Below are 45768 nucleotides of genomic sequence, written 5' to 3'. Positions count from 1 at the left end.
GCCAGGTGCGGTTGGTCAGGGTGCGGAAGTTGAGCCAGTGTGCGCTGCCGTCGTTGTGTGCCCGGCCGAGGAGGGGGTGGCCGTCCAGGATGTCGGCGAAGAGCTTTTCGAGCAGGGCCAGGCTGTCGGCCTCGTCGGTCTGGTGGAGGCCGAGTCCTTTCCAGGTTTCGGGGGAGCATTCGATGACGCCGGTGCTGTGGTCGTGGCTGTAGGGGTAGCCGTAGCACCAGATCCAGCCGTGGTCGGTTTCGACGAAGGCGAACAGGAAGGAGTCGAAGGCCTTGGTGGTGCCGAGCCACATGTACTTGTTGCGGCCGAGCGTGGTCCGGGTTCCGAAGTGGGCGGCGTGCCGTTCACGCAGGGTGCTGTTGATGCCGTCGCCGGCCACGATGAGGTCGGCCCCGGCCAGCTCGTCCTCGTGAGTGATCTCGTGCTCGTACTCGATGCGCACGCCGAGGGAACGGGCCCGCTCGGCCAGGATGGCCAGCAACCGATGCCGGCCGATCCCGAAGCCCTCTTCGCCGTGGTCCACCGTCAACGTCGCGCGGCGGTGCAGGTGGGTGACCCAGCTGTCCCAGCGGACGATGTGCTCGCTGATGGCGCGCGCGGACTCCGCATCGGCGAGATGAAGATTCTGGTACATCTCATCCCAGAAAGTCACGCCCCAGCCGTACGTCGATCCGGCCGGGTCGCGTTCGTAGACGGTGATGTCATGGGCCGGATCGGCCCGTTTCATCAGGATCGAGAAGTACAGGCCGGCTGGTCCGCCCCCAACGCACGCGATCTTCACAAGAGCCCCCGATTGTCACTTACCGCTATCGATATATCACACAAAGTAGTCGAAGCTGTCGAACGTGCGGCGGTGGGTGTGGGATAATGAGTTTCACGGAGCCCTCTCCGCCTCGGGTGCAGCCCAGGCGAGAGGGTTTTTTCATGCCCGCGGACGCAGTGACGATCTGCCTGCGGCGGGCGCCCCCGTTCACCCAATGAAGGAGCCTTCCATGGACCTTGGTCTGACCTGCCCACGTTTCACCTGGCCCGGCGGCGACGCCGCCATCGCCGGCAGGTTCGCCGCCGTCGCCCGAGGCGCCGACCAGGCGGGCCTGCGCAGCCTGTGGGTGATGGACCATCTCTTCCAGATCCCCAACTTCGGCTCCGCGGAGGACCCGATGCTGGAGGCGTACGGCGCGCTGTCCTACGCCGCCGCGCTGACCAGCCGGGTGAGCCTGGGCGCGCTCGTGACCGGCGCCGTCCACCGGGCGCCCGGGCTGCTGGTCAAGCAGGTCAGCACCCTGGACGCGCTCTCCGGCGGCCGTGCCGTCCTGGGCATCGGCGCCTCCTGGTACGAGGCCGAGGCCCGCGGCCTCGGGCTCCCCTTCCCGCCCCTGGCCGAGCGGTTCGAGCGGCTCGAGGAGACGCTCCAGATCGCTCAGCAGATGTGGAGCGGCCAGGACAAGCCGTACCACGGCCGCCACTACCAGCTGGAACGTACGCTCGACGCGCCGCGCGGCAACCCGCCCATCCTGATCGGCGGCAGCGGGGAGAAGAAGACCCTCTGCCTCGTCGCCCAGTACGCCGACGCGTGCAACTTCCTGTACGGCGCCGACGTACGGCACAAGCTCGACGTGCTGCGCGCCCACTGCGAACGGCTGGGACGGCCCTACGAGGAGATCGAGAAGACCCTCCACATGCGGATCCCCGAAGGCCAGAGCGTCGAGGAGAGCGTCCAGCGCTGCGCCGAGCTGGCCGCGCTGGGCATCGAGCACGTCATCGTCGTCGTGCCCGACCCCTCAGAAGACGCGTGGCTGACCCACCTGGCCGAGCTTGCCGTACGGATATCTGCCATCACCCCGCTCGGCCGCTGAGCCTGCCGTTCCACCGCCTCCGAGACTTGGCGAGGTCTTGGAAGCTCCGATGCCAATCCCCGAACCCCCCGTGCACAGGCTGCTACGGGCCGCGTGTTCGACTGGGTGAGGGGATGGGCAGATGAAGACTCAGCGACGTTTGTCGATTACAAAGCGTATTACACTGTTCACCGGAGTGGTGGCGACGCTGCTGTCGGCGCTCCTGGCCGCGACGGTCATGATCGCGATTCACCGGTTCGAGATGGGAAATCTCGTCGGTGAGCTCGCCGCGGCCGGTGGCCGGGTGGCCCACGAGGTCGAGCACAACGAGCTGGGCACGCCGCTGGTCGAGCACCGAGGCCGCAACCTGCAGATCGTCGACACCACGAGGCGGGTCGTCGCATCGACGCCGCAGCTGCGGGGCAAGCCGCCCATGTCCGGCTTCAACCCCGACGGCAGGAAGATCGTCAGTGGCGTCGTATGCGGCGGGGTCTTCCCTTTCGGCGAGTGCCACATGGTGGTCGCGCAGTCCGCGTACCGGGAGGGGCAGGACTGGGTCGTTTACGCCTCCTCTCCGCTGATCCCTCCGTACGTCGATCCGTGGCTGGCCGGGATCGTGATCGGCGCGGCCGTGGTGATGGCCGTGGCCATCACCGGGATCGGCCACCGGATCGCCAACGCGTCCCTCAGGCCGGTGGCCGCCATCCGGGCGGAACTCGACAGGATCACCGAGACCTGTCCCGAGCGGCGGGTGCCTCTCCCGCCGAGCCGGGACGAGATCCACGACCTGGCCGGCAGCGTCAACCGGACGCTGGCCCGGCTGGAGACCGCGATGAACCAGCAGCGCCATTTCACCTCGGACGCCTCCCACGAGCTGCGTACCCCCATCGCCGCCATACGGGCCGAGGTCGAGGACGCTCTGCATGCGCCCGAGGAGACCAGCGTGCCCAGGCTGGGCAACACCGTTCTGAGGAGCGTGGACCGGCTCGAGGCGATCGTGGGCGACCTGCTGACCATCGCGCGGCTGGAGGCGGGAAGGGCGGGCCAGCGCGAGCCCATCGACCTGGCCGAGTTCGTGGCCTCGGAGTGCGAGAGGCGGCCGAAGCCGGACAAGCGGTTCGAGTTCTCGCTCGAGCCCGGCGTGGTGGTGACCGGCGACCGGTTTCAACTGTCGCGCCTGCTCACCAACCTGATCGACAACGCCGAGCGGCACGCCGCCACGACCGTCGCCTTCCACGTACGGCAGGAGCCCAGCTGCAAACGTGACGCCCAGCGCTACCCGCACGGCGTCGCGATGCTCGAAGTGGTCGACAACGGGCCCGGCATCGACCCGGACAAGCGCGAGCTGGTCTTCCAGCGCTTCACCCGGCTGGACACCGCCCGCGACAGGGACACCGGAGGCACCGGTCTGGGCCTGTCGATCGCCCGGCAGATCGCCGAGGCGCACGACGGCACCCTCCAGATCGAGGACAGTCCCCACGGCAGCCGGTTCGTCCTCCGCCTCCCTCTCGACTGAGGGTGTTATAGCAGGTCAATCGGGTACTGGCCGGAGCGCGGGGGAGTCCGGCACGAGCTGATCGCGCCACGCGAAACCTTCATGGCCTGGAGACGTCCGCCGCTGGTACGGCACGAATCTCGACCAGTCATGTGAGGGGACGCATGAGCACGAAATCCGACACCCTGGCCCGCGCGCTGGGCTGGGTCAGCCTGGCGCTGGGCACGGCGCAGCTGGCCGCGCCGCGAACCGTCAACCGCCTGAGCGGCGTCGACGACTCCCGCCTCGCCAGGACGGTGACGCGCATGGTGGGCACGCGGCAGCTGATGCACGGGGCGGCGCTGCTGGGCAGCCGCCGGCCTGGGCCGTGGACCTGGAGCCGCGTCGTGGGCGACGTGCTGGACCTGGCCCTGCTGGGCAGGGCGGTGGCGAGCCGCTCGGGCCGTCCGAGAGCCTCGGGCCGCTCGCGCCGTTCGCGCCGCTCGGGCCGCTCGGGCCGTTCGAGAGCCCCGGGCCGGAGACGCCGCAGGGCGGTCGCGGCGACGGCCGCCGTGGCGGGCATCACGGCCCTGGACCTGGCCACCGCCCTGTACTCCTCCGGCCTCGGCGTCAGGCGGCCGATGAGGCTGCAGGCCTCGATCACCGTCAACCGGCCGCGCGAGGAGGTCTACGCCTTCTGGCGCGACGTCGAGAACCTGCCCGCGTTCATGCTCCATCTCGACTCCGTACGTGCCACGGCGGAGCGCCGCTCGCGGTGGCGGGCCAGGGTCCCGACGGCGGACGTGGAGTGGGAGGCGAAGATCCTGGACGAGCAGGCCGGCGAGCTGATCGCCTGGGCGTCGGTGCGCGGCTCCATGGTCGCCACGAGCGGTTCGGTGAGGTTCACCGACGGTCCTGCCGGGCGCGGTACGGCGGTCCACGTCACGCTGGAGTACCGCGGTCGCGGCCGGGCTCTCGGCGCCACGGTGGCCAGGATGTTCGGCGAGTACCCGGAGCAGCAGATCCGCGACGACCTGCGCCGCTTCAAGCAGATCATGGAGACGGGAGAAGCGCTGCTCTCCGAGTGCGGCCCCGAGGGCGTCCGGTTGCTGCGCCGGCTCGGGCAGCGCCCGGCCCAGCCGGTGGGAGGGCGGTCATGAAGGCCGGCTGCTACCGGAATCATCCGCAGTGCTCCGAGCTTCGGCCCGGGGGCGAAGCGGACGAGCCGGCGTGGCGGAGCGAGAACAGCCGCTCCGGCTCAGGGACGTGAAGGCCTGCGGGGGGCGGGCTCACGGCCGGGTGGCTGGTGGACGTGCTGCCGCGGCGCCGGCGCCGGCGGGTTCGGCAGGGTGACCGGCTCCCCGCGCAGCGGGAACGGCTCGCCGTGATGGGTCAACGTGATCGGCGGGCCCTCCAGCAGCCGGTAGCTCGTCGTCGCGCTCGTGACGCCGACGTGCAGCAGGCTGCCGCGGTAGCGCAGCCGGAAGCCCAGCCGGGTGACGCTCGACGGCAGCCTCGGGGCGAAGCACATCCGGCCCTGGCCGGCGCGCATCCCGCCGAATCCCGCGACCAGGGAGATCCACACCCCGGCCAGCGAGGCCATGTGGAGCCCGTCGACGGTGTTCCGCTCCAGGTCCGCCAGGTCCATCATGGCCGCCTCGCCGAGGTACCGGTCGGCGAGTTCGAGTTCCCCCACCTCGGCCGCGATCACCGCCTGGGTGCAGGCGGACAACGACGAGTCCCGGACCGTCAACGCCTCGTAGTAGGCGAAGTCGCGGGCCTTCTGCTCGGGCGTGAACGCGTCGCCGCGCAGGTGCAGCGCCAGCACGAGGTCGGCCTGCTTGACCACCTGCCGCCGGTAGAGGTCGAAGTAGGGGAAGTGCAGGAGCAGCGGGTACTGGTCCGGCTTCGTGGCGGCGAAGTTCCAGAGTCCGTGCCGGGTGAAGCCCTCGCTCTGCGGATGCACGCCCCGCCGCTCGTCATAGCAGACGGTCATCGCGTTCGCCGCGTCGCGCCACCTCGTGATCTCCTCCTCGGTGACCCCGAGCCGCGCCGCCAGGTCGGGATGGCGGGCGGCGGCCTCGGCCGCCGCCCGCAGGTTCTGCTGGGCCATCAGGTTGGTGTAGACGTTGTTGTCGGCGACGGCGCTGTACTCGTCGGGACCGGTCACGCCGTCGATGCGGTACCGCCCGTCGGTGTCGTGATGGCCGAGGGCGCACCACAGCCGGGCCGTCCCGGCCAGCAGCGGCAGGCCGGTGTCGCGCTCGAACGCCGTGTCACCGGTGGCGTCGACGTAGTGCGTGACCGCGTGGGCGATGTCGGCGTTGATATGGAACGCCGCGGTCCCGGCGGGCCAGTAGCCGGAGCACTCCTCGCCGTGGATCGTCCGCCAGGGGAAGGCGGCCCCGGCCAGCGCGAGCTGCGTGGCGCGCGCCTCCGCCATCGGCAGGGTCGACCTCCGCCACGACAGCGCGTCCGCCACGGCCCGCGGGTAGGTGTAGGTGAGCACGGGCAGCACGAAGATCTCGGTGTCCCAGAAGGCATGCCCGTCATAGCCCGAGCCGGTCAGCCCTTTGGCCGGGATGGGGCGGTCCTCCAGGCGCGCGGCCGACTGCAGCAGGTGGAACATCCCGAACCGTACGGCCTGCTGCACCTCGGCGTCACCCTCGACCTCCACGTCCGCGCCCTCCCAGAACGCGTCGAGGAACTGCCGTTGATCCGAGCACAACCCGTCCCAGCCGTCCAGCCGGGCGGCCGCCAGCGCGGCGACCACCTGATCGTGCATGGCGGGCCGGGAACGCCGGGCCGACCAGCCGTACGAGAAGAACTTGACCAGCCGCAGCCGCCGGCCCGGCGACAGGCGCGTGGCGACGGTCACCCGGCTGACATCGCCGCTGCCCTGCGCGTCAATCCGGGTGCCGTCCGGCCCGTCGATCTCGTGGCACATGGCGGCCGCCACCCGCAGGCCGCTGGCCCGGGTGTGGTGGACCATGACCGCCATGCCGTCCTTGGCCGGCAGGTTCTCCTCCAGGACCAGCGGCGACTCCAGCGGGGCGGCCACCCGCGGGTCGCCGCTCGTGTACTGCCGGGTCTCGTTGGCGACGAGCTCCGACTGCACGACCACGTGCCTGGGCTCGTCCACGGCCTCGACCTCGTACCGGATCGCGGCCACCGCGCGGTGGGTGAAGGACACCAGCCGCGTGGACGTGATCCGCACCTGACCCCCGGTCGGCGAGCTCCACAGAGCCCTTCGGGTCAGCGTCCCCGCGCGCAGGTCCAGGACCCGCTCGTGCTCGTGCAGCGTGCCGTACCGCACGTCGAACGGCTCGTCGTCGACCAGCAGCCGGATCACCTTGCCGTTGGTGACGTTCACCACCGTCTGTCCCGACTCGGGATAGCCGTAGGCGGTCTCGGCGTACGGCAGCGGCCGCACCTCGTAGAACCCGCCGAGGTAGGTGCCCGGCTCCCCGTACGGCTCGCCCTCCTCGAGGTTGCCGCGCAGGCCGACGTGCCCGTTGGACAGCGCGAACACCGACTCGGTCTGCGCCAGCACGTCCAGGTCGAGCCGGCACTCCCGCACCGACCACGGCTCGACGGCGAACGCCGGGTGCCGGATCACCGCGCCGCCTCATCGCGCGGGTCCAGCAGCTCGGACAGGTCGCTCACCACGATGTCGGCGCCGTGCTCGCGCAGCGCGTCCGCCTGTCCGGTCCGGTCGACGCCGACGACGAAGGCGAACCGCCCGGCCCGGCCCGCCGCCACCCCCGCCAGCGCGTCCTCGAACACCGCCGCCTCCGACGGCTTCAGCCCCAGCGCCTCGGCGCCCGCGAGGTACATGTCCGGGGCCGGCTTGCCGGCGAGATGCCGCCTCTGGGCCACCACGCCGTCGACGCGCGCCTCGAAATGGCCGGTGAGGCCGGCGGCCGACAGGACCCGCTCGGTGTTCGCGCTCGACGACACGACGGCCCTGCGCAGCCCCGCGTCCCGGGCGGCCAGCACGTACCGGACGGAGCCGGGGAACGTCTCCACGCCGTCCCTGTCGATGACCGTCTGGACGAGCGCGTTCTTCCTGTTGCTCAAGCCGTGCACGGTCATGGCGTCCTGCGCATCGCCGGGCGACCCCTCGGGCAGGCTGATCCCTCTCGACCGCAGGAAGCTCCTCGTGCCGTCCAGCCGCTCCTTGCCGTCGACGTAGCGGTCGTAGTCGGCGACCGCGTCGAACGGCACGAACGGCTGCCCCGTCCGGCCGGCCCACCGCCGCAGGAACTCGTCGAACATCGACTTCCACGCGGCGGCGTGCACGGTCGCGGTGCGCGTCAGCACGCCGTCCATGTCGAAGAGACACCCGCGGACCCCGTCAGGCAGCCCGAGCATCAGCCCCCCGATCCGGCACGTCTTCCGTGCCTGGCTGGCGACTACCCCGCATCCCGTGCTTCTCACCGGAACAGGCCGGCTCCGAAAGTTTCGGCGCTATAACGGATGTATTTGCAGCTCATGCAGGACAACATGTAGTTGATATATGAAACATTTCGGCTTTGCGTTGACACATTTCGAGCCTCTTTTCAGACTGATCGCCTACACCCCATCCAGAAGGGAGTGCCCAAGTGATCATCCGCTTGGTTGCCCTGGCGGTAGCGGCGACACTCTCGGTCGCCGGAGCGGTAACGGGAGTGCCCACCAAGGCCGCCGCGGCCGCCGGAGTCGAAGACGAGGGTGCCGACTGCGCCGTGACCGGCCTGCCCGACGCCGGATCCTTACCCACCAACGCCCGGCTTCCCGACCCCTTCAAGAAGCTGGACGGCACCCGCATCTCCGCCAGATCCGAGTGGCGGTGCCGGCGGGAGGAGATCAAGAAACTGGCGGAGAAGTTCGTCTACGGCGAGAAGCCCGGAAAGCCGGCCAGCGTCACAGGGACGGTCTCGAGAACCGGCATCACCGTGAACGTGAGCCACAACGGCAAGAGCTCAAGCTTCTCGGCGAGCGTCGACCTGCCCAGCGGCTCAGGACCTTTCCCGGCCGTCGTCGTCTTCGGCGGGTTCGGAGCGGACACCGCCGCCATCAAAGCCGCCGGCGCCGCCGTCATCAACTACGACCCGTACGCGGTCGGAAAAGAGGGCACGCCGCGCAGCAACAAGCAGGGCGCCTTCTACAGCATCTACGGCTCCTCGAGCAGCACCGGACTGCTTCTCGCCTGGGGCTGGGGCGTGAGCCGGATCATCGACGTCATCGAGCAGTCGGACGGCAGCATCCTCAGAGCGGACGCGACCGGCGTCACGGGATGCTCCCGGTTCGGCAAGGGCGCCTTCGTGACCGGCGCCTTCGACCAGCGCATCGCCCTGACCATGCCGATCGAGTCGGGCAGCGCCGGAGCGCCCATCTTCCGCGGCATCCCCGGGGAAGGCGCCCAGAGCCTGAGCAGCGCCTACGGAGAGCAGCCGTGGCTGGGCGACGCGTTCGGCTCCTTCACCAGCAGCCCGACCAGGCTGCCGGTGGACACGCACGAAATCGTGGGCATGTTCGCGCCGCGCGGACTGTTCATCATGGACAATCCCCACATCACCAACCTGGGCCCCAAGTCCGCGAGCGTGGCGGCCCTGGGCGGAGCCGAGGTCTACAAGGCGCTCGGCGCGGGGGAGAACATCACCTACTGGTCCGACATCCAGGACGGCAACCACTGCGCCAACCGGCCCGAATGGCGGACCCCGTTGCAGCAGAACATCCAGAAGTTCCTCCTGAAGACGGGCAACGCTCCCGGCGCCATCAGGATCTCGGCCAAGGCGGCCGGCAACCTGTCCGAGTGGCGAGACTGGCAGACCCCGGTCCTCGGCGACTCCGGCGACACCACCCCGCCGAGCACGCCGGGCACCCCGGCCGCGTCCAACGTGACCGCCACCGGCGCCACGCTCACCTGGGCCGCCGCCACCGACCAGGGCGGCTCCGGCCTGGCGGGTTACAACGTCTACCGCGAACTGGGCGCCACCGACCAGCAACTCGGCCAGTCCACCACCAACTCGATCACCCTCACCGGGCTGACCGCGAACACCCAGTACCAGGTGTACGTGCGGGCGCGCGACGGCGCGGGCAACCTGTCCGGCAACTCGCCCCTGGTCACGTTCACCACGACCACCGGCGGCGGCGACACCTCGCCGCCGACCGCCCCGGCCGGCCTGACGGCCTCGGGAACCACGTCCACGGGCACGAGCCTCAGCTGGACGGCCTCGACGGACGACAACGGCGTCGCCGGCTACGACATCCTGCGCGCGCCCGGCGCGAGCGGCGGCACGTTCACCCAGGTCGGCACCTCGACCGCGACCTCGTTCAGCGACACGGGCCTGGCCCCGAGCACCACCTACCGCTATCAGGTCAGGGCGCGCGACGCCGCGGGCAACACCTCGCCGGTCTCGAACACCGCGCAGGTCACCACCCAGCCCGGCACGTCCACCGGCGCCTGCACGGCCGTCGCGACCGTACAGACCCAGTGGTCCACCGGGTACGTCATCCAGCCGCTGACCATCACCAACACCGGCACCTCGACGATCAACGGATGGACGGTCACCTTCACCCTGCCGGCCGGGCACACGCTGACCGGCTCGTGGAACGGCACCGCAACCGTCAGCGGGCAGACCGTGACCATCAAGAACGTCAGCCACAACGGCACCATCGCCCCAGGAGCCAGCGTCACCAACGTCGGCTTCCAGGGGAGCCGCCCGAACGGCGACACCGCGCTCCCGTCCGGCTACACCTGCGCCTGACGGCCCGTCCCCACCGGCCCACCCATCCGCACGGAAGTGGGTGGGCCGCTTCGGGGTCAGCGTAGGTAACGGGTGGCCGAGAAGGCGGGCAAGCGCAAGGACCGCACGATCCCCTGCGGGGGCGTGCCCAGTGACATCTATGCCGCCTGATGCGGAAAGTCAGTGATATTTCGGAGAAATCAGATGGGGCCGGGCGAGCAGGTGGGAAGAATGGCCGAGCATGACCATCATGTGGCGTGTGGCGGCGATGGCTGCCTGCCTGGGCGTGCTGGCGGCATGTTCGGGTGAGACGCCCGGGGGCGTACGGTCCCCTACGCCTCCCGTCTCTCCGGCGACCACCGGTCCTGCCGCGCCCACCACTCCGTCAACAGCGGGCAAACCGATCGAGCAGTCCAGGCGATGGAAGGACGTCAAGGTCCCGAAGCTCAGGCGGGGCTCGGGGATGGTCGAGGTGAAGGCGTCTGGACCGCGTGACGCGTGGGCCATCGGGTTCGAAGACAGCGCGGAGGACAGAGAGGGCATGGGCGTCCTTCTGCGGTGGGACGGCTCGACCTGGGCTCGCGTTCCGCTGCCGTGGAATGAGGACGGCCTGCGCGCGCTCGACGTGGACGGGCAGGACGTCTGGGTTTCCGCTGGTTCCAAGCTCGCCCGACGAAGCGGCGGCCGCTGGACGACCTTCGAGCCGTTCGGAATCGCCGAGAACTTCTTCTTCTACGACATCGCCGTGGACAAAGGCCGTGCGGTGCTGCTCGGTGACGGCCCCGAAGGCCCCTTCGCCGTCGGCTGGGACGGCAGGAAGTTCTCGATGAACTCGGTTGGCGACGGCGGCAGGATGAACGCGGTCTCGTTGAAGAGCGGTCACATGTGGATCGTCGGCGCCACAGACCACTTGAAATGCCAGGGGGTCACAGCGGCGATCTGGCACACGGACCCGGTGCACACCAACTGGTACATGGACGACGGGCTCGTCCCCGACGTACCCGGCGGGGTGCTCAAGAGCGTCTGGCAGACCGACCCCGACGACGTGTGGGCCGTGGGAGAGCTCTCCCCAAGCGAACAAGAGCCGGACTACCAGTCGGGCGGATGCATCGACAAGCCCAAAAGTGATGTCCCGCCTGTCCCGCTCGTCATGCACTGGGACGGTGCCATCTGGAAGCGCGTCAAGCTGCCCGCCTGGAACATCTCCCTGACCAGCGTCACAGCCACGGGCAAGAACAATGTGTGGGCAAGCGGGGTCGACCGGGCCGGCGAAATCGTCTTCCTCCACTACGACGGCGAGAGGTGGACGTGGAAGGACCGCCGCGTCGCTGCTGAAAGCCACGTCGACACGACCACGATCCCGGGAACGTCTGACCTGTGGGCGGTGGGCACCATCAACGAAGGCAGAGACAATGCGCAGGCGTTCATCCTCAGGCGGCGTTAGCCCGGCCGATCGCATGGGAGAGCCACACCGCGGCTCCGTCACAGTGGAGGATGCCGACGGGGGAATGTGACGCTTCCCGCCGGGTCGGAAAGCCACGGGCACTCAGTGGCAGCGGAGGTCGAGGCCGGGATCCGTGCTGTCGTACAGTTCCACGATGAAGTGCTTCATATTGCCGTCAGCGGCCTTATCCGACGATCTCTCGAAGTAGACCCTCAAGGGAGCCCTCTCGGCCTCGACTCCGGCGATGCCGGCCGCGTCGTAATAACGGACCACTTCTTCCTCGGAGAGGGACGTGGACAGCGTGATCCGGACTTGATAGTCGCAGTGATTCCCGTTCCCTCGCAGGGCGATGGAACCCTCAGTGCGGTAATCCGCAAAGTTGGTGTCCGGCGGCAAGGGATAGGCGAGGAAACGGTCCTCCAGGTCCGCGAGATTTCTGTCGTTCAACCAAGCCGGGACGCCGAAGAGCAAGAACAGCCCGACAAGTGGTGCCACGACTGCGCATGCGATGGCAATGAGGCATCCAAGTTTCACGGCGGGCAACTCTACAGATTTCATCACGTAGCCGGAGAGGCATCCCGCTGTGGATGGAGTCTCTGTGCCGGGGCCCGACGCGCTGAGGTGGCCCCGCGAAGAGAACCGCGGAGCCACCTTCCGCGAGCACGGCACGCACGCGATGCGGCACTACTTCGCGAGTCCGATGGAGAAGAGCGATCAGCGTACGTAGATGTTCGGCCGGGGCGGGGTGGGCATGCCGTCGCCGATGAAGAAGCTCGTGTGCGGCGGCTGGTTGTAGGCGGTGTTCTGCCAGGCGACCGACACCCGGTAGAGCGGGTCGTGCATCAGGGTGTAGATCCGCCGGTCGGTCGGCGTGGTCGTGGCGTAGATCCGCAGCGCCCGGTTGTCGCTCGTGGGCCAGATGACCTCCTCGCGCCAGTCGCCGAACAGGTCCGCCGACAGCGACGGGGTGGCCTTGGTGCCGTTGTTGGAGTGCACGCCCGAGGCGGTCAGCAGGCGGGTGTCCGCGCTCGTGCCGTACTTGTCGATCCTCGTCTGGTCGAGCAGCTCCCGGAGCGGGTCGCCGTCCCACCAGATGAGGAAGTTCACCGAGGACGGCTTGCGGCCGGCGTTGTTGCCGGTGACGCTGCGCAGGTTGTCATCGTGGGCGGACCAGAACTCGCTCGCCACCCTGACGGTCGAGATGTCGCCGGCCACGCCGCGGCCGTTGTCGCCGTTGGCGGGGGTGGACCAGAGGATCTGGCCGTTGCGCGGGTCGATGTAGAGCGAGGAGGGCTGCGAGCCCGACTCGCTCACCTTGAAGTACTCCAGGCCCGGTCTGGCCGGGTCGAAGTCGCCCAGGTGCTGGGCGTCGCCGTGGCCGGTGCCCGTGGTCCACATGCCGGTGCCGTTGTCGTTCACGGCCATGGCGCCGTACACGATCTCGTCCCGGCCGTCCTGGTCGATGTCGCCGACGGACAGGCTGTGGCTGCCCTGGCCGGTCCACTGCGAGCCCGCCGAGTTGCTGTCGAACGTCCAGCGCTTGGTGAGCGAGCCGTTGCGGAAGTCCCAGGCCGCGATCACGGAGCGGGTGTAGTAGCCGCGCGCCATGATGAGCGAGGGACGCTCACCGTCCAGGTACGCCGTCCCCGCCAGGAACCGGTCCACCCGGTTGCCGTACGAGTCGCCCCAGGACGAGACGGTGCCGCGGGGCGGGTCGTAGGCGACCGTGGACATCGCGGCGCCGCTCTGGCCGTTGAACATGGTCAGGAACTCGGGGCCGGACAGGACGTACCCGCTCGAATTGCGGTAGTCGGCCGAGGCGTTGCCGATGACCGTGCCCTGGCCGTCCCTGGTGCCGTCGGCGGTCTTCATGGCGACCTCGGCCCGCCCGTCGCCGTCGTAGTCGTAGACCTGGAACTGCGTGTAGTGGGCGCCGGCGCGGATGTTCCGGCCCAGGTCGATGCGCCACAGCCGGGTGCCGTCCAGCCGGTACGCGTCCACGTACACATTGCCGGTGTAGCCGGACTGGGAGTTGTCCTTGGCGTTGGACGGGTCCCACTTGAGCACGATCTCGTACCGGCCGTCGCCGTCCACGTCGCCGACGCTGGCGTCGTTGGCGCTGTAGGTGTACGCGACGCCGTCCGGCGTGGTGCCGCCCGACGGCGGCTGGATCGGCACGTCGAGGTAGGAGCCGCCGGTGAAGCGGAGCGAGGCGGGCGAGGCGGCCTGCTCGGTCCCGCCGACCACCGCCCTGACCGTGTACGAGGCGTCGGCGGCGGCGCCGTTGTCCAGATAGTTGGTGGAGGCGGTGAGGTTGGAGGCGACCCTGGTGGAGCCCCGGTACACGTTGAAGGCCACGCCGTCGGGGTCGGTGCCGAGCAGCCGCCAGGACACGAGGTTGCCCGAGCCCGACCGGACGCTGACCAGGCCGCGGTCAAGGTCCTCCATCTGCTTCGTGGGCGGTGCGGCGTGGGCGGGCACGCCGCCGATCGCCAGGGCGAGAACCGTCACCATGCCGGCCAGTCGTAAACGCACGTTGCTGACTCCCTTCGCGGTAAGCGCTTTCCCGCAGGCCCGAAAAAACGAAACTTTCATCGCGGGGTCCGGCCGTTGGTTAGCGCTAACACGGACACGCCGGAAAGGAGGGTTCTCGTGGTGAGGGCCGGAGCTGCGGGAACGGTCACGGGACTCTCCTCGTCGGCGGCGGGGGCGCCCTGCCCCGCGCCGCGCGGTATTAAAGCCTCCGCTCCTTACACCCGCAAGCCCTCGGAGTCAGGTCAGGGCGTCCAGCGCGCGGTCGACATCGTCGGCCGTGTTGTAGATGTGGAAACTCGCGCGTACCTTTCCCGCCCGTACGGCCGCCCGGATCCCGGCCGCCGCCAGCCGCTCGCCCGGGGCGTCCACGGAGACGATGGCGGTGTCGGACGGTTCCAGGCCGAGTCCGGTCCTGAACCGGTTGGCGAGGCCGACGTTGTGGTCGCGGACCCGCTCGACGCCGAGCTCGTTGAGCAGCTCGATGGCCGGGGCGGCGCCGACGTACGAGAACCAGGCCGGCGACAGGTCGAACGCCCGCGCGTCGGCCGCCAGCCGCAGCGGCGGGCCGTAGTAGGAGCCGCCCTCGTCGGCCCCCGCGTACCAGTTGGCGGCCAGCGGGCGCATGCGCTCGCGCAGACCGGGCGAAAGATAGCCGAACGCGGCCCCGCGCGGCGCCATCAGCCACTTGTACGCGGCGCAGGCCAGCGCGTCGACGCCCTCGACGCTGACGGGAAGCCAGCCGCAGGACTGGGAGCCGTCGGCGATGACGAGCGCGCCATGGGCCCGGGCGGCCTCGACGATGTCCTGGAGCGGGGCGACGTACCCGGTGGCGGACTGGACGAGGCTGAAGGCGACGGCCGCGGTGGAGCCGTCGATCGCGTCGGCCAGCCGGTCGGCGGGCACGGTCTCGACCTTGGCGGCCACCGCCCACGGGAACAGGTTGCTGGTGAACTCGATCTCCGGCACCACGACCCGCGCGCCCGGCGGGAGCGCCGTGGCGACGGTGGACATGATCTGGGAGACGGTGGAGCTGACGGTGATGTCGCCGGCCGGGGCGCCGATGAGGCGGGCGAAGGCCTCGCGGGAGCGGCCCACGAACGCGTCCCAGGGTTTCCAGTCGCTGCTGCCGTGCCGCCAGTCGGTCAGGACGGCCTGGAGCTCCTCGAAGGCGCGGCGCGGTGGCAGGCCGTAGGAGGCGGTGTTGAGCCAGCCGGGATCGGCGTCCCAGAGCGTGCCCGCTGAGGTGATGTCCATGTGATCACCCTAGGGCGCGCTGCCATGGCCCGCGGGTGGTGTTCATGGGCCGGGCGCCTGCATGACCTTCTGCGTGGCCTTGACCAGCAGGGCGCCGGGCAAGAGCTGCTGGGCCAGCTCGGTCGTGGTCAGCTTTTCTGAGTCGAGTTCGGCGATGCGGCCGTCGCGGGAGGGCCCGCGCTCCTAGCTCCTCGACCAGACCTGCCAGGCTCTGCGGGCCACGCGAGTTGGCGATCACCACGTCGATGCCCGCGGCCACCGCCAGCCGCGCCACCGCCGACCCGATGTTTCCGCTTCCGATGATTCCCAAAGCCGACATCGCGCTGGCCACGTTAAGACCTCACATCAGTGTCAGAGGCAAATCAGCGGGCGGAGGAGACCGTTACTTGAGGATTGTTGAACGATGCTACGATTCTCTTGAACTTGCCCGTGCGCCCGGCCCGTAGAAGGACGCCCCTTGACCAGCGACGACAACCGCCAGACCAGGTCAACCGAAGAGGCGGTGCGTGCCTGCGCGCTCCGGGCCGAGCACAGCTGCGCGACCCTCCACAACGCGACGGACACCGCCATCGACGCCGCGCTGCGCGCCATGGCGGAACGGCTGCGGGCAGCGCGGGACACTCTCACGTCCGCCAACGAAGAAGACCTCGCCGCAGCCGTGTCCGCCGGGATGTCACCCGCCCTCCAGGACCGGCTGCGGTTGACCGGCCCACGGCTGGAGAGCATGGCCGCGGAGCTGCGCACGCTGGCGGACGTGGCGCACGAGCCTCGCGACAAGGCTCTCGAAGAGCGCTCGGACGGCCTCACCCTGCTGGAACGCCGCCGGCCGGTCGGCGTCATCGGGGCGAACTTCGAGGCCCGTCCGAACGTCACCCTCGACATCGCCTCCCAGTTCCTCAAGTCACGCAACGCAGGCGTGCTCCGCACCGGTTCGGCCGCGCTCCGCTCGTCCCGGGCCATCGTGGACCAGGTGATCGCACCGGCTCTCGGCGAAGCCGGTCTCGATCCGGACGCCATCCAGCTGGTTCCCAGCGAAGATCGCTCGGCGGCGTACGCGCTGGTGTCCCTGCCGGAGCTCATTCCGCTGGTCATCCTGCGCGGCAGCGGAGAGAGCACCCGCGACCTCAGCCGCGAGGCCGCCCGCCACGGCGTGCGTACCCTCGCCCATGCCGACGGCGGCGGGGTCCTGTACGTGGATTCGGCCGCCGACGACAAGGTCGTGCATCAGCTGATCGCCGACAGCCTGGACCGGCTGGGCGTCTGCAATCGGCTCAATCTGCTGCTCATCGACCGATCCGGGTACGACGAGCGGCTACCCGGCATTCTCCAGGTCCTGGACCGGCTCGGCATCACCGCCTCCCTGCCCCCGCACACCCACCCGCGCGGGTATGAGTGGTCGCTCGACTCCAAGCGTGCGGCCACCGTGACGGTCGACGCCGTTGACGGCCCACTGCACGCGGCGCGGGTCGCCAATGAAGAGACCTCCGGGCTGGCCGCCGCCGTCGCGACCGAGGATCCGGCGGCCGCCGCGCAGTTCATCGACGCCTACGCCGGCTCCGGGGTCTTCTGGAACTCCACCACACGGCTCCTCGACGGCTTCAAGCTGCTGCGGCTGCCGGAGACCGGAATCAACATCGACCGGGTGCCCGGCCCGCGCGGTCCGGTGAGCTTCCGTGATCTGTATCTGCGGCAGTACGTGGTCGTGCCGAGCGGACGGTTCACGTCCTGACCGGACCATCATCGTCCCAGGCCGCCGGTCCCGAGCGCGGGTGCACGAACGCGTCGGCCGGGGCTGCGGCAACCCGGCTGGGCCGGGTCACTCGGCCGGGGCGACGTCCCTGATGAAGACGACCCCGTCCGTCCCGCCCACCTGGCGGGGGTCCAGGGGGAAGTAGCCGTGGTTGGCGGAGGTGCGGAGAGTCAGCCCGGCGTCCGCGATGACCGTGCTCAGGCGCTGGGAGTCGATGAGGTAGCAGTCGTCCGCGAGGCAGGCGTACAGGACGCCCTCCAGGGTGTCCGGCGGGGGAGCGGCGAGGCCGAGGTGGGGCGCCGCGCCGAGCGCCGTGGCGATGAAGGCGTACTCGGCGCCCACGTGCGCGGCGACGATCGCGCCGGCGCTCCACCACTCCAGCAGCAGGTCGCCGCCCGGCCAGCCGGCCGTCCGCCAGACGCTCCTGTCGCGCTGGAGGTGCCGGTTGTGGGCGTGGACCAGCGCCGGCCCGTACGGCGGCGCGATGGCCAGGAGGTTCTCGGCCATCATCGCGTCCCGCAGCCCCATGAGGCGCACGACGCGGGACGGCGACGGGTCGGCCATCCCGGCGTGGTAGCGGAGCAGGCCCGTGGCCGTGCGCCCGTACAAGGAGGCCCGCCACCACGCCTCCCGTGAGGTCGCGGAGATCAGGCGCGGCGACTCGGCCATGAGCAGGGCCACGAGGTCGTCGGCGATGAGGCGGAGCGAGACCGCGTCGCCGGACCGGCCGACGGACCGGGTGGGGTCCATGGTCGCCGCGGGGTCGGTCCACCGGGAGTCGGCGCCGAGCAGCCGGTCGAGGTCGTCGAAGGACAGGACGTCGAGATGGGCGGCGAGGTAGCCGTGCAACCCGGCGAGCGCCTGCCGGGGGCTGCCGGGGCCGGCCATCTCGAGCGGGCCGTCGAACCCGAAGAACCGGATCCGCTCGGACACCGGCCGGTCGCGGTTGTACGACCGCAGCCACGCCACGAGCTCCCGATTCGCGGCCGACCCGCCGAACCCGTGGCTGAAGCCGCGCCGCATGACGTCGTCGAGGGTCCCCACGCCCTCCGTGACGTAGTCGTCGACGATCAGACCCGCGAGGCAGTCGCTCTCGATCGCGATCGACCGATATCCCTCGTGCTCGACGAGATGACGGAAGACCTCGTTGCGCTGTGCCGCAAGCGCCTCCTCGCCGTGCAGGGGCTCACCCAGGCCGAGCAGGCGGGGCGGCGCGGGAAGGAGCCCGGTGATCGAGGCGCCGTCGAAGGGCCGGGCCGCGTCAAGGATCTCGGAAGCCATGGCTTCAACCGTATCGTTGAACTCTCTGTGTAAACTTTGCCGATGCCCCGTGAGCGACTCCGACCCGTGGACCTGGCGCGTGAGCACGGCCTGTCCACCCAGGCGATCCGAAACTACGAAGAAGCGGGCATCCTCCCGCCGGCCGCGCGCACGCCCAGCGGCTACCGCGCCTACACCCCGGCCCACGCGGGGGCCCTGCGCGCGTTCCTCGCCCTGGTGCCCGGCCATGGGCATCAGACGGCCACCTCGATCATGCAGGAGGTCAACAGGGGCGCCGTCGAGCAGGCCCTGCGGCTGATCGACGAGAGCCACGCCCAGTTGCTCGAGGACCGCGGCACGCTGCTGGCCGTCGAGCGGGCGCTCCGCGATCTGACGTCCGAGGACGGTCCCGCCGAACGTCCGGGGCCGGGCGGCGTCACCTTCATCGGCCCGCTGGCCAGGAGGCTCGGGATCAGGCCCGCGACGCTGCGTAAATGGGAGGCCGCCGGGCTGGTCAATCCGCGCCGCGACCCTCAAACCGGCTACCGCGTCTACACCGCCGCGGACGTGCGGGACGCCCGGCTGGCCCACCAGCTCAGGCGCGGCGGCTACCTGCTGGAGCAGATCGCGCCGCTGCTCGCCCAGGTGCGCACCGCCGGAGGGCTGGCGCCCCTCGAGGCCACGTTGCGCAACTGGCATGCCCGGCTCTCCGCGCGCGGCCGCGCCATGCTGAGCGGCGCCGCCGCACTTGACGCCTATCTCCACGAAGGTCTGCCGGAGGATTAAGATACAGTACAGCTCTGTATATTAATTCGCCATGACAGGCAGACGGGATGACGCCATGGGTGCATACGTGCTCGGCTTCCACGACATCGACAAGACCCTCCTCCCCCTGGTCGGTGGCAAGGGGGCCAACCTGGGCGAGCTGACCGCCGTCGAGGGCGCGCGCGTGCCACCGGGCTTCTGCGTCACCACCGAGGCCTACCGCGCGGTGGTGGAGTCGGACGGGACGGTCGCCGGGCTGATCGACGGACTCTCCGGGCTGCGGGCGGACGACCGCGGCGGGATCGCGGAGGCGGCCGCGCGGATCAGGACGGCCGTCGAGACCCTGCCCGTGCCGCCCGAGATCGAGGGCGACATCCTGCGCCACCTCGACGAGCTCGGCGACGGGCCGTGGGCCGTGCGCTCCAGCGCCACCGCCGAGGACCTGCCGTCCAGCTCGTTCGCCGGGCAGCAGGACACATACCTGAACGTCAGCGGAGTGCAGGCGGTGCTCGCGAACGTGCGGCGCTGCTGGGCGTCGCTGTTCACCGACAGGGCGGTGGCCTACCGCATCAAGAGCGGCTTCGACCACCGGGCGGTCCGCGTGTCCGTGGTCGTGCAGCGGATGGTCTTCCCCGAGGCGGCGGGCATCATGTTCACCGCCGACCCCGTGACGGGCAACCGGAACGTGGTCTCGATCGACGCCGGGTTCGGCCTGGGGGAGGCGTTCGTGTCGGGCGTCGCCAACGCCGACAACTACCGGGTGCGCGCGGGCGAGATCATCGCGCGGAACGTCGTGACCCAGACCGTCGAGCTGCGCCCGTCCCCGGGCGGCGGCACCGAGGAGCGGGAGATCGAGCCGGCGCGCCGGCACGTCCAGACCCTCACCGACGAGCAGGTCGTCCGCCTCGAACGCCTCGGCCGCCGCATCGAGCAGCACTTCGGCCGCCCCCAGGACATCGAGTGGGGCCTGGTCGAGGGCGACTTCCAGATCCTCCAGAGCCGCCCCGTCACCACGCTCTACCCGGTGCCGACCGTGACCGACACCAAGAACCACGTCTTCATGTCGTACGGCCACCGCCAGATGATGACCGACGCCTTCAAGCCACTCGGCCTGTCGATCTTCGCCCTCCTGCACGACCGGCTGGGCCGCTCGGCGGGCACGGTGTCCGGCGGCCGCTTCTACAAGGACGTGTCGCCCGAGCTGTCCTCGCCGTGGGCCCGCGCGGTCACGCTCAAGAGCCTCGGCCAGGTGGACGTCCTCATGGCCAACGCCCTGCGCCAGGTCCTGGCCAGGAAGGACTTCGTCCGCGACCTGGCCCACGGCAGGACCTCGATGCTGGACTTCGGCGAGGGCGGCCTGCTGCCGATGGCCCGCCAGTACATGAAGCTGTCCGGCAGCGACGACGCCGGCGTCGTGCCCGAGCTGATCGCCGAGAACGAGCGGACGGTCGAGGAGCTGCGGAAGGGCATCGCCGGCAAGTCGGGCGACGCGCTGTTCGCGTACATCCTGGACGACCACGACGTGCTGGCCCGGCTCACGTTCGACCCGCGCAGCGTGGCGGCGGCCTTCGTCGGCATCCAGGCGGTGAACTGGGTCAACAAGCACATGAAGGCCTGGCTCGGCGTGGAGAACGCCGCCGACGCCATCGCCCAGTCGGCCGACCACAACGTGGTGGCCGCCATGGGCCTCGACCTGCTCGACGTGGCCGACGCGATCCGCCCGTACCCGGCGGTGATCGAGCACCTCGAACGGGCCGGCCGTGACACGCTCCTCACCGGGCTCGACGGCCTGGAGGGCGGTCCCGAGGCCCGCGACGCGATCGAGCGCTATCTGCGCGTGTACGGGATGCACTGCTCGGGCGACATCGACATCACCAGGACGCGGTGGAGCGAGGACCCCACTCAGCTCGTCCCGCTCCTGCTCAGCAACGTCAGGAACTACGCGCCCGGCGAGCGCGCCCGCAAGGCGGAGCGGGGCCGCGCCGAGGCCGAGCGCACGATCGCCGACCTGCTGGAACGCCTCAGGGCGCTGCCCGGCGGCGAGCGCAAGGCGAAGAAGGCGGCGCGGCGGATGAGCCTCATCCGCCACTTCATCGGCTACCGCGAGTACTCCAAGCACGCCCTCCTCCAGCGGTACGAGCTGTACAAGCGGGCCCTGCTCGCCGAGGCCGCCCGGCTCGCAGAACGGGGAGTGGTCAAGGAGCCCGAGGACGTGTTCTTCCTGTCGTTCGACGAGTTCCGGGAGGTGGCGCGGACCGGGCGGCTCGACCACGCGCTCATCGAGGAGCGGCGGACGGCGTTCGAGGAGTATCAGAAGCTCACGCCGCCGCGCGTCATCACCTCCGAGGGCGAGGTGATCTCCGGCGAGTACGACACCGGCGCCCTGCCGGAGGGCGCGCTGGCCGGCATCGCGGTGTCGTCGGGCGTCGTCGAGGGGCGGGCCCGGATCGTGCTGAGCATGGACGAGGCCACGGTCGAAGAGGGTGACATCCTCGTCACGGTCTTCACCGACCCGAGCTGGTCGCCGCTGTTCGTCTCCGTCAAGGGAGTGGTGATGGAGGTCGGGGGAGTGATGACCCACGGCGCGGTCGTCGCCAGGGAGTACGGCCTGCCCGCGGTCGTCGGCGTGGAGAACGCCACCCAGCGCATCGAGGACGGGCAGCTCATCCGGCTCAACGGCAGCGAAGGGTACGTCGAACTGCTCTGACCTCGCTCTCAATGGGCCGAATGCGGGCGGTCCCGGGCATTCCGGGGCCGCCCGTTCGCATGTCCGCCGGCATCGTGACCCTCCTTGACAGATCCCTGCTTTGCGGTCAAATTAGGCAAGGCTTACCTAACTTAATCATTCAGGGAGGGATTGCCGCAATGGACGGGATCGACGGCAGGGTCGCCTTGGTGACCGGCGCGGCCCGGGGCATCGGGGCGGCCGTCTGCGCCGCTCTGGCCGCCGCCGGCGCCGAGGTCGCCGGGGCGGACCTCCTCGCGGGCGTGCCGTACCGCATGGACGTCCGCGACCCGCGCGACGTCGAGGACGTCGTCGCCGCCGTGGAGCGGGACCTCGGACCGATCGGCATCCTCGTCAACATCGCCGGCGTGCTGCTGCCGGGGACCGTGGCGGACACCGGCGACGACGGCTGGCGGCAGAGCTTCGCCGTGAACGCCGACGGCGTCTTCCACGTCTCCCGCGCGGTCGCGCGCCGGATGACGCCCAGGCGGCAGGGCGTGATCGTCACCGTCGGCTCCAACGCGGCCTGCGTGCCACGCGTCGGCATGGCCGCCTACGCCGCCTCGAAGGCGGCGGCCCGCATGTTCACCCGCTGCCTGGGCCTGGAGGTGGCCCGGCACGGCATCCGCTGCAACGTCGTCTCGCCCGGCTCGACCGACACGTCCATGCTGCGCGCGCTCTGGGCGGACGCCGATCCCGGCGAGGCACTCTCGGCCACCCTCACCGGCGACCCGGGCGCGTTCCGCGTCGGCATCCCGCTCGGTCGGGTCGCCGAGCCCGAGGACGTCGCCGGCGCGGTCGTCTTCCTCTGCTCGGACCAGGCCAGGCACATCACCCTGCACGACCTCCTCGTGGACGGCGGCGCGACCCTTCGCGCCTGACGAGATTGGATCTCCATGCATCTGCTGACAACCGCGGCGGATCCGCTGGCGGGTTACGACCGCGCGGAGTCGGTGCTGTTCGCCTCCTCCCGCGGCACGCTGCTCACCCGCGGGGTGCGCGGGGTCGCCGAGGGCGACCTGGCCACGGTGGCCGGGCGGGTGGACGGCCCGGCCGCCGGGGCCGTCGGCTTCGACGGCACGGCGCACCTGATCCTGCCCGAGTCCGAGACCTGGTCGCCGCCGCTCGCGCCGAGCCGGGCGCCGCTGCGCAGCGGGGGCTGGTGGAGCAGGCGGGTGCCCACGCCGGCCGACTACGTCAAGGCGGTGCGGCAGGTCCTGGCCGAACTGGGCGCGGGCCGCCTGGACAAGGTGGTGCTGGCCAGGACCGTGGAACTGCGCTCCGACGCGCCGGTCGACCTGCCGGGGCTGCTGCGGCCGCTGCTCGGGCACGGCTACTCCTTCGCCGCCCCGCTGCCCGGCGGGCGCACGCTCACCGGCGCGAGCCCGGAGCTGCTGGTGTCGCGGCGGGGACGCGAGGTGGCCAGCAACCCCCTCGCCGGCTCGGCGGCGCGCTCCGCGGACCCGGCCGAGGACCGGCGCAGGGCCGCCTCCTTGACCGCGTCGGCCAAGGACCTGCACGAGCACCGCCTCGTCGTGGAGGCCGTCGCGGACGCGCTGGCGCCGTACTGCGGCGCTCTGGAGGTGCCGCGCACGCCGGAGCTGACCGCCACCGAGACCATGTGGCACCTGTCCACCCGGATCACCGGCACGCTGCGCGACCCCGGCACGTCCGCGCTGACGCTGGCCGCCGCGCTGCACCCGACGCCCGCCGTGTGCGGGACGCCGGAGGCGGACGCGCGGCGGATGATCGAGGCGCTGGAGCCGTTCGACCGCGGCTTCTACGCCGGGCTGGTCGGCTGGAGCGACGCCACGGGGGACGGGGAGTGGGCGGTCGCGATCCGGTGCGCGGAGGTGGCCGAGCACACGGTGCGGCTGTACGCGGGCGCCGGGATCGTCACCGGCTCCGACCCCGACCAGGAGCTGGCCGAGACCTCCGCCAAGTTCCGCACGATGCTGCGCGCCCTGGGGGTGTCGGATGCGCTGGTCTGAGCCTCCGGTGGACAGCAGGGAGGTGTCCCGTGCACTGGTCTGAGCTTGCGGTGGACAGGAGGGAGGCGTCCCGTGCACTGGTCTGACGACGAGGCCGCCCGCTACCGGGCGAAGGGGTACTGGCGCGGCGAGACGTTCGGGCGGATGCTGCGCGAGCTGGCCGAGGCGCACGGACCCCGGCCCGCGCTGATCTCCCCGGAGGCCCGCTGGACCTTTCGCGACCTGGACGAGCGCGCCGACCGCCTCGCCGCGGGCCTGGGCGCGGCGGGCATCCGGCCCGGCGACCGGGTCGTGGTGCAGTTGCCGAACGTGCCCGAGTTCCACCAGGTGTGCTTCGCGCTGTTCCGGCTCGGCGCGCTGCCGGTGTTCGCGCTGCCCGCGCACCGCTCGGCCGAGATCTCGTACTTCTGCGAGTTCACCGAGGCCACCGCGTACATCTGCCCCGACGCCGGACACCGCGCCTTCGCCCCGAAGACACCCGCGTTCGTCCTGGGAGAGCTCCCCGAGCAGGACCCGGCCGACCTCCCGGGCCCGGATCCGGGCGACGTGGCGTTCCTGCAGCTGTCGGGCGGCAGCACCGGCCTGCCCAAGCTCATCCCGCGCACCCACGACGACTACATCTACAGCTTCCGGGCCAGCGCCGAGATCTGCCGGTTACGGCCCGGCAGCGTGTACCTGTGCGCGCTGCCCGCCGCCCACAACTTCCCGATGAGCTCGCCCGGCGTGTTCGGCGCGCTGAGCGCCGGGGCCGCGTCCGTGCTGGCGCCCGACCCCAGCCCCGGCACGTGCTTCCCGCTGATCGAGCGCGAACGCGTCACGATCGCCGCCCTCGTCCCGCCCCTCGCCCTGCTCTGGCTGGACGCCGCCGCGGGCACCACGTACGACCTGTCCAGCCTGGAGGTGCTCCAGGTGGGCGGCGCCAAGTTCGGCCAGGAGGCCGCCAAGCGCGTACGGCCCGAGCTCGGCTGCCTGCTCCAGCAGGTCTTCGGCATGGCCGAAGGGCTGGTCAACTACACCCGGCTGGACGACGACGAGGAGACCGTCCTCTCCACCCAGGGCCGCCCCATCTCGCCGGACGACGAGATCCGCATCCTCGACGACGACGGCCGCGAGAGCGACCACGGTCACCTGCTCACCCGCGGCCCGTACACGATCCGCGGCTACTGGCGGGCCGACGAGCACAACAGGACCGCCTTCACCGACGACGGCTTCTACCGCACCGGCGACATCGTCCGGCGCACCCCGAGCGGCCACCTGATCGTGGAGGGGCGCGCCAAGGACCAGATCAACCGGGGCGGCGAGAAGATCGCGGGCGAGGAGGTCGAGAACCACCTCCTGGCACACCCGGCCGTCCACGACGCCAGTGTGGTCGCCGTACCGGACCCCTACCTGGGCGAACGCGCCTGCGCCTACCTGATCTGCCGCGGCGAGCCGCCCACCAGGGCCGAGCTGCGGGCCTTCCTGCGCGAGCGCGGCATCGCCGCCTTCAAGATCCCTGACCGGTTCGAGTTCGTCGATGCCTTCCCGCAGACCGCGGTCGGCAAGGTCAGCAAGCGTCACCTCCGCGAAAGGACATGACATGCCGATCCCTCCCATCAAGCCGTACCCGATGCCGGACCGGACCCCGCCCAACCGGGTCGAGTGGCAGCCCGACCCCCGCCGCGCCGTCCTGCTCGTCCACGACATGCAGAACTACTTCCTGCGGGCCTTCACGCCCGGCCGCTCGCCGCTGGTGGAGCTGATGGCCAACGTCCTGGCGCTGCGCGAGCTCTGCGCCGAGCTCGGCGTGCCCGTCGTGTACTCCGCTCAGCCCGGTGACCAGAGCGCCGAGCAGCGCGGGCTGCTCCGCGACTTCTGGGGCTCCGGGATCGGCGCCGACCCGCAGGAGGCGCGCATCGCCGACGAGCTGGCGCCGGGTGAGGGCGACGTGCTGCTCACCAAGTGGCGCTACAGCGCCTACCAGCGCACCGGGCTGGCCGAGCTGATGGCCGGACAGGAGCGCGACCAGCTGATCATCTGCGGCGTGTACGCCCACATCGGCGTGCTGATGACGGCGTGCGAGGCGTTCATGCGGGACGTGCGCGCGTTCGTGGTCGCCGACGCGGTGGCCGACTTCTCCAGGGAGCACCACGAGATGGCGCTGACGTACGCGGCCGAGCGGTGCGCGGTCACCACCACGACGACCCGGATCAGCCGCGCGCTGTCGCAGGCGGTGGCCGGTGTCTGAGACCGCCGAGCGGCTGCGGGCCGAGATCGCCGAGCTGCTGTTCGTGGCGCCGGACGAGCTGGGCCTCGACGACGACCTCGTGGACGCCGGGCTGGACTCCATCCGGGTGATGACCCTCATCGAACGGTGGCACCGCGCGGGGATCCGGCTCGGCTTCCCGGACCTGGTGGCGAAGCCCACCATCGCGGCCTGGGCGGACCTGCTCTCCAGGCCCGCCGACGGGCGGCCCGCATGAGCGGCCTCGCTGACCTGGAGGAGCTTCCCGAGTGACCCGCCCGACCCTGCCACCCACCATGCCATCGACCATGCCGTTGAGCGGGGCCCAGGCCGGGATCTGGTTCGCCCAGCGCCTGGACCCCGGCAACCCCGTCTACAACGCCGCCGACCGCATCGACCTCAGGGGTGCTCTGGAGCCCGAGCTGTTCGAACGGGCGCTGGAGCGCTGCCTGGCCGAGGCCGAGCCGCTGCGCCTGCGCTTCACCGACGAGCCCGCCCAGTACCTGCGCTCCTACGACTGCCTGCGTGGCCGCCTCACCGTGCTCGACCTGCGGGGCGAGCCGGACCCCGAGGCCGCCGCGGACGCGTGGATGCGCGCCGACCTGCGCACGCCGGTGGACGTGGTCACCGGCGACCTGTCCCGCCACGCGCTGCTGCGGCTGGCCGACGACCACTTCGTCTGGTATCTGCGGGCGCACCACATCCTCATCGACGCGTACGCCTTGTCCCTGCTGGTCGGGCGGATGGCGGAGATTTACACCGCGCTGGCCGACGGCCTGACGCCGGGCGCGGGGCCGTTCGGGGCGATGGCGCCGGTGCTGGCCGAGGAGCAGGCGTACCGGGCGTCGGAACGGCACTCCCGCGACCGGGCGTACTGGCTGGAGCGGCTCTCCGGCGCGCCCGAGCCGGTCGGGCTCGGGGGGGCTCCGGCGATGTCCGCCCGCGAGGTCGTCCGGCGGCGCGCGCCGCTCCCGCCCACCGGCCACTGGGACGCGCTCGCCCGCGAGACCCGCGCCACCTGGGCCGAGGTGGCCGCCGCCGGGCTGGCCTGCTACCTGGGGCGGCTCACCGGCACGACCGACGTGCTGATCGGCCTGCCCCTGATGAACCGCTCCGGCGCCGCGCTCCGCGTCCCGTGCCTCACCGTCAACGTGCTGCCGGTCCGGCTCGACGTACGGCCCGGCCGCACGCTGGGCGAGCTCGTCGGCGACGCCGCCCGCCGCATCGCCGAGGCCCGCCGCCACGGCCGCTACCGGATCGAGGACCTGCGGCGGGACCTCGGGCTGGCGGGCACGTCGCGGGCGCTGTTCGGGCCGCTGCTGAACATCAAGCCGTTCCCTTCCGAGGTGAAGTTCGGCAGCGCGACCGCCGCCGTCACCAACCTCGCCGCCGGGCCGGTGGACGACCTGGCGGTGGCCCTGCTGCTGGACGGCGACCGCCTCACCCTCGAACTCGACGCCAACGCCGCCCTGTACTCGGGCGAGGCCCTGGCGACGCATGCGCGGCGGCTGGCCGCGTTCCTGGCCTCGCTCGGCACCCTGGCCCCGGACACGCCCCTGGGGCGGCTGTCACTGCTCACCGCCGAGGACCGCGCCGCCCTGCGCCTGCCACGCGTCACCGTGCCCGCCGCACGCCCTCCCGCCGATGCCGATGCGTCGCGGGCGCGCGCGGTGCGACCCGCCGCGCCCGCGCCCACCGTCGTGGAGGCGTTTCTGGAGCAGGTACGGCGCACGCCGGGCGAGACGGCGCTGACGTGCGGCGGCGAGGCGCTGACGTTCGGGCAGCTCGGCGAGCGGGTGGAGCAGCTGGCCCGGCAGCTGGCCGCGCAGGGAGCCGGGCCAGAGCGGGTGGTGGCCGTGGCGCTGCCCCGCTCCGCCGAGCTCGTGGTGGCGCTGCTGGCGGTGCTGAGGAGCGGCGCCGCCTTCCTGCCGGTCGACCCCGGCTACCCGCCCGCCCGCCGCGACCTCATGCTCGCCGACGCCCGCCCCTCGATCGTCCTCACCCCGGACTGGCAGCCAGAGCCGGGCGTCCCCGAGGCCACGGACCCGTCACGGCCGACGGGAGATGCCAAGGGCGCATTGCCCGTCCCGGCCCCCGGCGACGCCGCCTACGTGATCTACACCTCCGGCTCCACCGGCCGTCCCAAGGGCGTGGTGTGCACGCACGGCGGGCTGGCCGCGCTGCTCGCCGCCCACCGCGAGCGCCTGTTCCCTGAGGGGGAGCGGCTGCGCGTCGCGCACACCGCGTCGTTCTCGTTCGACGCCTCCCTCGACCCGCTGCTGTGGATGATCGGCGGCCACGAGCTCCATCTGCTCGCCGACGACACGTACCGCGACCCGGAGGCCCTGACCGCCTACGTCCGCGAGCACCGCATCGACTACCTCGACCTGACCCCGTCCCACCTCAAAGAGCTCCCCGCCGTGCTGGCCGAGCCGCCGCGGATCGTGGTGGTCGGCGGCGAGGCGGTGCCGGGCCCGCTCTGGCGGACGCTGCGCGAGCGTACGCTCGCCGTCAACCACTACGGCCCCACCGAATCCACGGTCGACGCCTACACCTGGCTCGGCGGCGACGGCGCGGAAGGGCCCACCCCGGGCACCACCGTGCACGTGCTCGACCACGCCCTCCACCCGGCCCCGCCGGGCGTGGCCGGCGAGCTGTACCTGGCGGGCGCCGGGCTGGCCCGCGGCTACCTCGGCCGCCCCGGCCTGACCGCCGAGCGGTTCGTGGCCGGACCCGGGGGCACGCGCCTCTACCGGACGGGGGACCGCGCCCGGTGGGCCGCCCCCGGGCGGCTGGAACTGCTGGGCCGGGCCGACGACCAGCTGAAGGTGCGAGGCGTCCGCGTCGAGCCCGCCGAGATCGAGGCCGTGCTGGAGACCCACCCCGCCGTGACCGCAGCGGCCGTAGCCGTCCACGGTGACCGGTTGGTCGCCTACGTGGTGCCGGCCGCAGACGGCGCCGACGGGCCGGAAGAGCACGCCGCCGACAGGCTGAAGGAGCACGTCGGCGCGCGGCTGCCGGCCGCGATGGTGCCCTCGATGATCGTGCCGATGGAGGCGCTGCCCCGCACACCCAACGGCAAGCTCGACCGCGCCGCGCTCCCCGCCCCGCGCACCGGGCCCGCCACCGGCCGGGATCCGGCGAACGCGGCCGAGCGCGCCATGTGCGACCTGTTCGCCGAGGTGCTGGGACTGCCGTCGGCCGGCCCCGAGGACGGGTTCTTCGACCTCGGCGGCCACTCCCTCCTCGCCGCGCGCCTGGCGGTCAGGGTACGGGAGACGTTCGGCGTACGGCTGCCCATCACCGCCGTCTTCGAGACCCCCACCCCGGCCGCCCTCGCCGGCAAGCTCGGCACCACCGCGGCCCCGCGCCCGCCCCTGCGTCCCCGGCCCCGCCCGACTCCCATGCCGCTCTCGTCGGCGCAGGCCAGGCTCTGGTTCCTGTACCGCGTCGAGGGCCCGAACCCGGCGTACAACATCCCGCTCGCGCTCCGGCTGACCGGCCAGGTGGACCGGACCGCGCTGCGGGCGGCGCTGGAGGACGTCGTGGCCAGGCACGAGATCCTCCGCACGATCTTCCCCGAGCACGACGGCGTCCCCCGCCAGGAGATCCTGGAGCGGGTACGCGTCCCGCTCCCCGTCTGGCAGCCGGACGACGGTGACGCGGCCATGCGGGCGATCGCGCGCCGCGGCTTCGACCTGGTCTCGGAGCCGCCGTTCCGGGCCCACCTGCTCCGGCTCGCCCCGGACGAGCACGTGCTCATGCTCGTCCTGCACCACATCGCGGGCGACGGCTGGTCGGCCGGACCGCTGGTGCGCGACGTGCTGGCCGCCTACGAGTCCCGCAGCGCGGGCAAGGCCCCCGAGCTGCCGCCGCTCCCCGTCCAGTACGCCGACTACACGCTCTGGCAGCGCGACCTGCCCGCCACCGGCCTGGCGTACTGGCAGAAAGCGCTCGCCGGCCTCCCCGACCAGCTCGAACTCCCCTTCGACCGGCCCCGCCCGCCGGTGCCGAGCGGCGAAGGCGGCACCGTACCCGTCGCCCTGGGTCCGGCCGTCATGGCCGCCGCCGAGGCGCTCGCCCGCCGCGCCCGCGCCAGCGTCTTCATGGTGCTGCACGCCGCCCTGGCGGCCCTGCTCACCCGGCTCGGCGCCGGCACCGACATCCCCATCGGCACCCCCGTCGCCGGCAGGAACGACAGCGCGCTGGACGACGCCGTCGGCTTCTTCGTCAACACGCTCGTCCTGCGCGCCGACACCTCGGGCGACCCGTCGTTCGCCGAGCTGCTGGAGCGCGTGAAAGCGGCGGACCTGGCCGCGTTCGACCACGGCGAGCTGCCGTTCGAGAGGCTCGTCGAGGCGCTGAACCCGCACCGGACCCGCAACCGGCACCCGCTGTTCCAGGTCATGCTGGTCCACCAGGACCTCGCCGAGGTGCCAGTGGTGCACACGGGGACGGCCAAGTTCGACCTCACCCTCAACCTCGACCCGACCGGCACCGGCTTCCTCGAATACAGCCGGGACCTGTTCGACCGGGCCACCGCCCGCGCGCTCGTCACCCGGCTGACCCGCCTGCTCGACCAGGCGCTCGCCGACCCGTCCCGGCCGATCGGCCGCCTCGACCTGCTGGACGCCGCCGAGCGCCGCACCATCCTCCAGGAGTGGAACGGCGACCTGGTCAGCGAGCCGGGCGCCACCCTGCCCGGCCTGTTCGAGGAGCAGGCGCGCCGCACGCCCGGCGCGACCGCCGTCGGCGAGCTCACCTACGCCGAGCTGAACGCCCGCGCCAACCGCCTCGCGCACAAGCTCATCGCGTACGGCGCCCGCCCCGGCGGCGTCGTCGCGCTGTCGCTGCCCCGCACGCCCGACCTGGTGGCGGCGCTGCTCGCGGTGCTCAAGACCGGGGCGGCCTACCTGCCGCTCGACCCGTCGTACCCGGCCGACCGCGTCGACTACATGATCGCCGACGCCGGTCCCGTGTGCGTGGTGGACGAGGGCTGGCTGGACGACCTGGGGGAGTGGCTGGACCACGACCCCGAGCGTGACCTGCGGCCGGGCGACGCCGCGTACGTCATCTACACCTCCGGCTCGACCGGCCGCCCCAAGGGGGTGGTCGTCACCCACCACAACGTCGTGCGGCTGCTGTCGGCCACCGACCGCTCATTCGGGTTCGCGCCGTCGGACGTGTGGACGCTGTTCCACTCGTACGCGTTCGACTTCTCGGTGTGGGAGCTGTGGGGCGCGCTCCTGTACGGCGGCCGCCTGGTCGTGGTGCCGTACGAGGTGAGCCGCTCGCCCGCAGACCTCCTCGACCTGCTGGAACGCGAGCGCGTCACCGTGCTCAACCAGACCCCGTCGGCGTTCTACCAGCTCGCCGCCGCCGACGACGGCCGCGAGCTCGCCCTCCGATACGTGATCTTCGGCGGCGAGGCGCTCGAGCCCGCCCGGCTGTCCGCGTGGCGGGCCCGCAGGCCCGGCGCGCCCCGGCTCGTCAACATGTACGGCATCACGGAGACGACCGTGCACGTCACCCACCTGGAGTTGGTCTCCGGCGACGAGCACGGCAGCCCGATCGGGCGGGGCATCCCCGACCTGCGCGTCTACGTGCTGGACGACGCGCTGCGGCCGGTGCCCGCCGGGGTGGCCGGCGAGATGTACGTGGCCGGGGCCGGGCTGGCCCGCGGCTATCTCGGCCGCCCCGGGCTGACCGCCGAGCGGTTCGTCGCCGATCCGTACGGGGCGCCGGGCTCGCGCATGTACCGGTCGGGCGACCTGGCGCGCCGGCGGATTGACGGCACGCTCGACTACGTGGGGCGCGCGGACCAGCAGGTCAAGGTGCGCGGGTTCCGCATCGAGCCCGGGGAGGTCGAAGCCGCGCTGCTGCGCCATCCGTCGGTCGCCCAGGCCGCCGTGATCGTCCGCGAGGACCGGCCCGGAGACAGGCGCCTGACCGCGTACGTCGTGCCACGCGGCGACGCCCGCGGGCTGCGGTCCTTCGTCGCGCGGTCGCTGCCCGACTACATGGTGCCCGCCGCGATCGTCGAGGTGCCCTCGCTGCCGCTCACCGTCAACGGCAAGCTCGACCGCGCCGCCCTGCCCGCACCCGCCGTCCCCTCGGGCGAGGGGCGGCCGCCGGATGGTCCGCGCGAGGAGGCGCTGTGCGCGCTGCTCGCCGAGGTGCTCGGCGTGCCGCGGGTCGGGGTGGACGACGGGTTCTTCGACCTCGGCGGCCACTCGCTGCTCGCGGTCCGGCTGGTGGCGCGGATCAAGGAGGTGCTCGGGGCCGAGGTGTCCATCGGCGCGCTCTTCGAGGCGCCGACCGCCGCCGGGCTGGCCGCGCTCGTCGAGGGCGGGGCCCGGGTGGATCCGCTCAGGGTGCTGCTCCCGCTGCGCGAGGCGGGCTCGCGCGCGCCGCTGTTCTGCGTGCACCCGGCCGGCGGGCTGAGCTGGTGCTACGGCGGCCTGATCCGGTACGTGCCCGACCGCCCGATCCACGGGCTCCAGGCGCGCCGCGACCGGCTGCCCACGTCGCTGCGCAAGCTGGCGGCCGACTACGTGGCCCAGCTCAGGCTCGTGCGGCCCAGCGGCCCGTACCACCTGCTCGGCTGGTCCACCGGCGGGATCATCGCGCAGGAGATGGCCGTCCAGCTGCGCCTGGCCGGGCAGGAGGTGGCGCTGCTGGCGATCCTGGACGCGTACCCGGCCGAAGGGATGCGCGGCCTGCCGCCGTCCGACGAGGCGGAGGCGCTGGAGGCGCTGCTCACGATGGCGGGGTTCGCGCCTGACACCGAACTCACGATGGAGCGGGTGCTCGGGCTCCTGCGCCGGGAGGCCAGTCCGCTGGCCGGGCTCCCGGTCGCGACGCTCACCGAGCTCAAGGACCTGTACCTCAACACGAACCGGCTCGTACGCGGCCTCGACACCCGCGTGTACGACGGCGACGTGCTGTTCTTCCGCGCGACCGTCGACACGGTCGACGACACGCTGACCGCGGACGCCTGGCGTCCGCACGTCACCGGTGCGATCGACAACCACGACGTGGCCTGCAGCCACAAGGACATGACCCAGCCGGGACCGATCGCCGAGATCGGCGCGATCGTCGCGGCCCGACTCGAGGAGCTTGGCTCGTGAACCCCTTCGACGACCCCGACGGCGAGTTCCTCGTCCTGGCCAACGACGAGGAGCAGCACTCCGTCTGGCCGTCCTTCGCCGCCGTCCCCGACGGATGGGCGGTGCGGTTCGGCCCCGACACCAGGGCGGCCTGCCTGGCCTACGTCGCGGCGTGCTGGACGGACCTGCGCCCGCGCAGCCTGCGCCGATGAGGGCAGCCGTGCTCGCCGTGTACGTCACGGCGATGTGCTTGAACGGCCTGGACGCGACGATCGTCAACCCGGCGCTGTTCGCCATCGCCGCCGAGCTGGACGTGCCGCCGGCGGCGAGCAACGCGGTCGAGTCGGCGTTCCTGGCCGCCCTCGCGGTCGCCATGCCGTTCGCCGGCCGGCTGTGCGACCGGTACGGGGCGCCGCGGGTGTTCCTGGCGGCCCTGGCGCTCTTCACGGCGGCGTCCGGGCTCTGCGCGCTGGCCTGGGACCTGGGGTCCTTGGTGGTGTTCCGGGTGGCGCAGGGCGCGGGCGGCGGCGTGCTGACGCCGGCCGGGATGGCGATGCTGTTCGGCGTGTACGCGCCCGAGGAGCGGATGCGGCTGTCGCGGTACATCGTCGTGCCGACGGCGCTGGCGCCCGCGCTGGGGCCGGTGCTCGGCGGGCTGCTGGCCGACACGCTGTCGTGGCGGTGGGCGTTCCTCGTGAACCTGCCCTTCGGCGCGGCGGCGCTGCTGGTGGGCGTGCGCGCGCTGTGGCGCGTCCCAGTGCCACGCTCCGGGCGTGTGCCGGGCATGCCCGGCCTGTTCCCGGGCCTGCTGGGCGAGCGCGGGTTCCTGCGCGGCATGGTCGCCGCCTCGCTGGCGGCGGCGGGGCTGCTGGGCATGCTGTTCGTGTTCCCGCTCATGTACCAGGACGTGCTGGGGGCCTCGGCGGCGGACGCCGGCCTGGTGGTGTTCCCCGAGGCGCTGGGGCTCATGGTCGCCGGCTTCGTCGTGGACCGGGCCTGCGCGAAGTGGGGCGACAGGCGGGTGATCGCCGCAGGGCTGCTCGGCGGCGCGGCGCTGTTCGCGGTGCTCGCCCTGGCCGAGCCGGGGGAGTGGGGGCTGCGGGCCGCCATGTTCGGGGTGGGACTGGTGCTCGGCCAGGCGGTGACGGCGGTGCAGGTGTCGGCGTTCGCGACGGTCGGGCCGGAGGCGATGGGCCGGGCGATGACGCTGTTCCAGTCGGTACGCATGCTCGGCGGCGGCCTCGGCGTGGGGGCGTGCGCGCTGGCGGCCTCGCACGCGGGGTACCGCGCCGCCCTGCTGGTGGCGACGGCGTTCCTGCTGGGCGCGTTCCTGACCGCCGCGAAGACGCCCGTACCCGGGGAATCTGCCGCGAAAATCCCTTCCTGAGCTGGGCAGGCGGCGGCGAACCCCGATCTGGCGATCATGGTTGGGTATGCGACCCATCGGCTGGCGATCTTTCAGCTCGTGACCGCGCCGCCGTACGACCACGCCGATATCACTACCTACCTTGGCAACCGGGTGGTCCAGGAGACATCGAACTCCGCCTGGAGATCGCAGTCGGCGAGACGACTGCCAGGCACCTATTCGAACAGGGACGTGTCTCCCGTGCCCCGGCGGAGAATCTCGGGTTCGTCCTGCGAGAAGTCGACGACGGTGGTCGGGGTGGCGCCGCATTCGCCGGAGTCGATGACCGCGTCCACCACGTGGTCCAGCCGTTCCTTGATCTCCCAGCCCTGCGTCGAAGGTTCGGTCTCGTCGGGCAGCAGCAGGGTGCTGGACACCAGCGGTTCGCCGAGCTCGGCCAGCAGCGCCTGGGTGACGACGTGGTCAGGGATGCGGACGCCGACCGTCTTCTTCCGGGGATGCAGCAGCCGCCGCGGGACCTCCTTGGTCGCGGGCAGAATGAACGTGTAACCGCCGGGAGTCGCCGCCTTGACCTGGCGGAACAGCGCATTGCTCAGGTGAACGAACTGGCCGAATTGGGCGAAGTCACGGCATATCAGGGTGAAATGATGGTCGCTGCCAAGGCCCCGGATCTCCCTGATCCGGTCCAGGCCCTCCTTGTTGCCCGGTCGGCATCCGAGGGCATAGCACGAGTCGGTGGGGTAGGCGATGAGCCCGTCCGCCCGCAGGATCTCGGCGATCTGGCTGATCAGGCGAGGCTGGGGATTGTCAGGATGAAGATCGAAGTATCTGGCCACGCCTCGGATCCTAGGGGCCGGCACCATGGCACGACAGGCGGCCCCAGGGCAGTACGGTCTCGCCGTCCGGCAGCGTCTCCCTTCGCGCAGGGCGTGGCGGTCGTCGGCGAGCTGCCGGTGAATGTCAGAGCTTGACGCGGGCTGCGACCGCCAGGTGGTCGCTGCCGGTGGCGGGCAGGGTCCAGGTGGCGACGGGAGTCGCCGCGCGGGTCATGACGTGGTCGATCCGGGCTATGGGGAAACCAGCGGGCCAGCTGAAGCCGAAACCCTCCTCAGCCGGCGTCATCCGGGAGGTGACCGGAGCCAGGCCTCGGTCATCGAGGGTGCTGTTGAAGTCGCCCAGCAGAACGATCCTGTCCAGATCTTCCGCGGCGATGGCCGCGCCCAGTGCGGCAGCGCTCTCGTCCCGCCAGCCGGTGCCGAAGCCGTCCGGCAGCCGGATACGGACCGAGGGCAGGTGGGCGACGTACACGGCCACGTCGCCGGATGGCGTCCGCACGGTGGACCGCACACCTCGGCTCCAGTCTCCTCTGACCTCCCCAGGCCTGATGTCCACCGGCCGAGAGTCCGCGAGGGGATACCTGGACCAGAGTCCGACAGTGCCCACGACCACGTGGTGGGGGTGGCCCGACGCGAGGGCGGCCTCGTAGACGGGCAGGGCGTCAGGCGTCAACTCCTCCAAAGCGATGAGGTCGGCTCCGGCCTGGGCCAGGGCTCGCGCGGTTCCCCATCGGTCGTTGTGCACCGCCCGGCCAGGGGCCAGGCGATGGTGAGCAGCCCGCCGTACGAAGCGGCCAGTCGCTGATCATCGGCGCCGCCACTACCGCGTCGTGAGCCGCTCCTCCCTGGTGGTCATCCAAAGCGCAGGCAGGAGCGGCCCACAGCCGGCGTCAATGCGACCCTGTGCATTCATGAGAAGATCCACATGATGACTGGTCTGATGAGCGGCTGCGGCCGCCGAGAAAAGGCGACGGCCACAGCCATGATCACCACGGCCTCGCTGCGGGCATCAAGCCCAGCAGCTTCGGCGACCCCTGCCCGCCCTGCCCACGAGTGCGATGGCCTACGGTCCGCCGGGACTCGCCGCGGCGATGTCCGCACAACAGACGGAGGCCCCGTGTGGTGCTTCACTTGCCGGCGCGCGGACGATCGAGCCGACCGAGGGCTGGCGCTCTTCACCATCGCCCCCTTCTCGTCGCGCACGTGGTGAGCATGTCAGCCGCACCGACTGAGGACCGCAATGCGCCCGCGGACACCGGGGCCTGTGTGCCGGCAAGCAGTGGAGGTACGGGTCGGAGCGTGCCCGGAGCCTCGCCGCGCCTGACAAAGCCCTCCGGCATCGGCGGGATCGCCGGGTTGCGGCTGCGTCATCGACGCGGCGATGGTGGACAGGTGTCCCAGGCAGACGTGGACCTCATCGACGCCTTGGACCCTCTCGCGTGGCGAACCGTGGCCGACTGGCTGCAGGAACGACCCAGCGTGGCCGGGAGATGCGCCCGCGTGCAGATCCTGGCCGCATTTCTCCGCTGGTTGCACACGGCCGAGCCGGGCCTGGATCTGCTCGCCGTCACCGGAGAACACGTCGACACCTATTGCCGGCAGGCCCGGTCCGGGGCGCTCACCGTCGGCGTACGCACTCCAGGAAAGCCCCTCGCAAGCGCCACGGTCACCGCGCGAGGCCGCGTGTTGTCCTCCTTCTACCGCTTCGCCTGGTCAGCCGGTGTCCTCTCGCAAGCGGCCACGCCGCCGGACACCAGCCGGCCGCGCGCGATGACCCGTGACGAACGGCGGCGGCTACGCCGCGGTGCCTCCTGCTTGGCAGCCGACGGTCGACTGACGGAGGCTGTGGCCGTGGCCCTGCTTGAAGCAACAGGGGCCAGCGCGGACGCTCTGGCGAGCTTGACCGGTCGCGACCTGCATGCTGTATGCGGTGACTCCGACAAGTCGCTCGTGCTGATCACCGTTCGCAACAGTCAGCGGGATGTCGTGACCTTCCCGATGCCCGAGTCGGTCATTGCCTGGCTCCGGGCGCGGAGTTCGCCTCGGTCGCCCGGGGAGCTGCTGATCGCGCGCGACGACGGTCGCCCTACGGACTCGGAGTGGTTGACACTCGCGTTGGTGGACGCGGCGCTCGCCGGCGGGATTCCTCCACGGAGGGCCAGGGCGCTACGCCCGCCCATGTTGCGCGCTGTGACCGCTACATCTCTCGTGGAGCAGGCGACCTACGCCGACGTATGTGCCTGAGGGTTACCGCCGGCCGGTTCTGGACTCGTGCCTGCCTAGAAATCTACAATGTAAAGGCGCCCGGCCGGAGGTCCGCGGCCGTCAGAGCAAGAACGACAGCGGCATCGAGGAGAGACCTGTCGGCAGTGGCGGACACGGCGGCGGCCGCGAACGCGGGATCGTGCGGCACGGCGTCTCCCGAGCCGATGTCGAGCATGGGATGGATGGCCCGCACGACGTGCGACACGTTCGCCATGTCCGTCATCGCGAACGGCTCCCGTGCCACGGGCTCCGGCCGCCCGAGCGCTCTGGCGTTGGCCGCGTAGAGGCGGGCGAGGCCGGCGTCGTCGCGGAAGTCGAGGTAGTCGGGCTCCGGCCGGGTCAGGCGTGCCTGGCAGCCGGTGGCCAGGGCCGCGCCCTGGAAGCAGGCCTCGACGCGGGCGCGCAGCCCGGCGAGGTCCTCCGCGGCGGTGGCCCTGATCTCGTAGGAGGCGGTGGAACGGGCGGGGATGATGTTGGGCGCCTCGCCCGCGGAGGTGACGACGCCGTGGACGTGCTGGTCGCGGGGGAGTTGCTGGCGTAGCAGCCCGATGGCGACCTGGGCGAGGGTCATGGCGTCGGCGGCGTTGCGGGCCTGGTACGGGGCCAAGGTGGCGTGGGCGGCGCGGCCGGCGTACTCGATGTCCAGGGTGCCGAGGGCGAACGAGCGGAACCTGACGGTCTCGAACGGCCCCGGGTGGACCATCATCGCCGCGTCCACGCCGTCGAACACCCCGGCCTCGAGCAGCAGCGCCTTGCCGCCGCCGCGCTCCTCGGCGGGGGTGCCGACGACCTTGACGGTCAGGCCGAGCTCGTCGGCGTACGGGGCGAGCGCGAGGCCGGCGCCGGTCGAGGCGGCGGCGATGAGGTTGTGGCCGCAGGCGTGGCCGAGGCCGGGCAGCGCGTCGTACTCGGCGCAGAACACCACGGTGAGGGGGCCGTCGCCGCAGGAGGCGGAGAAGGCGGTCTCGAGCCCGCCCACGGAGGCGACCACGTCGAATCCGGCTGAAGCGAGCACCTCGGAGGTCCAGGCCGCGGCGCGGTGCTCCTCGAAGGCGGTCTCGGGGTGGGCGTGGATGCGGTGGCTGAGGCCGATCAGGCTGTCGGCGTGCGCGTGGACGCGGTCGCGGATCGCGTTCTTGACGGTCACAGCCATCCGGCCGCCAGGGTGACGAGGCCGTCGGCGAGGCCGCCGAGCCAGCAGGCGGGGTCGTGGCCGCCGTTGTACTCGGTGAGGCTGACCTCGTATCCGTGGGCGGCGAGTGTCTGGGCAAAGCGGCGGTTCTCGTCGAGGAGCATCCATTCGAGGGTGCCGACCTCGATGTGGAAGCGGACCGGCAGGCGGGCGGCGCGCGCGTACTGGCGGGTGAGCCATTCGGGGTCGTCGTCGCTCCACCAGTACGAGCCGGATTGGGAGAGCACGTTGCCGAAGCGTTCGGGTGCGACGAGGGCGGCGTACGAGGCGGCGAGGCCGCCGAGGCTCTGGCCGGCGATCACGGTGCGGCCGGGGTCGGCGGTGGCCTGCCATTCGCGCTGGGCCCAGGGGAGCAGTTCGTCGGCGAGGTGGCGGGCGAAGGGCTCGTGGCAGGCCATCTCGCGCAGCCTGGCGGGCCGGTCGACCGAGTCGGGCATCACCGCGACCAGGGGTGGCGTGCGGCCGTCTGCGAGGAGGTTGTCGAGGGTGTCGGCGATGTGCCCGGCCCAGACGTCCCCGTCGAGCAGCACGACGACCGGGTACGGGCCGATGCCGTGCCCGGGCGGCGTGTAGACCCACACCCGCCGCCCCGAAAGCCGCCGCTCGGTGACCTGGCCTCGGGGGATGCCGGGCCTCCGCTCCCGGTACGGCTGCGGCGGGGCCTGCGGCAGCTCCAGCAGCGAGGAGGGCCGCCGCCCGGCCGATGCCGGGACGGTCACGGGGTTGCGGGGGTCGGGCACGGCCGTGCGCATGGCATGGAGCCAGGAGTCGCGGTCGGTGCCGGGGAGCTCGGCGCAGGGCAGGATCTGATAGCCGGCCCGCAGGCCGGCGTCGAGCTCGTACGTCAGGTGCAGCAGGTCGGTGCCGGGCAGCCGGGCCATGACATGGCCGCCGATGTCGCCGGCGTGGCGGTCGCGGTCGGTGATGGTGTTGATGAGGACGAGGGCGCGTTCGCCGGCTGATGTGGGCTGCCACAGGAAGGTCACCCTGCACCTTCCTGGCGTGTCCGCGGGTTCGATCAGGGGAGTGGCGTCGGGCTCCATCTATGACCTCCGGTCCGACAGCAGGGTCCACAGCAGGAAGGGGCCGCCCAGGATGCTGGTCACGACGCCGGCGGGGATCTCGGCGCCGTCGGCGGCAACGCGTCCGACCGTGTCGGCGATGACGACGAGTGCCGCGCCGGTGAGGGGCGCGCCGAGGAGGGGAAGACGGGCGGGTCCGGCGAGGCGGGCGGCGATGACGGGGGCGGCCAGGGCCACGAAGGCGACGGGGCCGGCGACGCCCACGGCCAGCCCGGCGAGGACGACGGCCAGGGCCAGCGCGAGCAGCCTGGTCGGGCGTGGGGCGGCACCGAGCCCGGCGCTGACGTCCTCGTCGAAGCGGAGCACCGCCAGGCGGCGGCCGAGTACGAGCGCGGCGGGCAGGAGGACGGCGAGCCCGGCGGCGACGGGCAGGGCGACGGGGTAGCCGCGTCCGGTGAGGCTGCCGACGCTCCAGGCGTGCACGGCGGTGGCCGAGCTGAGGCCGCGCCAGGCGAGCAGCGACTGGGTGAGCGCTCCCGCCAGGGTGGTGAGCGCCAGTCCGGTGACGATGAACCGGTGGCCCTGGCTGCCGATCCCGCCCGACACGGCGAACACCGCCACGGCGGCGGCGAGCGCGCCGGCCGGGCCGATCCACCAGTGCGCGAACAGCGTGCCGGACGCCGACAGAGCTCCGGCGAGCATGATGGCGATGACCGCGCCCTGGTTGATGCCGAGCAGGTCGGGCGTGGCCAGCCGGTTCCCGGCCAGCGTCTGGGTGAGGCAGCCGGACAGTCCCAGCGCCGCCCCGGCCACGGCGCCTGCCACGATCCGCGGGAGGCGGATCTCCCGCAGCAGCAGGACGTGGCCGCCCTCGCCGGTGCCGAAGAGGGCTTGGAGGGCCTGGCCGGCGGTCATTCCGGACTGCCCGGCCGTGATCGCGATGGTGACGGCCGCGGCGAGGAGGGCGGCCAGCAGCGCGGCCGCCAGCGCCGGGCGCACGGGGACGAGGACCGAGCAGGGCCCGGCCCGGAGGAGGATCGTTCTGCGGGGCCGTGCCCTGGTGCGAATCCGGCGGAGGATCGGGCCGCCGGTGCCTGAGGTGATGGCGTGCGAGGCGACGGCATGCGCGGTGACGGCGCGCGCGGTGACGGCATGCGCGGTGATGGCGTGCGAGGTGACGGCATGCGCGGTGATGGCGTGCGAGCGGGCGACGGCGATCAGGACCGGCGCGCCGAGCACGGCGATCAGGAGCGAGACCGGCGCCTCGTACGGGCGCATGATCAGTCTGGCCAGGACGTCGGCGGCGAGGAGGACCACGGCCCCGGCCAGTCCCGACAGGACGATCCGCGGGCCGATCCCGCGGGCCGTCCTGGAGACGTGTCCGGCCAGCAGGCCGAGGAAGCCGATCGGGCCCGCCACGGCGACGGCCGCCGCGCTGAGCAGGGTGACCGTGAGTGTCACCCACGCTCTGGTACGTCCCGGGCGGTGGCCGAGTGCGACGGCGAGGTCGTCGCCGAGAGCCAGCGCGGCCAGCGGGCGGGCCGCGAAGGCCGCCATGAGCAGGCCGGCCGCGATCGCGGGTGCGATGGACAGCACGCGTTCCATGGGGATGCCGGCCAGGGAGCCGAGGATCCAGAGGCGGTACTGGTCGAACGTGACGGGGTCGGCCACCAGGACCGCCGTGGTGATGCCGGCGAGCGTGGCGGACAGGGCGGCTCCGGCGAGGACGAGTTTCAGCGGCGACATCCGGGCGCCGATCAGCAGCACGATGCCGGTGGTCAGGAGGGCGCCGCCGAGTGCCCAGGTGAGGTAGGCGCCGCCGGTCTGCGCGCCGGCGGTGACGATGCCCGTGACGACGCCGAGTGCGGCGCCCGCGTTGACGCCGAGCAGGCCCGTCTCGGCGAGGGGGTTGCGGGTGACCGCCTGCAGGAGCATGCCGGAGACGCCGAGCGCGGCGCCGACGGCGAGCGCGGCCAGGGTGCGGGGCAGGCGTACCGTCTCGACGACCATCCGCAGGTGGCCGTCGCCGCGGGCGCCGAGGACGTACGCGATGACCTGGTCGGGGGCGACGCGGCCCGCGCCGGTGAGGACCGAGGCGGCGCAGAGGGCGAGCAGCGCCAGGGCACCCAGTCCGAAGGCTCGGGGTTGCGTCAACATAAGGTAAGGCTAACCTAAAATAGGCAAGCCTTCCCTAACTTTCTCCTGGAGCTCGTATGGCCCTCATCCGCAGGGTCGGCGGACTGCTCGTCGCCGCCGTCGCCGTCCTGGCCGCCGTCGCGTGCGGCGCGTCGCCCCCGGCCTCTTCCAGTGGTACGCCCGCCGCCGTTCGCGAGGTCAAGGACGCCACCGGCACCTTGATCAAGGTGCCTACCGATCCCAGGCGCGTGGTCACCCTGACCCAGGAGGACCTGGACGCCGTCCTGGCCCTCGGCGTGACCCCCGTGGGCATCACGAACGGCCAGGGCATCGGCACCCCGCCCGCGTACCTGGCCGGCAAGGTCCAGGGCATCCCGGTCGTCGGCAACCTGCTGCAGCCCGTCATCGACAAGGTCGTGGAGGTGAGACCCGACCTGATCCTGGCCGGCGACCTGCAGGACCAGCAGTTGCTTGACCAGCTCCGCAAGATCACTCCTGCGACGGTGGTGACGATGGCGCCGACGGACGACTGGAAGCTGTCGTTCATGGGCATCGGCAACGCGCTGAACAGGCTGGACGCGGCCAGGAAGGTCATGACCGCCTACGACGCGCGCGTCGCCGAGGCCAAGGGCAGGATCAAGCCTGCCGAGGTGAGCATCGTGCGCTGGAACCCGCAGGGGCCGAGCTGGATGGAGCGGCGGCAGTTCGCCGCGTTCGTCGCCACCGACCTCGGCCTGACCCGGCCGGCCGCGCAGGACAAGGACGGCACCGCCCACTCGATGCCGCTCAGCCTGGAGGCGCTGTCGGACATCGACGGGGAGTGGCTGTTCGTGTCCACGCTGACCGCCGACGGGCAGAAGACGCTCGACGAGGTCAAGGGGACCGCGGCATTCAAGGAGCTGAAGGCGGTCAGGAGCGGTCACGTGGTGTCGGTGGACGGCTCGGTCTGGAGCACACGCGGTGCTCCCTTGGCGGCGGGCATCGTTCTCGACGACCTGGTCAAAGCGCTGTCGGGCGGCTAGCTCGCCGAAGCCGCCGGCCGTTGGGCGTCCGGCACTCGGAGGCGTCACACGACAGCGACGGCGTCGATCTCGACGAGGAACCCGGGGCCCAGGCCGGCCACGACATGGACCGTGATGGCCGGCGGCGGGTCGGCCCGGTTCCACACCTCCTGGAAGGCGGCCACTCCCTCGTCGAACGAGTGGCCGTCCACCACGGCGATGCGCCAGTGCACGATGTCCGCCAGGCTCGCCCCCTCGCTCTCCAAGATGGTCGCGAGGTTGCGGAACACCTGCCTGGCCTGCTCCCCGACCGTGGGACCGACGACCTTGCCCTCGGCGTCGACGCCGTTCTGCCCGCCGATGTAGATGGTCTTCGCCGGCGGTTCGACCACGACGGCCTGGCTGAAAGCCGGGCTGCGGTGGACCCCCTCGGGGTTGATGTGCCGTACGCCCATGTGCCGCGCCTCCTCTGCCGCGAAACCGGTTTAAGTGGTTTCGAATGTCGACACCAGTTATAGTGGTTACATGCGAGCGAAGGCAACCGGACGGGTCCTGCACGATCCCAAGGGAGGGTCGTTCCGGTTCGACGCCGGCGCCGTCTGCCTGGACTTCGCCCACACGGGCGGCGAGGGCCGGTACGCGGTGTTCGAGACCCTCCACGAGGAGGTCGACCTCGGCGAATGGCTGGCCCAGCCGCCGCTGGGCGCGGTCATGACGGTCCCCGTGACGGCCCGCGAGCTGGCCGCGGCCAAGGCCCTGCGCCAGGCGATCTGGGACGCGGCGCACGCCCGGGCGGCCCAGAGCCCCCTCCCGGCCGAGGCGGTCGGGATCATCAACCGGGCCGCGGCCGAGGCGCCGCTGATCCCCGAGCTGGCCGCCGACGGCACGACCGCGGGGTGGGCGCCGCCGGTTCGGGCCACGCAGGCGCTGTCGACACTCGCGCGCGAGATGATCGAACTGCTGTCCGGGCCGCTCTCCGAGCGCATCCGCGAGTGCGCGAGCGACAACTGCCCGCTGGTGTTCGTGGACACCTCCCGCCCCGGCGCCCGGCGCTGGTGCGCGATGGAGCGCTGCGGCAACCGCCACAAGCTCCGGGCTCTCCGCGCCCGGCAGGCCACGGACCCCTGACGAGCCCATGCCATCCGGACTCCAGCGATCCGCGTCGCCGGCCGCCGAGCCATCGTCCCCCGAGTGCCCCGGACGCCTCCGTCAAGCGTCCGGCTGGAGTGCGATCCTCGCCAGGAGGGCGGCGAGTTCCACCGGCTGGGACAGGAACGGCGAGTGGCTGCTCCGGATCCGGTGGACCACGCCGGACCTTGCCGCCATCACCTCCTGGCTCCACGCGGGCAGGGCCTGATCGTCCTCGCAGAGGATGTACGCCGACGGGACGGTGTGCCACCCCGCCCTGGTCAGGACGTCCCTGAAGGACCTGGCGCTATGCGGCACCAGCCGTTTCGCGGCCTCCTCCGCCTCGGGCCGGGGCACGTCACCGTAGAACATCGCGATCGGATCATCCGGTACGGCCTCGAACTCGCCGGGTGCGGATGAACCGGGCACGCCATGGAATCCGAGGACACTCTCGCCGGCATCGAGCTGGTACGCCGCCAGATAGACGACGCGCGACACGTTCTCCGCCTCGGCGACGGCCTGGCTGACAGGCGCGCCGCCGTACGAGTGGGCGACGACCACGACCGGCCCGTCCATGAGCTCCAGCGCTCCGCGTACCGCCTGCGCGTCGTCGTGCACGCCGGCCGGCCCGCCCGCGCTCGGCAGGTCGATCGCCCGAGTCCGCCACCCGTCGGCGCGGAGCACCGACGCCGCCTTCTCCCAGCACCACGCGCCGTGCCATGCCCCGTGCACCAGGAGCAGGGTCGGGCGGGAAACTCCATCGGTCATGCGAAGACCACCTTCCGCCGGGCACGGGAATCGATACCGATGCGCGGGCCAGGCGAGCCTGCCCCGCCACGGGCACCTTAACCGGCTCCTGCTCCTTCCCGGTACGGCGTTCTCGACGGGTTCCTCCGGATCCCGTACTCGCTGCCAGGCAATGAGCCGTGCCCGATCCTCGTTCATCGGGCACGGCTCGGCGGTGTCAGGGGGTCACGATCGTACCCAGCCGGGCAGGCCGGGAACGGGGCCGGGAAGCGGTTTGTAGGTGGATTTCTTGGTCTGTGTGGTGGGTGGGATGGCGGGGCATCTGGCGCCTTCGGCCGGCAGTTTGAGGGAGACCAGGTAGCGGTCGATGCCGTTCACGGCGCAGTCGCCGTGGTCGTAGATGCGGTGGCCCCAGCCTTCGTAGGTGAACAGTCTTCCCGCGCGGCCGAGTTGGCGGGCGGTGCTCACGGCCCAGTTGTAGCCGGTGGCGGGGTCGTGCAGGGCGTTGGCCACTAGGAGTGTGGGGCTGGAGACGTTCAGGCGGTGCTGTGGGTTGGGGATGGGGGCCTGCTGTCCCAGGCAGGCGGCCATTGTGGCCAGGGCTTCGGGGCCGGCTTGCATGTCGGGGGCGATGCGGCGGGAGCTGGCCAGGTGTGCGGCGTATTCGTCGTAGGTGCGGACCGGCAGTAGGTAGTCCAGGCAGAAGACCTGGGTGGCGTCGTTGACCACTTGCTGGTCGGGCAGGGGGGTGAGCAGGGATGTTGCTGTGCCTTGGCCGCTGTCGACGGCTACGAGGAAGTCGGCCAGGGCGGCCCAGTCGGGGCCGAAGAAGGCGCCGGTGGCCTCGTAGATGAGCAGCAGTTTGGTGAGGGGGGTGTCGGGCTGGCCGGGGTAGTGCAGGTCGCCGTGGTCGGCGCGGGTGAGCAGGCCGGCCCAGAAGGTGCGGATGTTCTTGCCGTGCAGGGCGCA

The 45768-nt window shown here is 71.9% G+C and carries 33 protein-coding genes and 2 pseudogenes; 19 read left to right on the top strand and 16 right to left on the bottom strand.

What is annotated here, in order from left to right:
• A pseudogene (locus tag AB0J64_RS44845) lies at positions 1 to 736 on the bottom strand (FAD-binding monooxygenase); the annotation flags it as partial.
• Between the two features lie 265 nt (positions 737 to 1001).
• Between AB0J64_RS44845 and AB0J64_RS44840 the strand changes: the two are divergent.
• The 3 genes from AB0J64_RS44840 to AB0J64_RS44830 all read left to right on the top strand — a co-directional run bounded on the left by AB0J64_RS44840 (position 1002) and on the right by AB0J64_RS44830 (position 4478).
• Entirely contained in the window at positions 1002 to 1865 is an 864-nt protein-coding gene (locus tag AB0J64_RS44840) for an LLM class F420-dependent oxidoreductase (protein WP_364041881.1), read from the top strand.
• 175 nt (positions 1866 to 2040) lie between these two features.
• Positions 2041 to 3360 (top strand): HAMP domain-containing sensor histidine kinase, encoded by a 1320-nt coding sequence (locus AB0J64_RS44835; RefSeq protein WP_364041879.1) that lies wholly within the window; start codon positions 2041 to 2043, stop codon positions 3358 to 3360.
• A gap of 143 nt (positions 3361 to 3503) precedes the next feature.
• The gene (locus AB0J64_RS44830; protein ID WP_364041877.1) at positions 3504 to 4478 is read left to right on the top strand and encodes an SRPBCC family protein; all 975 of its coding nucleotides are present in this window, start codon (positions 3504 to 3506) and stop codon (positions 4476 to 4478) included.
• Positions 4479 to 4576: 98 nt separating this feature from the next.
• Here AB0J64_RS44830 and AB0J64_RS44825 read toward each other — a convergent pair whose 3' ends face one another.
• Both AB0J64_RS44825 and AB0J64_RS44820 read right to left on the bottom strand, forming a co-directional pair.
• A complete protein-coding gene (locus tag AB0J64_RS44825) occupies positions 4577 to 6937 on the bottom strand; it encodes a glycosyl hydrolase family 65 protein (protein ID WP_364041875.1) in 2361 nt (786 codons plus the stop codon).
• On the bottom strand, positions 6934 to 7692 hold the full coding sequence (locus AB0J64_RS44820; protein ID WP_364041873.1) for a beta-phosphoglucomutase family hydrolase: 759 nt from the start codon (positions 7690 to 7692) through the stop codon (positions 6934 to 6936). The genes AB0J64_RS44825 and AB0J64_RS44820 overlap by 4 nt, the downstream gene beginning before the upstream one ends.
• 230 nt (positions 7693 to 7922) lie before the next feature.
• Between AB0J64_RS44820 and AB0J64_RS44815 the strand changes: the two genes are divergently transcribed.
• Together AB0J64_RS44815 and AB0J64_RS44810 are read left to right on the top strand one after the other, a co-directional pair.
• Positions 7923 to 10070 (top strand): fibronectin type III domain-containing protein, encoded by a 2148-nt coding sequence (locus tag AB0J64_RS44815; RefSeq protein WP_364041871.1) that lies wholly within the window; start codon positions 7923 to 7925, stop codon positions 10068 to 10070.
• A 220-nt stretch (positions 10071 to 10290) separates the two neighbouring features.
• Positions 10291 to 11493: a hypothetical protein gene (locus tag AB0J64_RS44810; protein WP_364041869.1), complete on the top strand. Its 1203-nt coding sequence runs from the start codon at positions 10291 to 10293 to the stop codon at positions 11491 to 11493.
• Between the two features lie 102 nt (positions 11494 to 11595).
• On the opposite strand, the gene AB0J64_RS44805 is transcribed toward AB0J64_RS44810, so the two are convergent.
• The 4 genes and pseudogenes from AB0J64_RS44805 to AB0J64_RS44790 all read right to left on the bottom strand — a co-directional run.
• On the bottom strand, positions 11596 to 11988 hold the full coding sequence (locus tag AB0J64_RS44805; protein ID WP_364041867.1) for a hypothetical protein: 393 nt from the start codon (positions 11986 to 11988) through the stop codon (positions 11596 to 11598).
• A gap of 219 nt (positions 11989 to 12207) precedes the next feature.
• Positions 12208 to 14007: a rhamnogalacturonan lyase gene (locus tag AB0J64_RS44800; RefSeq protein ID WP_364041883.1), complete on the bottom strand. Its 1800-nt coding sequence runs from the start codon at positions 14005 to 14007 to the stop codon at positions 12208 to 12210.
• A 258-nt stretch (positions 14008 to 14265) separates the two neighbouring features.
• On the bottom strand, positions 14266 to 15282 hold the full coding sequence (locus tag AB0J64_RS44795) for an aminotransferase class V-fold PLP-dependent enzyme (RefSeq protein WP_364041865.1): 1017 nt from the start codon (positions 15280 to 15282) through the stop codon (positions 14266 to 14268).
• A 75-nt stretch (positions 15283 to 15357) separates the two neighbouring features.
• A pseudogene (locus AB0J64_RS44790) lies at positions 15358 to 15601 on the bottom strand (NAD(P)-binding domain-containing protein); the annotation flags it as partial.
• 138 nt (positions 15602 to 15739) lie between these two features.
• Between AB0J64_RS44790 and AB0J64_RS44785 the strand changes: the two are divergent.
• Entirely contained in the window at positions 15740 to 17011 is a 1272-nt protein-coding gene (locus AB0J64_RS44785; RefSeq protein ID WP_364041863.1) for an aldehyde dehydrogenase family protein, read from the top strand.
• Positions 17012 to 17098: 87 nt separating this feature from the next.
• Here the strand turns inward: AB0J64_RS44785 and AB0J64_RS44780 are convergent, their stop codons facing one another.
• Positions 17099 to 18313 carry an erythromycin esterase family protein gene (locus tag AB0J64_RS44780; RefSeq protein WP_364041861.1) on the bottom strand — a complete coding sequence of 405 codons (1215 nt, stop codon included), beginning with the start codon at positions 18311 to 18313 and terminating at the stop codon, positions 17099 to 17101.
• Between the two features lie 42 nt (positions 18314 to 18355).
• Here AB0J64_RS44780 and AB0J64_RS44775 point away from each other — a divergent pair, with 42 nt between their 5' ends.
• From AB0J64_RS44775 to AB0J64_RS44730, 10 genes are all read left to right on the top strand, one after another.
• Positions 18356 to 19078 carry a TioE family transcriptional regulator gene (locus tag AB0J64_RS44775; RefSeq protein WP_364041859.1) on the top strand — a complete coding sequence of 241 codons (723 nt, stop codon included), beginning with the start codon at positions 18356 to 18358 and terminating at the stop codon, positions 19076 to 19078.
• Between the two features lie 31 nt (positions 19079 to 19109).
• Positions 19110 to 21764, top strand: coding sequence for a rifamycin-inactivating phosphotransferase (gene rph / locus AB0J64_RS44770; protein ID WP_364041857.1), 2655 nt, complete (start codon positions 19110 to 19112; stop codon positions 21762 to 21764).
• Between the two features lie 158 nt (positions 21765 to 21922).
• The gene (locus tag AB0J64_RS44765; RefSeq protein WP_364041855.1) at positions 21923 to 22663 is read left to right on the top strand and encodes a 2,3-dihydro-2,3-dihydroxybenzoate dehydrogenase; all 741 of its coding nucleotides are present in this window, start codon (positions 21923 to 21925) and stop codon (positions 22661 to 22663) included.
• 15 nt (positions 22664 to 22678) lie between these two features.
• A complete protein-coding gene (locus tag AB0J64_RS44760; protein WP_364041853.1) occupies positions 22679 to 23773 on the top strand; it encodes an isochorismate synthase in 1095 nt (364 codons plus the stop codon).
• Positions 23774 to 23845: 72 nt separating this feature from the next.
• Positions 23846 to 25351 carry an AMP-binding protein gene (locus AB0J64_RS44755; RefSeq protein ID WP_364041851.1) on the top strand — a complete coding sequence of 502 codons (1506 nt, stop codon included), beginning with the start codon at positions 23846 to 23848 and terminating at the stop codon, positions 25349 to 25351.
• A 1-nt stretch (position 25352) separates the two neighbouring features.
• Positions 25353 to 26000: an isochorismatase family protein gene (locus tag AB0J64_RS44750; protein ID WP_364041849.1), complete on the top strand. Its 648-nt coding sequence runs from the start codon at positions 25353 to 25355 to the stop codon at positions 25998 to 26000.
• Complete coding sequence (locus AB0J64_RS44745) at positions 25993 to 26235, top strand: phosphopantetheine-binding protein (protein ID WP_364041847.1); 243 nt, start codon at positions 25993 to 25995, stop codon at positions 26233 to 26235. The genes AB0J64_RS44750 and AB0J64_RS44745 overlap by 8 nt, the downstream gene beginning before the upstream one ends.
• A gap of 31 nt (positions 26236 to 26266) precedes the next feature.
• On the top strand, positions 26267 to 33127 hold the full coding sequence (locus AB0J64_RS44740) for an amino acid adenylation domain-containing protein (RefSeq protein ID WP_364041845.1): 6861 nt from the start codon (positions 26267 to 26269) through the stop codon (positions 33125 to 33127).
• Positions 33124 to 33318: an MbtH family protein gene (locus tag AB0J64_RS44735; RefSeq protein WP_364041843.1), complete on the top strand. Its 195-nt coding sequence runs from the start codon at positions 33124 to 33126 to the stop codon at positions 33316 to 33318. The genes AB0J64_RS44740 and AB0J64_RS44735 overlap by 4 nt, the downstream gene beginning before the upstream one ends.
• Positions 33315 to 34493 carry an MFS transporter gene (locus AB0J64_RS44730; RefSeq protein WP_364041841.1) on the top strand — a complete coding sequence of 393 codons (1179 nt, stop codon included), beginning with the start codon at positions 33315 to 33317 and terminating at the stop codon, positions 34491 to 34493. Before AB0J64_RS44735 ends, AB0J64_RS44730 begins: the two co-directional genes overlap by 4 nt.
• A 194-nt stretch (positions 34494 to 34687) precedes the next feature.
• Here the strand turns inward: AB0J64_RS44730 and AB0J64_RS44725 are convergent, their stop codons facing one another.
• Complete coding sequence (locus AB0J64_RS44725) at positions 34688 to 35335, bottom strand: L-threonylcarbamoyladenylate synthase (protein ID WP_364041839.1); 648 nt, start codon at positions 35333 to 35335, stop codon at positions 34688 to 34690.
• Between the two features lie 97 nt (positions 35336 to 35432).
• A complete protein-coding gene (locus tag AB0J64_RS44720) occupies positions 35433 to 36053 on the bottom strand; it encodes an endonuclease/exonuclease/phosphatase family protein (RefSeq protein WP_364041837.1) in 621 nt (206 codons plus the stop codon).
• A gap of 662 nt (positions 36054 to 36715) precedes the next feature.
• Between AB0J64_RS44720 and AB0J64_RS44715 the strand changes: the two genes are divergently transcribed.
• Entirely contained in the window at positions 36716 to 37552 is an 837-nt protein-coding gene (locus AB0J64_RS44715; RefSeq protein ID WP_364041835.1) for a hypothetical protein, read from the top strand.
• 43 nt (positions 37553 to 37595) lie between these two features.
• Here the strand turns inward: AB0J64_RS44715 and AB0J64_RS44710 are convergent, their stop codons facing one another.
• The 3 genes from AB0J64_RS44710 to AB0J64_RS44700 are packed head-to-tail and all read right to left on the bottom strand — an operon-like array spanning position 37596 to position 41944.
• Entirely contained in the window at positions 37596 to 38726 is a 1131-nt protein-coding gene (locus tag AB0J64_RS44710) for a M20 family metallopeptidase (protein ID WP_364041833.1), read from the bottom strand.
• The gene (gene fes / locus AB0J64_RS44705) at positions 38717 to 39808 is read right to left on the bottom strand and encodes an enterochelin esterase (protein WP_364041831.1); all 1092 of its coding nucleotides are present in this window, start codon (positions 39806 to 39808) and stop codon (positions 38717 to 38719) included. Before fes ends, AB0J64_RS44710 begins: the two co-directional genes overlap by 10 nt.
• Positions 39809 to 41944: an iron chelate uptake ABC transporter family permease subunit gene (locus AB0J64_RS44700; RefSeq protein WP_364041829.1), complete on the bottom strand. Its 2136-nt coding sequence runs from the start codon at positions 41942 to 41944 to the stop codon at positions 39809 to 39811. It lies immediately after the preceding gene.
• 56 nt (positions 41945 to 42000) lie between these two features.
• Between AB0J64_RS44700 and AB0J64_RS44695 the strand changes: the two genes are divergently transcribed.
• Positions 42001 to 42945, top strand: coding sequence for an ABC transporter substrate-binding protein (locus AB0J64_RS44695; RefSeq protein WP_364041827.1), 945 nt, complete (start codon positions 42001 to 42003; stop codon positions 42943 to 42945).
• 44 nt (positions 42946 to 42989) lie between these two features.
• Here the strand turns inward: AB0J64_RS44695 and AB0J64_RS44690 are convergent, their stop codons facing one another.
• Entirely contained in the window at positions 42990 to 43379 is a 390-nt protein-coding gene (locus tag AB0J64_RS44690) for a RidA family protein (RefSeq protein WP_364041826.1), read from the bottom strand.
• 70 nt (positions 43380 to 43449) lie between these two features.
• On the opposite strand from AB0J64_RS44690, the gene AB0J64_RS44685 reads away from it, so the two are divergent.
• Complete coding sequence (locus AB0J64_RS44685) at positions 43450 to 44052, top strand: ABATE domain-containing protein (protein WP_364041824.1); 603 nt, start codon at positions 43450 to 43452, stop codon at positions 44050 to 44052.
• Positions 44053 to 44133: 81 nt separating this feature from the next.
• Here the strand turns inward: AB0J64_RS44685 and AB0J64_RS44680 are convergent, their stop codons facing one another.
• Both AB0J64_RS44680 and AB0J64_RS44675 read right to left on the bottom strand, forming a co-directional pair.
• On the bottom strand, positions 44134 to 44820 hold the full coding sequence (locus AB0J64_RS44680) for an alpha/beta fold hydrolase (protein ID WP_364041822.1): 687 nt from the start codon (positions 44818 to 44820) through the stop codon (positions 44134 to 44136).
• A gap of 204 nt (positions 44821 to 45024) precedes the next feature.
• Positions 45025 to 45768 (bottom strand): alpha/beta hydrolase (locus tag AB0J64_RS44675; RefSeq protein WP_364041820.1); only part of this gene is annotated, 744 nt, incomplete at its 5' end.

The sequence above is a fragment of the Nonomuraea sp. NPDC049695 genome (assembly GCF_040674955.1).
Lineage (GTDB): Bacteria > Actinomycetota > Actinomycetes > Streptosporangiales > Streptosporangiaceae > Nonomuraea > Nonomuraea helvata.
The sequence above is the reverse complement of the archived record's forward strand: the minus strand, read 5'-3'. Positions and strand labels throughout refer to the sequence as shown.

Excerpts from the sequence above, each read along its gene's own strand:
- AB0J64_RS44840 (WP_364041881.1), top strand. The coding sequence starts at position 1,002 with ATGGACCTTGGTCTGACCTGCCCACGTTTCACCTGGCCCGGCGGCGAC.
- AB0J64_RS44830 (WP_364041877.1), top strand. The coding sequence starts at position 3,504 with ATGAGCACGAAATCCGACACCCTGGCCCGCGCGCTGGGCTGGGTCAGC.
- AB0J64_RS44820 (WP_364041873.1), bottom strand. The coding sequence starts at position 7,692 with ATGCTCGGGCTGCCTGACGGGGTCCGCGGGTGTCTCTTCGACATGGAC.
- AB0J64_RS44810 (WP_364041869.1), top strand. The coding sequence starts at position 10,291 with ATGACCATCATGTGGCGTGTGGCGGCGATGGCTGCCTGCCTGGGCGTG.
- AB0J64_RS44800 (WP_364041883.1), bottom strand. The coding sequence starts at position 14,007 with ATGGTGACGGTTCTCGCCCTGGCGATCGGCGGCGTGCCCGCCCACGCC.
- AB0J64_RS44795 (WP_364041865.1), bottom strand. The coding sequence starts at position 15,282 with ATGGACATCACCTCAGCGGGCACGCTCTGGGACGCCGATCCCGGCTGG.
- AB0J64_RS44780 (WP_364041861.1), bottom strand. The coding sequence starts at position 18,313 with ATGGCTTCCGAGATCCTTGACGCGGCCCGGCCCTTCGACGGCGCCTCG.
- AB0J64_RS44775 (WP_364041859.1), top strand. The coding sequence starts at position 18,356 with ATGCCCCGTGAGCGACTCCGACCCGTGGACCTGGCGCGTGAGCACGGC.
- rph (WP_364041857.1), top strand. The coding sequence starts at position 19,110 with ATGACAGGCAGACGGGATGACGCCATGGGTGCATACGTGCTCGGCTTC.
- AB0J64_RS44765 (WP_364041855.1), top strand. The coding sequence starts at position 21,923 with ATGGACGGGATCGACGGCAGGGTCGCCTTGGTGACCGGCGCGGCCCGG.
- AB0J64_RS44760 (WP_364041853.1), top strand. The coding sequence starts at position 22,679 with ATGCATCTGCTGACAACCGCGGCGGATCCGCTGGCGGGTTACGACCGC.
- AB0J64_RS44750 (WP_364041849.1), top strand. The coding sequence starts at position 25,353 with ATGCCGATCCCTCCCATCAAGCCGTACCCGATGCCGGACCGGACCCCG.
- AB0J64_RS44730 (WP_364041841.1), top strand. The coding sequence starts at position 33,315 with ATGAGGGCAGCCGTGCTCGCCGTGTACGTCACGGCGATGTGCTTGAAC.
- AB0J64_RS44725 (WP_364041839.1), bottom strand. The coding sequence starts at position 35,335 with ATGGTGCCGGCCCCTAGGATCCGAGGCGTGGCCAGATACTTCGATCTT.
- AB0J64_RS44710 (WP_364041833.1), bottom strand. The coding sequence starts at position 38,726 with ATGGCTGTGACCGTCAAGAACGCGATCCGCGACCGCGTCCACGCGCAC.
- fes (WP_364041831.1), bottom strand. The coding sequence starts at position 39,808 with ATGGAGCCCGACGCCACTCCCCTGATCGAACCCGCGGACACGCCAGGA.
- AB0J64_RS44700 (WP_364041829.1), bottom strand. The coding sequence starts at position 41,944 with ATGTTGACGCAACCCCGAGCCTTCGGACTGGGTGCCCTGGCGCTGCTC.
- AB0J64_RS44695 (WP_364041827.1), top strand. The coding sequence starts at position 42,001 with ATGGCCCTCATCCGCAGGGTCGGCGGACTGCTCGTCGCCGCCGTCGCC.
- AB0J64_RS44690 (WP_364041826.1), bottom strand. The coding sequence starts at position 43,379 with ATGGGCGTACGGCACATCAACCCCGAGGGGGTCCACCGCAGCCCGGCT.
- AB0J64_RS44685 (WP_364041824.1), top strand. The coding sequence starts at position 43,450 with ATGCGAGCGAAGGCAACCGGACGGGTCCTGCACGATCCCAAGGGAGGG.
- AB0J64_RS44680 (WP_364041822.1), bottom strand. The coding sequence starts at position 44,820 with ATGACCGATGGAGTTTCCCGCCCGACCCTGCTCCTGGTGCACGGGGCA.